Annotated in this window: 52 protein-coding genes (1 of these 52 only partly in view); 33 read left to right on the top strand and 19 right to left on the bottom strand. The window is 54.6% G+C overall.

The annotated features are described in order from the left end of the window. From HMPREF9081_RS01620 to HMPREF9081_RS01610, 3 genes are all read left to right on the top strand, one after another. On the top strand, positions 1-689 hold the 3' end of the coding sequence (locus HMPREF9081_RS01620; RefSeq protein ID WP_006305168.1) for a DUF2828 family protein. 787 nt of this gene lie to the left of the window's left edge; only the last 689 of its 1,476 coding nucleotides appear in the window; the start codon falls outside the window, past its left edge; the stop codon is at positions 687-689. A 281-nt stretch (positions 690-970) separates the two neighbouring features. Continuing rightward, a complete protein-coding gene (locus HMPREF9081_RS01615; protein ID WP_040394225.1) occupies positions 971-1,258 on the top strand; it encodes an AbrB/MazE/SpoVT family DNA-binding domain-containing protein in 288 nt (95 codons plus the stop codon). After that, positions 1,221-1,640 (top strand): putative toxin-antitoxin system toxin component, PIN family, encoded by a 420-nt coding sequence (locus HMPREF9081_RS01610; protein WP_245529835.1) that lies wholly within the window; start codon positions 1,221-1,223, stop codon positions 1,638-1,640. Before HMPREF9081_RS01615 ends, HMPREF9081_RS01610 begins: the two co-directional genes overlap by 38 nt. A gap of 18 nt (positions 1,641-1,658) precedes the next feature. On the opposite strand, the gene HMPREF9081_RS01605 is transcribed toward HMPREF9081_RS01610, so the two are convergent. Then, complete coding sequence (locus tag HMPREF9081_RS01605) at positions 1,659-2,144, bottom strand: methylated-DNA--[protein]-cysteine S-methyltransferase (RefSeq protein ID WP_006305165.1); 486 nt, start codon at positions 2,142-2,144, stop codon at positions 1,659-1,661. A gap of 150 nt (positions 2,145-2,294) precedes the next feature. Between HMPREF9081_RS01605 and HMPREF9081_RS01600 the strand changes: the two genes are divergently transcribed. The 14 genes from HMPREF9081_RS01600 to HMPREF9081_RS01540 all read left to right on the top strand — a co-directional run bounded on the left by HMPREF9081_RS01600 (position 2,295) and on the right by HMPREF9081_RS01540 (position 16,894). Then, complete coding sequence (locus tag HMPREF9081_RS01600; protein ID WP_006305163.1) at positions 2,295-2,963, top strand: vWA domain-containing protein; 669 nt, start codon at positions 2,295-2,297, stop codon at positions 2,961-2,963. Positions 2,964-3,107: 144 nt separating this feature from the next. Continuing rightward, positions 3,108-3,845 (top strand): hypothetical protein, encoded by a 738-nt coding sequence (locus HMPREF9081_RS01595; protein WP_006305162.1) that lies wholly within the window; start codon positions 3,108-3,110, stop codon positions 3,843-3,845. 144 nt (positions 3,846-3,989) lie between these two features. Next, entirely contained in the window at positions 3,990-4,811 is an 822-nt protein-coding gene (locus tag HMPREF9081_RS01590) for a hypothetical protein (RefSeq protein WP_006305161.1), read from the top strand. Between the two features lie 167 nt (positions 4,812-4,978). Next, entirely contained in the window at positions 4,979-5,593 is a 615-nt protein-coding gene (locus HMPREF9081_RS01585; protein WP_040394224.1) for a hypothetical protein, read from the top strand. A 64-nt stretch (positions 5,594-5,657) separates the two neighbouring features. After that, positions 5,658-7,445 (top strand): GTPase, encoded by a 1,788-nt coding sequence (locus tag HMPREF9081_RS01580; RefSeq protein ID WP_167535608.1) that lies wholly within the window; start codon positions 5,658-5,660, stop codon positions 7,443-7,445. Between the two features lie 66 nt (positions 7,446-7,511). Next, positions 7,512-9,185, top strand: coding sequence for a LeoA/HP0731 family dynamin-like GTPase (locus HMPREF9081_RS01575; protein ID WP_006305158.1), 1,674 nt, complete (start codon positions 7,512-7,514; stop codon positions 9,183-9,185). A gap of 152 nt (positions 9,186-9,337) precedes the next feature. Continuing rightward, a complete protein-coding gene (locus HMPREF9081_RS01570) occupies positions 9,338-9,571 on the top strand; it encodes a hypothetical protein (protein ID WP_006305157.1) in 234 nt (77 codons plus the stop codon). Positions 9,572-9,575: 4 nt separating this feature from the next. Beyond that, a complete protein-coding gene (locus HMPREF9081_RS13750; RefSeq protein ID WP_006305156.1) occupies positions 9,576-9,725 on the top strand; it encodes a hypothetical protein in 150 nt (49 codons plus the stop codon). Positions 9,726-9,737: 12 nt separating this feature from the next. After that, the gene (locus HMPREF9081_RS01565) at positions 9,738-10,955 is read left to right on the top strand and encodes an RtcB family protein (protein WP_006305155.1); all 1,218 of its coding nucleotides are present in this window, start codon (positions 9,738-9,740) and stop codon (positions 10,953-10,955) included. Between the two features lie 6 nt (positions 10,956-10,961). Then, entirely contained in the window at positions 10,962-11,861 is a 900-nt protein-coding gene (locus tag HMPREF9081_RS01560; protein ID WP_006305154.1) for an ADP-ribosylglycohydrolase family protein, read from the top strand. Between the two features lie 49 nt (positions 11,862-11,910). Further along, positions 11,911-14,043: a GTPase gene (locus tag HMPREF9081_RS01555; protein WP_006305153.1), complete on the top strand. Its 2,133-nt coding sequence runs from the start codon at positions 11,911-11,913 to the stop codon at positions 14,041-14,043. A 14-nt stretch (positions 14,044-14,057) separates the two neighbouring features. After that, positions 14,058-15,782 carry a GTPase domain-containing protein gene (locus HMPREF9081_RS01550; RefSeq protein ID WP_040394221.1) on the top strand — a complete coding sequence of 575 codons (1,725 nt, stop codon included), beginning with the start codon at positions 14,058-14,060 and terminating at the stop codon, positions 15,780-15,782. A 273-nt stretch (positions 15,783-16,055) separates the two neighbouring features. Further along, positions 16,056-16,262 (top strand): esterase, encoded by a 207-nt coding sequence (locus HMPREF9081_RS01545; protein WP_245529833.1) that lies wholly within the window; start codon positions 16,056-16,058, stop codon positions 16,260-16,262. A gap of 143 nt (positions 16,263-16,405) precedes the next feature. Next, the gene (locus HMPREF9081_RS01540; RefSeq protein ID WP_154647270.1) at positions 16,406-16,894 is read left to right on the top strand and encodes a hypothetical protein; all 489 of its coding nucleotides are present in this window, start codon (positions 16,406-16,408) and stop codon (positions 16,892-16,894) included. A 567-nt stretch (positions 16,895-17,461) separates the two neighbouring features. On the opposite strand, the gene HMPREF9081_RS01535 is transcribed toward HMPREF9081_RS01540, so the two are convergent. From HMPREF9081_RS01535 to HMPREF9081_RS01505, 7 genes are all read right to left on the bottom strand, one after another. Continuing rightward, complete coding sequence (locus HMPREF9081_RS01535; RefSeq protein ID WP_040394217.1) at positions 17,462-18,034, bottom strand: hypothetical protein; 573 nt, start codon at positions 18,032-18,034, stop codon at positions 17,462-17,464. Positions 18,035-18,158: 124 nt separating this feature from the next. After that, a complete protein-coding gene (locus HMPREF9081_RS01530; RefSeq protein WP_006305148.1) occupies positions 18,159-18,992 on the bottom strand; it encodes a TPM domain-containing protein in 834 nt (277 codons plus the stop codon). Between the two features lie 12 nt (positions 18,993-19,004). After that, the gene (locus HMPREF9081_RS01525; RefSeq protein ID WP_006305147.1) at positions 19,005-20,123 is read right to left on the bottom strand and encodes a TFIIB-type zinc ribbon-containing protein; all 1,119 of its coding nucleotides are present in this window, start codon (positions 20,121-20,123) and stop codon (positions 19,005-19,007) included. A gap of 29 nt (positions 20,124-20,152) precedes the next feature. After that, positions 20,153-21,562, bottom strand: a complete 1,410-nt coding sequence (locus tag HMPREF9081_RS01520; RefSeq protein ID WP_040394215.1) for an SPFH domain-containing protein — start codon at positions 21,560-21,562, stop codon at positions 20,153-20,155. 172 nt (positions 21,563-21,734) lie between these two features. After that, positions 21,735-22,355, bottom strand: a complete 621-nt coding sequence (locus HMPREF9081_RS01515; RefSeq protein WP_006305145.1) for a response regulator transcription factor — start codon at positions 22,353-22,355, stop codon at positions 21,735-21,737. Continuing rightward, complete coding sequence (locus tag HMPREF9081_RS01510; protein WP_006305144.1) at positions 22,352-23,740, bottom strand: sensor histidine kinase; 1,389 nt, start codon at positions 23,738-23,740, stop codon at positions 22,352-22,354. The genes HMPREF9081_RS01515 and HMPREF9081_RS01510 overlap by 4 nt, the downstream gene beginning before the upstream one ends. Beyond that, entirely contained in the window at positions 23,728-26,160 is a 2,433-nt protein-coding gene (locus tag HMPREF9081_RS01505) for a type 2 periplasmic-binding domain-containing protein (protein WP_006305143.1), read from the bottom strand. Before HMPREF9081_RS01505 ends, HMPREF9081_RS01510 begins: the two co-directional genes overlap by 13 nt. Positions 26,161-26,577: 417 nt before the next feature. Between HMPREF9081_RS01505 and HMPREF9081_RS01500 the strand changes: the two genes are divergently transcribed. Together HMPREF9081_RS01500 and HMPREF9081_RS14005 are read left to right on the top strand one after the other, a co-directional pair. Further along, positions 26,578-27,531, top strand: coding sequence for a hypothetical protein (locus tag HMPREF9081_RS01500; protein WP_006305142.1), 954 nt, complete (start codon positions 26,578-26,580; stop codon positions 27,529-27,531). Positions 27,532-27,535: 4 nt separating this feature from the next. Beyond that, on the top strand, positions 27,536-27,757 hold the full coding sequence (locus HMPREF9081_RS14005; protein ID WP_006305141.1) for a hypothetical protein: 222 nt from the start codon (positions 27,536-27,538) through the stop codon (positions 27,755-27,757). Between the two features lie 112 nt (positions 27,758-27,869). On the opposite strand, the gene HMPREF9081_RS01490 is transcribed toward HMPREF9081_RS14005, so the two are convergent. Then, positions 27,870-28,727: an RsiV family protein gene (locus HMPREF9081_RS01490; protein WP_006305139.1), complete on the bottom strand. Its 858-nt coding sequence runs from the start codon at positions 28,725-28,727 to the stop codon at positions 27,870-27,872. 216 nt (positions 28,728-28,943) lie between these two features. On the opposite strand from HMPREF9081_RS01490, the gene HMPREF9081_RS01485 reads away from it, so the two are divergent. Beyond that, positions 28,944-29,309, top strand: coding sequence for a hypothetical protein (locus HMPREF9081_RS01485; protein WP_006305137.1), 366 nt, complete (start codon positions 28,944-28,946; stop codon positions 29,307-29,309). Between the two features lie 107 nt (positions 29,310-29,416). Here the strand turns inward: HMPREF9081_RS01485 and HMPREF9081_RS01480 are convergent, their stop codons facing one another. Further along, a complete protein-coding gene (locus HMPREF9081_RS01480) occupies positions 29,417-29,962 on the bottom strand; it encodes a hypothetical protein (protein WP_006305136.1) in 546 nt (181 codons plus the stop codon). 56 nt (positions 29,963-30,018) lie between these two features. Next, a complete protein-coding gene (locus HMPREF9081_RS14275) occupies positions 30,019-30,132 on the bottom strand; it encodes a secretion protein HlyD (RefSeq protein WP_245529910.1) in 114 nt (37 codons plus the stop codon). 451 nt (positions 30,133-30,583) lie between these two features. Here HMPREF9081_RS14275 and HMPREF9081_RS01475 point away from each other — a divergent pair, with 451 nt between their 5' ends. Together HMPREF9081_RS01475 and HMPREF9081_RS01470 are read left to right on the top strand one after the other, a co-directional pair. Beyond that, positions 30,584-31,336 (top strand): hypothetical protein, encoded by a 753-nt coding sequence (locus tag HMPREF9081_RS01475; RefSeq protein ID WP_006305135.1) that lies wholly within the window; start codon positions 30,584-30,586, stop codon positions 31,334-31,336. 40 nt (positions 31,337-31,376) lie between these two features. Further along, positions 31,377-32,912, top strand: a complete 1,536-nt coding sequence (locus HMPREF9081_RS01470; RefSeq protein WP_040394212.1) for an ABC transporter substrate-binding protein — start codon at positions 31,377-31,379, stop codon at positions 32,910-32,912. Positions 32,913-33,028: 116 nt separating this feature from the next. Here HMPREF9081_RS01470 and HMPREF9081_RS01465 read toward each other — a convergent pair whose 3' ends face one another. After that, on the bottom strand, positions 33,029-34,372 hold the full coding sequence (locus tag HMPREF9081_RS01465) for a hypothetical protein (RefSeq protein WP_006305133.1): 1,344 nt from the start codon (positions 34,370-34,372) through the stop codon (positions 33,029-33,031). Between the two features lie 132 nt (positions 34,373-34,504). Here HMPREF9081_RS01465 and HMPREF9081_RS01460 point away from each other — a divergent pair, with 132 nt between their 5' ends. From HMPREF9081_RS01460 to HMPREF9081_RS01430, 8 genes are all read left to right on the top strand, one after another. Continuing rightward, positions 34,505-35,038, top strand: coding sequence for an O-acetyl-ADP-ribose deacetylase (locus HMPREF9081_RS01460; RefSeq protein WP_245529831.1), 534 nt, complete (start codon positions 34,505-34,507; stop codon positions 35,036-35,038). A 35-nt stretch (positions 35,039-35,073) separates the two neighbouring features. Further along, positions 35,074-35,244 carry a restriction endonuclease subunit S gene (locus HMPREF9081_RS12920; protein WP_280956280.1) on the top strand — a complete coding sequence of 57 codons (171 nt, stop codon included), beginning with the start codon at positions 35,074-35,076 and terminating at the stop codon, positions 35,242-35,244. Between the two features lie 210 nt (positions 35,245-35,454). Beyond that, positions 35,455-36,906: an ATP-binding protein gene (locus HMPREF9081_RS01455; protein WP_040395354.1), complete on the top strand. Its 1,452-nt coding sequence runs from the start codon at positions 35,455-35,457 to the stop codon at positions 36,904-36,906. Positions 36,907-37,098: 192 nt separating this feature from the next. Then, entirely contained in the window at positions 37,099-40,155 is a 3,057-nt protein-coding gene (locus HMPREF9081_RS01450) for a type I restriction endonuclease subunit R (RefSeq protein WP_006305110.1), read from the top strand. 17 nt (positions 40,156-40,172) lie between these two features. Beyond that, entirely contained in the window at positions 40,173-43,181 is a 3,009-nt protein-coding gene (locus tag HMPREF9081_RS01445; RefSeq protein WP_006305109.1) for an SIR2 family protein, read from the top strand. A gap of 456 nt (positions 43,182-43,637) precedes the next feature. Continuing rightward, entirely contained in the window at positions 43,638-45,542 is a 1,905-nt protein-coding gene (locus HMPREF9081_RS01440) for a hypothetical protein (protein ID WP_006305108.1), read from the top strand. Next, positions 45,526-46,404 (top strand): hypothetical protein, encoded by an 879-nt coding sequence (locus HMPREF9081_RS01435; protein WP_006305107.1) that lies wholly within the window; start codon positions 45,526-45,528, stop codon positions 46,402-46,404. The genes HMPREF9081_RS01440 and HMPREF9081_RS01435 overlap by 17 nt, the downstream gene beginning before the upstream one ends. After that, positions 46,401-47,150: a DUF6339 family protein gene (locus tag HMPREF9081_RS01430; protein WP_006305106.1), complete on the top strand. Its 750-nt coding sequence runs from the start codon at positions 46,401-46,403 to the stop codon at positions 47,148-47,150. The genes HMPREF9081_RS01435 and HMPREF9081_RS01430 overlap by 4 nt, the downstream gene beginning before the upstream one ends. A gap of 38 nt (positions 47,151-47,188) precedes the next feature. Here HMPREF9081_RS01430 and HMPREF9081_RS01425 read toward each other — a convergent pair whose 3' ends face one another. Beyond that, entirely contained in the window at positions 47,189-48,802 is a 1,614-nt protein-coding gene (locus tag HMPREF9081_RS01425; RefSeq protein ID WP_006305105.1) for a DNA cytosine methyltransferase, read from the bottom strand. 201 nt (positions 48,803-49,003) lie between these two features. Beyond that, positions 49,004-50,329, bottom strand: a complete 1,326-nt coding sequence (locus tag HMPREF9081_RS01420; RefSeq protein WP_050794992.1) for an IS4 family transposase — start codon at positions 50,327-50,329, stop codon at positions 49,004-49,006. Between the two features lie 194 nt (positions 50,330-50,523). Here HMPREF9081_RS01420 and HMPREF9081_RS01415 point away from each other — a divergent pair, with 194 nt between their 5' ends. Beyond that, the gene (locus HMPREF9081_RS01415) at positions 50,524-50,757 is read left to right on the top strand and encodes an SAM-dependent methyltransferase (RefSeq protein WP_006305102.1); all 234 of its coding nucleotides are present in this window, start codon (positions 50,524-50,526) and stop codon (positions 50,755-50,757) included. Positions 50,758-50,901: 144 nt separating this feature from the next. Here HMPREF9081_RS01415 and HMPREF9081_RS01410 read toward each other — a convergent pair whose 3' ends face one another. After that, on the bottom strand, positions 50,902-51,789 hold the full coding sequence (locus tag HMPREF9081_RS01410) for a fructose bisphosphate aldolase (RefSeq protein WP_006305100.1): 888 nt from the start codon (positions 51,787-51,789) through the stop codon (positions 50,902-50,904). Between the two features lie 197 nt (positions 51,790-51,986). Here HMPREF9081_RS01410 and HMPREF9081_RS01405 point away from each other — a divergent pair, with 197 nt between their 5' ends. Both HMPREF9081_RS01405 and HMPREF9081_RS01400 read left to right on the top strand, forming a co-directional pair. Next, complete coding sequence (locus tag HMPREF9081_RS01405; RefSeq protein ID WP_040394209.1) at positions 51,987-52,796, top strand: DUF6630 family protein; 810 nt, start codon at positions 51,987-51,989, stop codon at positions 52,794-52,796. 134 nt (positions 52,797-52,930) lie between these two features. Next, positions 52,931-54,196, top strand: a complete 1,266-nt coding sequence (locus tag HMPREF9081_RS01400) for a sensor domain-containing diguanylate cyclase (protein WP_245529907.1) — start codon at positions 52,931-52,933, stop codon at positions 54,194-54,196. Positions 54,197-54,296: 100 nt separating this feature from the next. Here the strand turns inward: HMPREF9081_RS01400 and HMPREF9081_RS01395 are convergent, their stop codons facing one another. The 4 genes from HMPREF9081_RS01395 to HMPREF9081_RS01380 are packed head-to-tail and all read right to left on the bottom strand — an operon-like array spanning position 54,297 to position 57,570. Next, positions 54,297-55,169, bottom strand: coding sequence for a hypothetical protein (locus HMPREF9081_RS01395; protein WP_006305097.1), 873 nt, complete (start codon positions 55,167-55,169; stop codon positions 54,297-54,299). 24 nt (positions 55,170-55,193) lie between these two features. Further along, positions 55,194-56,066: a hypothetical protein gene (locus HMPREF9081_RS01390; protein WP_006305096.1), complete on the bottom strand. Its 873-nt coding sequence runs from the start codon at positions 56,064-56,066 to the stop codon at positions 55,194-55,196. Positions 56,067-56,091: 25 nt separating this feature from the next. After that, positions 56,092-56,964, bottom strand: coding sequence for a hypothetical protein (locus tag HMPREF9081_RS01385; protein ID WP_006305095.1), 873 nt, complete (start codon positions 56,962-56,964; stop codon positions 56,092-56,094). Between the two features lie 36 nt (positions 56,965-57,000). Further along, entirely contained in the window at positions 57,001-57,570 is a 570-nt protein-coding gene (locus HMPREF9081_RS01380; protein ID WP_006305094.1) for a LemA family protein, read from the bottom strand. Between the last annotated feature and the right edge of the window lie 101 nt (positions 57,571-57,671).

Here is a 57,671-nt window from a genome sequence, read left to right as displayed (position 1 = left end):
GGGGAGGAGGGTCTGCGCCAAGTCCCGAGGAAGCGCATGCGCTTGATGTCACATGGCGTGCGCTGCCCGACTATACGCATGGAGAGAACGCACTGGTTGTGCTCGACGGCTCCGGCTCGATGTACTGGGGCGGGAACCCACTGCCGAGCAGTGTCGCGCTCTCGCTTGCCATCTACTTCGCCGAGCGCAATACGGGCGCGTTTCATGGGCACTTTATCACATTTTCCCAGAACCCGCGGCTTGTCGAGATCGCGGGTACGGCGATCGTGGCGAAAACCCTCTATTGCAGGACGTTCAATGAGGTGGCGAACACGAACCTCGAAGCCGTGTTCCGCCTCCTCCTGCGCGCAGCGGTGAAGAACCGTGTGCCGCAGGAGGAACTGCCATCCGTGCTCTACATCATCACGGATATGGAGTTCGATGCCTGTACCGTGGACGCGGACGTGACGAATTTCGAGCGGGCCAAGGAACTGTTCGCGGAGGCGGGCTATGCGCTGCCGCGCATCGTCTTCTGGAACGTACAGAGCCGCCGCTGCCAGCAGCCCATCACGATGAACGAGCAGGGCGTCATGCTCGTCTCCGGCTGCAGCCCGAGCATCTTTTCCATGGTCGTCGACGGGCGCATTACCCCGTACGAGTATATGGAGCAGGTGCTCCGCAGCGAACGGTATGCGGCGATTGAGGTGTAGGCGCAAACAAAAACGCAGCTCCGCGTGGGGCTGCGTTTTCTTGTGTGGGGGAGAATTTTTGTGGTATAATATAGAAAGGAAAGCACTGATCCATTCAGCTGCGCCTCTTAGTATATCTTTTTTTGTCTGATTTTTGTCGGCAAATCTTCCACATAGCCTTTGCTATGCGTCTGGTTTGCCTTCTCCCGCGGACAAAAATCTATGCCAATCGGATGGACTTCGTTATTATCAGCAATTTCCAAGAAATTCCTACTTTTCCTACGTCGAAGGTGGTGCCCGTAATGGCGACAGTAGTTATGTCCGACACATTTATTGACAACGCAATGGTTACGGCAAAGGGGCAGATCACGATTCCCAAAGATGTGCGCAGTGTTCTTGGTGTTGAGCACGGCAGTCGTGTGACCTTTGTGGTAGAGCAGGGATCCGTCCGGCTTGTGAATGCTGCTGCCTATGCAATGCAGAGGCTGAAGCGTGAGATGGCGGGCGAGGGGGCAGAGCTCTCAGAGGATGATGTGATGGCTTTGGTAAAACGTGAGCGCAACGGAAGTGATTATGCGTGTTCTGATTGATACGAACATCTTGATCTCCGCAATCCTTACAAACGGGACGCCATTTCAAGCTTATATGAAGGCGATTACGCACCCCAACACTGCGATCATCTGCAGACAGAATGTGAATGAATTACGACGCATTTTTGCGCGGAAATTCCCTCGAAAGACGGAGGCTATGGAGCAATTTTTGCTGCTGGCCTTACAGTCGGTAGAGCTTGTTGCTGTTCCAGAGCAACCCGTTCCAGCAGAAAAGAAGATTCGTGATGCGGCAGATCGTCCGATTCTCAGAGCGGCGCTTGCGGCAAACGCAGATATCCTGTTGACTGGGGACAAGGACTTCTTGGAGGCTGGACTCGTGAAACCGAGAATTTTGTCAGCCATGGAGTTTTTACAGCGATAAGGAACACTCAGTTGGAGATCAGATGATCCCCTCAAGCTCGAGCAAATACTCCTTTTTGTCCAGTCCGCCCGCATATCCAGTGAGGCTGCCGTTTGCGCCGATGACGCGGTGGCAGGGGATGAGGATGGAGATCGGGTTGCGCCCGACCGCGCCGCCGACCGCCTGCGCCGACATGCGCCGTCCAGTGTCTTTTTCGAGTTGTTTTGCAATCGCTCCGTATGTTGTCGTTTCTCCGAATGGGATCGCTCGCAGGATTGCCCATACCGACATCTGAAACGACGTGCCCGTGGGATTGAGCGTGGGCATAAAGTCCGGCTCTTTGCCGGCGAAATACAGATCAAGCCATTTTACGACCTCTCCGAATACGGGGAGGTCTTTTTTGTGCGCCGCATCGCATGGCGGACAGCCTGTTTCCCCATCGAAGTACAGCCCCGTGAGGGCTATGCCGTCACTCGCGAGCGTGATGCCGCCGAGCGGCGATGTGTAGTGTGCTGTGTAGATCATTGGAATCCCTCCTGCTGTTGTTTGAATATCTATTATAGAAGAAAAGTGTCTTTTTTCAAAATGTCGCCTGTCATGCGACCACCCGTCCTCGTTTCCCTGCTATACTCGACACCATAGAAGAGGTCACACAGTATAGAGGAGGAGATCATCATGGCAGAGGCAAAGACAAACGGACAGACGGAACTCGTATTCATCTTGGATCGGAGCGGGTCGATGTCGGGGCTGGAGTCGGACACGATCGGCGGGTTCAACGGCATGATCGCACAGCACAAAGGGGATGGGGGAGATGTACTCGTCTCGACGGTGCTCTTTGACCACGAGGACGAGGTCATCCATGACCGCGTGCGGATCGCAGAGGTACCAACACTCACGGACAAGGAGTACTACACGCGCGGCTCGACGGCTCTGCTCGATGCGATGGGCGGCGCGATCCACCACATCAGAAACGTGCACAAGTATGCGCGTCCCGAAGATCGCCCCGCGCGCACGATGTTCATCATCACCACCGACGGCATGGAGAACGCAAGCATGCGCTACACGGCGGATCAGGTGCGCGCGATGGTGAAGAAACAGGAAAAGGAGGCGGGCTGGGAGTTCGTCTTCCTCGGCGCGAACATCGACGCCGTACAGGTCGCGGGCGGACTTGGCATCCGTGCCGAGAATGCTGTCGAGTTCGCCTGTGACGCGGCGGGCGTGCGCGAGAACTTCGCGTCGCTTTCGCGCATGACGTGTGCATTCGCACATACGGGCATCATCGGAGCGGGCTGGAAGACGAAGATCGGTGAACACCTTGCAAAGCATAAGAGCGGGCGCAGCTGAACGGTGAGCGTGAAGCCCAAAGATGGCAGGGCGAATTTATGAGCGAGTGCATAAATGTCGCCTGCCATGCGACCATGCGCAGCCGTCCTTCTGCTATACTCGCATCCATAGAAAAGGTCAACCGATATAGAGGAGGAGCATATCATGGCAGAGGCAAAGACAAACGGACAGACAGAGCTGATATTCCTCATGGACGTCAGCGAGCCCATGGCGGACTTTGCGTCCGATATCATCGCCGGGTTCAACGGCATGATTGCACGGCTCAGAGAGGAAGAGACGGATATCCTTGTCACTACCTGGCAGTTCGCTGATTTTTGCTTGTACGTTGATGAACGTGTGCCGATCACCGCGGACTCCGTACGCATGGAACAGGACTTCTTTGAGCGCCTCCGTATCATGCGGGAGCAGGTTGCACGCCAAGCTGCTCCCGCGCCCATCACACTAGAGGACGGCAAGCCCGGTAGAAGGGTGCTGATCAATGCGATAGGCGGTGTTGTCTGCCGCGCTAGGTACGTATACAAGCATTACCCCGAGAACCCCGCGCGTACGATGTTCGTCATCATCACGGGCGGAACGGATAACGCGAGCCTGTACTACTGGACGCCTGACCGGCTGCGGGATCTGGTAGAGCGGCAGGAAAAGGAGGCGGGCTGGACGTTTATCCTCCTCGGTGCGAACATCGATGCAGCGCAGGTCGCAAGAGACCTCGGCCTCCCTGCCGAGAACGCCGCCCAGTTCGCCTGTGACGCGGTGGGCGTGCGCGAGAACTTCGCATCGCTTTCGCGCATGACGTGTGCATTCGCACATACGGGCATCGTCGGAGCGGGCTGGAAGACGAAGATCGGCGAACACCTTGCAAAGACGCAGAGCGGGCGCAGCTGAGCGGAGAACGTGAAGCCCAAAGATGGCAGGGCGAATTTATCAGCGAGTGCATAAATGTCGCCTGCCATGCGACCATGCGCCGCCGTCCTTCTGCTATACTCGCATCCATAGAAAAGGTCAACTGATATAGAGGAGGAGCATATCATGGCAGAAGCAAAGACAAACGGACAGACGGACACACGGAGAGGGTATTTCGACGTGGACGGCAGCGGAGCGATGACGGAGCTGATCTTCCTGTTGGAGCTGAGCGGGCCGATGGCGGATCTTGAGTCCGATCTGATCGACGGATTCAACGATATGATCGCGCGGCTCAGGGAGGAGCGGACGGATCTCCTTGTTTGGCTCTGGAAAGAGATCGCCGGTTGCATTGACCATAAAGAGATCACCCATTGCATCGACCATAATACCCGCGTGCCGATCACCGAGGATGCTGCGCTCATCGAACAGGGCTGCTTTACGCGTCTCCTTACCCTTGCGGAACAGTATAGGCATGAACATCCCGAAGATTTCGTAGAGCAGGACAGCGAGCGCGGCAGCGGGGGACTGTTCGATTCCATCGGTGCCTCCATCCACATGGCTCAGCTCGTGCACCGGGAGGATCGCCCCGAAGAGCGTCCCGTGCGTACGATGTTCATCATCATCACGGACAACACGGAGATCGAGCGCGCGAACCAGTACTACTGGACACCTGACAGGGTGCGGGAGTTGGTACAGCAGCAGGAAAAGGAGGCGGGCTGGGAATTCGTTTTCCTCGGTACGAACATCGACGCGAAGCAGGTCGCAGGAGACGTCGGCATCCCCGCCGAGAACACCGCCGCGTTCGCCTGTGATGCGGCGGGCGTGCGCGAGAACTTCGCATCGCTCGGGGCGATGATCTTGGAGTTTTCCGCGACAGGTGTTGCTCTGCCGACATGGTCGCGGAAGATCAGCGAGCATCTTACAAAGACGCAGAGCGGGCGCAGCTAAGTGAAATAGAAGCCTGCCCCGCATGCGGGGAAGGACTGTTATACGAAGACAGCAATTTTCGTATAACAGTCCTTGCTCTTTTTCCATAACAAATGAAAACAAATCCCTTGCGTGGACAATTCGGGTATGTTAAAATTTTATGAAAAGAAACTGAGAGGGGAATGTCCATGTTACCGCCGCATCAAACTCCATCCGCCGACCTCCTTGAACGGATTCGCCGTTATATTGCCGCGCATTTGCAGGGTTCCTCCGACATCATCGAGGAAGCAAAGCGTAAGCTGCCGCATCCCGTACCGCGTCCCTTCGAGGACGAGCGCGAGCGGTACGGCGTGCGGGGCGGCCTTCCAAAGGGGCGGGAGATACGCGGCGCAGGAGTGGCAGGTGTCATACTCAATGTGGGGGACCGCCTTGACACGATCCTTTCCCGCCTCAAAAGCAAACTCGACAAGACGGAAGAAACCTTCTCCGAGCGCCTCCTGCGCCTCATCGACGAGAGCGGCATGACCGATGTCGAGGCGTACAAGCGCGCGAGGATTGACCGCAAACTTTTCTCCAAGATTCGCACCGACAAGAACTATCATCCGAAAATCCGCGTCGTCTACGCATTCATCTTTGTCCTGCATCTGAACCTCGACGACGCGCGTGATCTCCTCGCGAGCGCGGGCTACAGCATCTCGCCTGCGCACGAATACGACCTCGCCATGCAGTACTGCATCGAGGAGGGCTTCGACATCGACACCGTGAACGAGATCCTGTATGCGCTCGGGATGGATGTGCTGTGATGAAAGGTTGGCATGAATGATGGAAAAAACGCGTGAAACCATCGTAGACACGTATCGTCTAATTTTGGACAAACTGATGTCTGCCTCCATCGAGGTGGATCGTGCTACTGATCCCGGTATGGGCATTGTAGAGAAGCGGGACATTCGCACGCAGATCATGCGGATGCAGGCGGACTTTCGTGCTGCAGAATATGCTGTTCCCAATGCAGATGAATGGAATGTCTGCCGTGTTGTATTCTTCGGTGAGACAAATGCGGGGAAGTCGACGCTGATTGAGGCCTTGCGCCTATACTATGCCGCGCGTAGACAGACGGCGTGGGGAACATGGGGGGCGACCATCGGGGATGGGAACACAGATTTTACGAAGCAGGCCGCACATTACGACGTGCGCGTCGACTCCTGCACACTGCGGCTGACCGATCTTCCCGGGATCGAGGGGGTGCTTGAGGGGAAGTCGCCGGACTTTTCAAAGGCCATCAAGGACGAACTGTCCAAGGCAAATGTTGTTCTCTACATCGTGGGAAACGAGAAGAAACCCGAGCGTGAGACGCTGAAGAAACTGAAAAGCTATCTCCGACAGGATGCGCGGGTCTATGCGGTCTGCAACGTGCACTGCAAGGGGAAGAAAAACCGCGACCCTGCGCTTGATGGGCTGTATACAGATGACCTCATGAAGAAGATGGAGGCTGTTCGGCGCGAGGCGGCGGTGCAAGCTGCGGAGGAACTCAGGGCGGTGCTGGGCGAGAACTATCAGGGCGGCTATGCGATGAATGCCCACCTTGCTTTTGCAGGGGTGGCGTATGATGAAACCAGCGGAAAAACTCTGATCGCCCCCCATCTGGATGCTCTGATTCAGGATCAGGAAATTTATGCGCGTGAATTTTCCGCCTCCTACGAGTCGATGCGTGTCTCCAGTCGTCTGGATATGATCGTCGAACTCTTGCAGGAGTGGGCGAGAGATTTCCCAACGGCGTGCTACGAACAGCAGCGGCGAAAACTCAGCAGACTGATCGGAGAGCTTACCGCGCGAGATGAGGAGACGGTGGGAGCACTTGCTGTGCTCTCGGATCTTCAAGCGCAGATGGAGCGTGAGTACCGTGTTTTTGAGAGTGCGCGTGCTGAAGCGTGCAGTGCACAGCAGATATTTGCATGGACGATTGTGGAGATTCCGAAGAAGATCGCTTCGAAATATCGCTCGAAATATCAGGACGTGATGTACAAAGCGATCGAACAGGAGTGGGACGGCAGCATCAGCGAGAAATACGTCAAGCAGTTCATGAAAGACAACGAGAAGGGGATGCAGAAGTTCATCGCAGAGGAAGTGCAAAAGAAGATAGATAATGCACGTTTTGTTCTACAGGAAAAATATGAACGGCTGAACGAGAAAATCCAACATGTGGGGCAGATGGGATTCGGAAGTGCCACGGGAATGGCGTTTTCGGGGAGTGGGTTCCAATACAAGGGCACCGATCTAAAGGAGAATCTGTGGAACGGAGTGGATCTTGGCCTGAACGCTCTTGCCCTCGGGGGGGCGTTGGCGGCTCTGTTTTCGACAGGCGTTGCTGCTGTGATTACGCTTCCTGTAATCATTGGCTTTGCGGCAGTGAAACACATTAAGGGAAAGGAAGAACGCATCGCCAAGGCAAAGGCTGCGGCGAAGGATCTCTTTGCCCAGCAGGAAGATAGGCTTACTGCTAAACTCATCGAGAAGCTGAACGAGCTCGATCTTGTGGGGCAGGTGCGCACCAAGACGTATGACAAGTTCTCCCAGATGGTGGATCAGCACGCGAGAGCCACGCAGGAGATCGGTGTCGTGGTCAAGGATCTGCGGCATTTCTTTGGTGTGAAATAGAATTCGTGGTCAAGGAGCGGATGCCGCTCCTTCATATACTGTGGATGCAGACAGGAGGATATTCTCATGCAAAACATGACGGCAAAATCCCGCTACGAGGCGGTTAAGGAGCGGCTCAAGAAACTTTCTGCGTTGGGGGTGGACTGTCAGGAGGATTGTGAAAAGCTCGACAAGAAGCTGGCGGAGCTTCCGAAAGAAAAGCTCTCCATCGCCCTCGTCGGTGCATTCTCGGACGGCAAGACGAGCGTTATCGCGGGTCTTGCGGGTGATACACTCGACGGAATGGAGATCGCCATGGATGAGGCGACGGCCGGCATCCACATCTACGAGCCGGATGAAGCAAAGATGCCATGTCGCATGGTGGACACGCCGGGGCTCTTTGGGACGAAAGAGATGGCGGTCTCAGGAAAGTTGCAGCATTTCGATGCCATCACGCGCCGCTATTTCGACGAAGCTCCCGTGCTGCTCTATGTTGTCGAGAGCAAGAATCCCATCAAGGACAGCCACAAGGAGCTTTTGCGCCATGTTATGCGTGATCTCGGCAAGTCTGACCGCATGATCTTCGTCGTCAACCGAATGGATGATGTCGCGGACGTGACCGATGATGAAGCCTATGCGAAACAGGCGGAGATCAAGAAGAGTGCGGTGCGTACGAAGCTGGAGGAACTCGTCGGGCTGACGATGGAAGAATCACGGAATGCCCGCATCGTCTGCATTGCTGCTGACCCCGAGCGGAGGGGGATGGCGTTCTGGAAGGAGCACATGGACGCATATATGCAACGCTCGCATATGGGGGAACTCAAAGCGGCAATCGACGAGCTCCTTGCGGGACACACAGAAGTGGGGCTGCTCGATGATGCTTCGCGCGAGACCGCGTGTGTCCTTCTGCGGGAGAACATCGCGGCGGTCGGTGAAATCGTCGAGAACTATGAAACAACGATTCTTCCTGCGCTGTACGAGACAAATACGCAGCAGAAGAAAGAGGTCACACGTACAAAGGAGCATCTTGAACGGGAGCGCAATGCCTGTTACGAGGATTTGGACGATTATCGCAATAAACTGGTCGGAGAGATCCACGGACTGACACTCGACAATGCAGAGGCGTTTATTAAAATGCAGATCGGACAGATCGGTGAGGAGTATGGACATGAGTTCGAGCATCAGCTGCAGAAAATCATGGAACGCCATTTTTCCCTGATGCGGAGCGAAACGGAGTTCCTGAGCAGCTCCCTTGAAAAGTTGACTCGTACACAGGAGAATCTTTTTGCGGACGGACTCAAAAAAGGGGTCAAGGGACTCAAGCATATGCCTAAGGGCGTGATGGTTGAAGGTGCGCGAAAGGGGATCTTCATCGGGCGAGACCTGCTCGGCAAGATTGGCATCGTCATCAAGTTCAAACCGTGGCAGGTGGTGAAGATAGCGCGGTTTGCGCCTATTGCGAACGGGATTTTAACGGTTGTGATGATGGTTTATGATCTCTGCTCTATCCAAGAGAGGAATGCGCGGCTGGCGAAACTCAAAGAGGATCTTCACAACGCTGTGGAAGATGCGATCAAGGATACGCGAGACAGCATCGGAGGAGAGGCGTTCTACAAAAACTACGCACCGCATATTCCAGAACTTGAGCAGGCGATTGAAGATGGTCGCACCAAGATCGAGGAACTGGAACAACATACGCAAGCACTTGCGATGTGGCAGAAGGATGCGGAAAACCTGCTGAAAAAGATGCAGACGGCATAAGCAGGAGGAAATATTCGGGCATGGGCGCAATTCGTCCATGTCTTTTGCTATCATCGAGATAAATCATGAAATGTCGCCTGTGCGGCGACCTATGGAGGCGGAGGTTCTGCTAAGATAGGGACATCAAGAAGAGAGTACAGGAGGCGAGGATAATGAGCGTGTTGAAGAATTTGCAGAACGTATTTCGTGCGGTGCGTCCGCCGTGTGCGCGCTGTCCCTATCGGCTCGGGCTGGTGAAATTCGTGCAGAGCCCGTGCCCTGCGTGCAGGATGGATGGCTATCGCATGTATGATGTACTGACGCGCGATCGGCTCGCATTCCCCGGCATCTGGCGCGGCGGGCTGTTTCGCGACGGGGCGGACGATGGGAAGATTTTCCGCAGGTAGGTGAATGATGGAAACAATCAAGGGCGTTGTGAAGCTCGTTGGCGAATGCGTCACTGTACTGGTACTGCTGGTCGCATACGCCATCGTAAAAGTACTGTATTGGGGCGTCATGGGCATCAAATTTCTTATCGCGCTCGTGATTTCTTTGAACTAGGGGGGAGCATGAATGACAATGGATCGCATGGAGATACGCGGACGTTGCGGCGTCGCGATTGCATACGCAAAGGTGATCGAGGACGAGGCGGTCGAGCAGATCCGCCGCATGTGCGACTATGAGTTCACGGAGGGCGCGAGCATCCGCATCATGCCCGACGTACACTGGGGCAAGGGTTGCACCATCGGCACAACGATGACCGTCCGGGACAAGGTGGTTCCGAACCTCGTCGGTGTGGACATCGGCTGCGGCATGTATACGGTTGACCTTGGCAAGGAGGAGATCGACCTCGCGCGCTTCGATGAGGCGGCGCACTACGTCCCCTCGGGACGAAACCTCTGGGACGGGCGGCAGGAGAAGTTCGACCTCCTCGGTCTGTGCTGCTATCGCGCCCTCAAGGACACAAAGCGCATCGCACGCAGCCTCGGCACGCTCGGCGGTGGCAATCACTTCATCGAGATCGACCGCAGCGCGGACGGCACGAACTACCTCGTCATCCACACGGGCAGCCGCAACCTCGGCAAGCAGGTCGCCGAATACTATCAGAATATCGCCATCGATCTCTCGCACGGCAAGGACGAACTGTTCCGTGCGCGTGACGAGCTCATCCGCAGGTATAAGGCGGAGGGACGGCGCGGCGAGCTGCAGGAGGCGCTCAAGGATCTGAATCGCGCGTTTCAGGCAAAGGCGGCGGAAATTCCCGCCGACCTCGCGTTCCTTTTTGGCAGCTACCTTGAGGACTACCTGCACGACATCGAGATCTGTCAGGACTTCGCGCGGCGGAATCGCGAAGTCCTTGCGCGCGTTCTCTTGGAGCGCACGGGGCTTGTGGCGGGCGAGGCGTTCCACACCATACACAACTACATTGACACCGAGGAGCGCATTCTCCGCAAGGGAGCAATCGCAGCGCACAAGGGTGAGCGCGTCCTCATCCCAATCAACATGCGCGACGGCAGCATTCTCGCCGTCGGGCGCGGCGAGCCGGACTGGAACTACTCCGCACCGCACGGCGCGGGACGCCTCATGTCGCGTACGGCGGCAAAGGAAAACCTCTCCATGGACGAGTTCCGCGAAACAATGGTAGATGTCTATACAACGGCGGTCAATGAGAACACACTTGACGAGGCACCGATGGCGTACAAGTCGCTCGCGGACATCATTGACGTGATCGAGGACAGCGTGGACGTGATCGAGGTGCTGAAGCCGATCTATAATTTCAAGGCGGGGTGAACGCTCGTGTACGGCGCAATTTTGGGGGACATCATCGGCTCGCCCTACGAGTTCGACCGTGGGGAAAAGACGAAAGAGTTCGAGCTTTTCCCCGCACACACACGCTTCACAGACGATACCGTCATGACCATCGCCGTCGCCGAGGCTCTGATGGCGTCGGGGCAGACACCGAATGAGGCAACAGTGAAAGCCGATGTGGTGCACTTCATGCAGCACTGGGGACGCTGTTATCCGCGCGTCGGCTATGGCGGATTGTTCCGCAAATGGCTCGTGACGGATGATCCGCAGCCCTACGGCAGCTTTGGCAACGGTGCGGCGATGCGCGTCTCCTCCGTCGGGTGGCTCTATTCGAGCTTTTCGCTCACGCAGAAGGTCGCACGCTGGACGGCGGAGGTTACGCACAATCATCCCGAGGGCATCAAGGGCGCGGAGGCAGTCGCGAGTGCCATCTATCTTGCACGCGGGGGGAGCAGCAAAGCCGTCATTCGGCAATACATCTCAGGGCAGTACGGCTATGATTTTTCGCGCTCGCTCAAGGCGATCCGCCCGCACTATCGCATGGACGCCACCTGTCAGGGCAGCGTCCCCGAGGCGATTACCGCCTTTTTCGAGAGCACGAGCATGGTTGATGCCATCCGGGGCGCCGTCTCCCTCGGTGGCGACACCGACACCACTGCCTGCATTGCGGGCAGCATCGCTGAGGCATTCTACGGCTGTCCCGATGATCTGCATGAGGAGTGCGTGAAGCGGATTCCTGCGGATATGCGCGAAGTCCTGTTTGCATTCGATATGATGCGGGAGGAACGCAGGGGCGGAGAACTTTGCTGGCGTGAGGAACGTCCGTTGAACAGCTTCTATAGTGTGATACGAAGGAATTCGGTTCATAGCAGGAAAAAGAAGAAATGATGCAGAATTAGTGATATATTTGGAAAGAAATGTTAAGGGGCGGAATCATATGATAGAGCAAAATTCCCGTCGAACAGAAAATGATTTGACAGCTGTATTAGATGCTTGCGCGATATCTGCGCGTCGTGGCTATGACATTGCCATAGATGGGACGGAGGCACTCAAGAAAAGCATCCATCACATGAGTGAGCAGTTAAGTAATCAGATTCGTACTCTCAAAAGAAGTAAGTTCAATGACCCGAAAATGATGAATGATTTGATTGCGCAACTATCATCGATTCAATCGGATTTTGGTGCTGTTCCGATGAAGGTGGCTGAGGAGGTCGGCGGTCTGGTCAAGGATACGTTCGCCATTACTCTTTTCGGCAGAACGATGGCGGGCAAATCCACATTGATGGAGATTCTTATCCGTGGGAATGGCGCGTCCATCGGTCTCGGTGGGCAGCGCACAACACGCGATGTTCGCACCTATCGGTATAAGAATTTGCAAATCACCGACGTGCCGGGGATTGCTGCGTTCGAGGGGGCGGAGGATGAGCGCGTTGCCTACGAAGCGGCAAAGAAGGGTGACCTCATCCTGTTCCTCATTACGAATGATGCCCCGCAGGCGAAAGAGGCGGAATGCCTTGACCATATCCTCCGACTCGGGAAACCCGTGATCTGCCTCATCAATGTAAATGTGGCCTTGCGTTCGCCGAATGATTTGAATAAGGGCTTGTTTCGGCGTGATATGACCAAGAAATTCGCGCCGAAACGACTGCGCGACTTACAGGAGCAATTCGTTGCGTTTGGACGGCAATACGGAAGTGATTGGAGTGGTATACCGTTCATTCCTGTGCATTTGAAGGCAGCGTTTTTGTCTCAACAGGACGCTTTTCAGGAAGTCAGGGATGAAGTCTATGAGCTTTCACGCTTTCCTTTGGTCGAGGAGTATATCATCCGCGAGGTATGCGCGCGTGGGAGTTTTTATAAGTTCAAGACCTTTCTCGATGCCGTAGCCGTCCCAGCCTTGACAATGGTGGAGCGTTTGTTTCGGTATAGTGTCCAGAATCTAAAACAGCAGGAACTACTCGGTGAGAAACGGGCAAATCTGGCTTCTTGGATTTCCTCGTTCGAGGCGGACGGAGAGAAGAGGATCGAGACATTCCTTACGAATCTGCGGAGTTCTCTGAAACGAAGTGTTGCCGAATTTGCCGAGGAACATTATGATGATCAAAGAGCAGGCGACGCTTGGGCAGCAATGCTCAAAAAGCGCAATATTAGCGGCAAGGCAGAGGAGCTAATCAATCAGTTAGGGCACGAGTATGAGGCAGAACTCCGTGAAATCAGCCGTGCAATCTGTGCCGAGATGCGTTTTTCTGAGCAATCGTTCACCAACCATAGCATCAATATGGAGTCTATTATTGATGCGAAGCGGATGTGGAACTGGTTTGCCGCTGTGGGAAATGGCGGTCTTGTTATCGGTGCATTAGCAAACTGGTGGAATCCTGGAGGATGGGTTCTTTTTGGAATTGCGGCTGCTAGCACTCTGATATCGTTTCTCTTTACTGATCGGGAGAAAAAGGTACGAGATGCCCGCCGCAAACTGGAGAAGAAACTGACGGAGCATATCGAAGAGATCATCAAACAGCTGCGCAAAGACATGAACAGCTGTCTGCAAAAAAATCTCATCAAGGAATATGTATTGCCGATGCAGAGAGTCGTATATAAAATCGAAAGTTCCGTTTCCAAACTGTCCGAGGCTCAACGAAATACGGCACGCATGTTAAATGACAAGCTGCGGAAAATCAATACAGAGTTGTTAAAAGCAGCATTTGACCATATTGGACGGGACGGGATGATGCGGCATATCGGCAAGGTGGCGCGTATTCCCGGCGATACTGTGATGATGGACTGTACGCAAGGCGGCGTTTTACCGCATAGCGCGCAGGACGAACTGGCGGCACTGCTCAGAGAGCAGGTTCTCTGTATTGAGGGCTGTGATGATGTATACGATGTGCTGCGGGAGGCGATTTGGAGTCCCGATATTCCTCCGAAGGAAATTTGGGAGAGTCGCATTGTCACCTCGGTTGGGCACGCTCCGTGTTGCGTGAGTATTCCTCAACTGGATGTCAGTGATGCCGCTCTGCGCAGCCGTATTCGGCTGGCGCAGCAGCTCACAGAGATGGTCGTTATGAACTGATGGAGGGGACAGAGATGCAGGAAATGAATGTAGCGCTTGGACAATGGGCTGGGCGGAGCAATGAGCTGCTTCAACGCGTGCGCGATGAATTCAAAGCAATTGACTATCGTGATTCTGCTCTGCCGCAGAGTATTTTTGCGGCGGACAAGCCCCTCAGCATCGTATTTGCGGGGCAGTACAGCGCGGGCAAGTCTACCATTCTCAAGGCGCTCACGGGCGTTGAGAATATTGCCGTCGGTGAGGGGATCACGACGCAGGTGGCACATACCTATGACTGGAACGGAATACAGGTGATTGATACGCCGGGGATTCATACGACACTGCGCCCCGATCATGATGAAATCTCGTATCAGGCAATGACATCGGCGGATATGCTTGTCTATGTTGTCACAAAGGAACTGTTCGATGACTTCATCGGGCAGAACTTCCGCAAGCTGCTCATTGATGCGGACAAGGCGGGCGAAATGATATTGGTCGTGAATAAGATGGCAGATGTCGGGAATACGCCGGAGCACCGCAGAATCAAAGAACAGGATTTAGAAAAGGTGACCCATCCGTATACGCCCAAGGATCTGCACGTCGTGTTCATCGATGCCGAGTCGTATGTGGACAGCCGTGACGAGACGGATGAGGAAATTGTGGCGGAGTTGGTTGAGCGGAGCAATTACGAAGAGTTTGTTTCTGTGCTGAACGACTTTATCCGCGAAAAGGAAATGCCATCGCGGATGACCACGGCACTCTACGAGATGGATGCGTGCATCCGTGATGCGATGAAGGAATATCAGCCATCCGTCGGAGACAACGATGTGGATGCCGTGGAGGAGCATCTGCGCCAAGAGCGTCATATTGTGCAGGCGAACCAGTGGCGGCTTGAGACGGCGGTTAAAGCGGCAATCGAAGATGCTGTTGCCGAGATTCATGACGTAGGGCGGGAGATTGCCAATGCGATCTATGACTATGACAGCGAAGATGCTGCGAACACGGCTCTTGAGGCTGCATATAACAAGGTTGAGCGCATTTCAGATGATTGCGTCAACCGTATTGAAAAGGAGATCGAGAAAGTCTCGCGCAGCGGCGGGGAGAAGCTCGATGCGTTCTATGGATCGGCATTTTCAAAGGACCTCGAATTCCGTTTGAACCCAAAGAACGGTGCAGAGAATCCTCTCGTCGAGAAAATCCTAAAGGGAGATTTTCTGGAGAAGGCAGGAAAAAATGTTGCAGACTATGCGCTGGCGAACCCCGGGGCAAACGGGTTGAGGCAGTTTGCGGGCGGGAATGCGCATGCGCTGGTAAAGGATATCGGACACTTCTTCGGGCATAATTTCAAGCCGTGGGAAGCGGTCAAATTTGCAAAGGGAATCAACGTCGCAGGGAAGGCGCTCGGTGTGTTTGGGGTTATCCTGTCCGTTGGGATGCAGGTCAAGGCGGACCGGGATGCGGAGCAGCTCGCACAGGATATGAGACAGGGACGGGAGTCCGTGCGCGGTGGATTCAGCCAAGCGGCGCAGAGCGTTTCGCGGCACTTCAGAAAGGCTCTTGCGAACTTGTTGGAGGAGAATTATATTGTGCCGATTCACCAGATAGATGTTAGGCTCGCTGAGATTGAAAAAATGCGTGCCGGGCGCTCGGCGACCTACGATCGACTCACAAATCTTCAGCAGGAGTGTCAAAATCTTATTTCAGACATTCACAGAGACGCAATGAGATACACTGAGATGAGAAAAGATGATGACAGATAACATGTGTATCTAAGGACTGAGGCGATGCAGATTTATGTGGATGCGGATGCGTCGGCGGTTCGAGGAGGGGTTCGAGGATCTGGTGATCTTCGCGCTGGAACAAGAAGGATAGGATTTTGACGGAAGTTGTGCAATAAGGAAGCGATACGTTCAACACTACCATCTTAGCGCATCTTTTTACCCGCATTTCGGCGGAAAAATCTGCACCAATCTGAGCGTCTATTTTATCAGTGAGTGATTCCTTTACTTGTTTGATGGAATGGAGTGATGGTGATGCCCTTCGTGGTTGTTTTTGTTCTTCCTTCGCTTTTTTGCTTGCTCGGCGAAGTTTATAAATCGTTTGGCTTCCTCGGGGTGTTGATATCCCTTGCGACGATTGTCCTTCTCCTTTGGATCATTGCCTTTCTGGAGATGAAGAGCGATGAGGCGGCGGAGCAATATAAGAAAAAATGTGAAATGAGGAACCAGCGTGGAACTTGACTACAAAGATAACAAGGGCTTTCGTCTGCTGCAGCTGTACGAGTGCCCGGGTCGGGGTGAGGTCGTCCGCAACCATCTTGACGCATCGAGGAGAAGCAGAGATTGAGGCGAACCTCCGGCAGAGGCATGTCGAAATCGACAACATGATTGCCGACAAAGAATTTGAGCGCAATCAAAAAGCGGTAGAAGCAATCAAGCAATATCAGGAGGATTTGAGCAAAGCAGCAGAGAAAATGTTCGAATGTATTGGATCGATGAATATTGAGTTGCGCATGCGGGCACACCGTATGTGTATGGAAATGGTAAATGAATATATTGCCATTCAAAATCGGGCGATGAATCAAATGTTTTCGAGAGTGAAACAAATTCAGGAGATTTTTCCGGAGGAGTGTTCGGAGCGTACCATGATGATAGAGGATGTGAGAGAGCAAGAACGTATGATTCAGACACGGGCGGGCGAGTTGATTCAAATCGTACAAAAAGATTTGGATCAGTTGGGGCAGAGCCTTGAAAAGATTAAAGAGCAAGCAACCTCCATGGTTGAAAAACATCTGTCGCCCCTGCGTGCGCGGGAATTATCGGGGGCTCTGCAATCTCCGAATGCGTACGAGATGAAACGTTTGCCTGAGTAATAGGTGCTTGAAATATTCTCTTTGCAATGCTATAATCAAGACACAAAGATATGAGGATGGTCGATCACCACCCGAGCACCAACAAAACGCCCTGCGGCTTTAGGCACCGCAGGGCGTTCGTGCGCTTTCGCAGCTTAGGCTTGCTGACAGGCGCAGAGATGGTTAGCTGTCGCGACGGCACAGCCGGTCATAGACGTATGCCGCCAATAGACTGGCGGCAAAGCCTACTCCGAAAGATACGAGAATGTCAACCAACCGAGTCACCTCCCTCCACCTATCGCGAGGGAAGCACTGATAAATTCAGCACCGCCATCTTGACGTATCTTTTTTGCCCGCACTTCGTCGGCAAATCCTCCACATAGCTTTGGCTATGCGTCCGGTTTGCCTCCTTGTTCGGACGAAAAAATCTACGCCAATCTGACGGACTTCATTTTATCAGCGATTCCCTAGATTTTGAGGTGCGACAGCAAAAACAGTATAGCATAGAAATTACGTAGGAGAAAGCGTGTTTGTATCACATGAAAAAACCACCCAAAATACGGGTGGTTTTTTCGTGTGCGCAAATACTCAGATTTCAGTGCGGAACTTGATCGCTTGGATGATGCCCGCATCGTCGATGTCGAAGGTGAGCGTGGCGGCTTTGTCATCAAACGCGTATGTGCAGGCGGTCGTGCCGTCCTCGTTTGTCTCGGAGAAGGAGGGTTCGCCGTACATCTCCTCGATGTCCTCGTAGCTCTTTCCGACACAGAGTCCGCTGAGGGTGCGGACGCTCTTCCCCATGATATCGTAGCTCGTTATGGTGAGGTTGCCCGCATCGCGCGTATCCTTCGCACCTGTCACGGCGCGGAAAATGAAGTGTTCGGCGTAGTTGAAGTCGAAGGTGATGAAGCGCATGCCGTCGCCCGAGAAGTCTTTCTTCTGATAGTCGTCCGCAAGCCCTGCGCGGACGATAGCCCTGCGGGCATCAGCGAGTGTGGCTTTGCGCGGTTCCAGTTGGTTCTGCCCGCCCGTAGCCGTATCATCCAGAACAAGTGTCGCCTCCCAATAGGTCATGCCGTGGGCAGATGCTGTCGCCGCACCGAGGAGGATGCCTGCGGCAAACAGGGCGGTGCAGAGAAGGCTGAGGAATCGTGTTTTCATGATAATCGCTCCTTTGTGATTGTTTTCATAGACGCTCAAGGCGTCCCTTGCCATTATGTCAGCCGTATCGCTACGAGCGCCCCTTCCACCGCTAGCGGTCATCGCTCCGCTGCGATAGGGTAGGCTAGAACTTTCCTCCTCCGCCGCCGTGGCTGCTGTCGCTGCTGGAGGTGCTGACGTTGGAGCCGGAGGAGGAAGAGGAGGAGGACTTCTCCTTGGTCTTGCGCGTGACGGTGGTGTAGAGGAAGTTGTCCTCGTCCTGCGTGAGTTGGAAGCTGTCGTGGTTCAGGTAGGCATCCGCCTCCGCCGCAAAGGTGACGTTGCTCTCGTACTCGTACAGCATATAGTAGATGGTGCCGCCGAGGATGAGCGCACAGGCGAGCGCGATGCCGAATGCCATGAGGTTAAAGGCGTTCGCGGGATCGTACGGTTTGCCTTCCTTCTCGTAGTAGGTCAGCATCTCGTCCGTGGTCTTTGCAAATGCGGTGAACGCGGCGGCGTACTTGTTCTCCTTGAGATCGGGCAGGAATTCGCCCGCAAGGTAGTCGATGCCCTTGCCGTCGGTGATGCGCGCACGCATCTTGTTGTCGGCGGAGATGTACCAGTCCCGCTCCTTCATCGAGAGGAGGAGGACGATGGTGCCGTTCTCGGCAGTCGCAATCTGGTCCACGACGTTGTTTGCGACCTTGTCGAGTGCCTGTTCGTTCGTCCCCTTCAGTGTGCCGATCAGGATGCGTACCCTGTGTGTTTCTTCGATCGCGGTGAGCCTTGCGTTCAGTGCAGTCTCCTCGCTGTCTGTCAGGATGTCCGCCTCGTCGATGATGCACTCTGCCTCAATCCCGTTCTGTGCCTTTGGCTGCTGTGTCTGCCGCGGCATGGCGAGAGCGATGGACGTGATGCAGAGGAGAAGGAGGAGGGCGAGGAGGGCGCTGAGGCTCTTTTTCGTTTTTGTAAGCATCGCTGCGCCTCCTTAATCCGACAGAACGAACTTCGCGAGGAAGTAGAAGATGGGGATGCTCACGATGGCGGGGATGACGGAGTAGAGCAGCACCTTCGCACGGTCGATGGGGACGGAGCCGACGACCTTGCCGGTCTGCCCATTCATCATAAAGGTGTAGGGCTTGTTCTGGTACTTCGTCGTGAGAATCCAGACGGGTGCCATGGCGTAGCTGACGGTGCCGTCCTCCTTGATAACGCTCGCCTCGCCGTCGAGGGAGCAACGGTCGTAGCCCTTGACTGTGCTCTCGAGGACGCCGACGGCGCTCTCGCGCACGCGCTTGTCGGCGCGTGGGACGCTCGTCTCGGCATCCACGTCGTATTTGTCCGCGATGTGCCCCGTGAAGTAGGCGGCGGAGAAGGGGACGAGTGCACTGTAGTCGAACGGCTCGATGCTTTCCATATATTTATCATCCATGCGCTTGCTGCCGTCGACGGGAATGCGTTCAAATGTCATGGAGCCGCTGCGCTCGCAGCTGTAGTGACTGGTCTCGGTGATGATCTCGTTCGAGGTCTCGCGCACGCTGTCGTTCTCCGTGCGGAATGTTGCGCTCGCGCGCACCTTCGAGTCGAACAGCCAGAAGGGGACGTACATGGACTGGATTTCCTTGATGCGGTTCTCAGAGGTGAATGCGCTCGGGAGGATGTATTTGCGCAGCCCCGCGCCGTAGAACTCCTTGAGTGCGGCGATGGCATCCTGCTTCGTCTTTTGGAAGGGGATGACGAAGTCGGGGCGCAGCATGCCGCCGAACTGGCTGGGGATCATGTTTGGGCTGCCGCAGTAGGCGCATTCGGTCGCCATGGTGTTGCCGTCGGAGACGAGTTCTGCGCCGCAGGAGGAGCAGGTCTGGATCTTCATCGTCTCGGCCTCGGCGGTGTCCCACTCACCGCCCGCTGCCTCGGTTCTCCACTTCGACTCTTCTGCTGCGGCGGCGAGTGCCGCCTTTTCCTGCTCTTTTTGAAAGAGATTTTCGACGGTTGCGATGTCAAGCTCGGTGTTGCAATACTCGCAGGTTACGTGGTCGTGCCCCGGCAGAAAGGAGAGGGGCGCACCGCAGTTGGGGCATTTGTAGCTGACGCTTGTATCTGCCATATCAGTCACCTCTCTTCTAACACGAAGGCTTACTGCTTATCGTTCTCGTCGAAGACATCGCCGCACTGCGGGCAGAACTTTGGTGGGTGGGCGGGATCGTCGGGTTTCCAGCCGCACTTGTCGCACACATAGAGTGGTGCGCCCGCCGGTTTCGGTTTGCCGCAGTTCGCGCAGAACCGCCCCGCGTTCGTCGCGCCGCACGAGCACGACCATCCCTCGGCGGACGGCTGCGGTTTCCCACACTCGGCACAGAATTTGCCGGTATTGCCCGTGTGTCCGCAGGGGCAGTTCCAACTGGCGGCGGGGGCGGGCTTTTGCTTGCCGCAGCCAGAGCAGAATTTCCCCGTGTTGCCCGTCTGTCCACAGCTGCACGTCCATCCTGCCGCTGCGGGCGCTGCCTGCGGCGGTGCAAGCGGGTTGCCCTGCGGAGCGGCTCCGCCCTGCGGACCAAACGCGCCCATCGCGCCCATGCCGGCATTTCCTGCCATGCCCATGCCCATGAAGCCGAACGCGCCGCCCATGCCCGCCTCGTTGCCGGCGGCGGTGCGCATGGCGTCCGCCGTGGCACCCGCGAGACGACCGGCACGCAGGTTCGGATCGCTCATGATTGCGCTGTCTTGGATCTCCTTGATGCGCTTCTCATCCTCTTCGTTCGCCTTGACGCTCGACACGCCGAAGGATACAATCTCGATGCCGCGCCGTTTGCCCCACTCCTCGGAGAGCTCCTCGGAGAGTTCGTTCCTGATGTCCTTCGTGTAGTTGATGAGCTGGGTGTAGCGGATGCCCTTTGCAGCGATTCGCCCGAACGCGGGCTGCAATGCGGTGAGGAGTTCGCTCTTGAGCTGCGAGTCGATTTCGCTGCGCTCGTAAACGCCCTCGATGTTGCCGCAGACGTTCGTGTAGAAGAGAATCGGGTTCGTGATGCGGTAGCTGTACTCACCAAAGCAGCGAATGTTGACGTTCAGCATATATTGACCGATCATGGTCTCAAACTGGATGGACTGCGCCGTCCCGTATTTGTTGCCCATGATTTCCTTCGTGTTGAAATAGTAGACGCGCTGATCCTTCGGCGCGTCGCCGCCGTATGTGAAACGTTTGCCGATGTTCTTGAGGACAGCCACGAGATCATTTGCGAGGTCACCGCCGAAGACGGTCGGCTCGGTGGAACTGTCGTAGGTGAACACACCGGGCTCGGCACAGATCTCGACAACCTTGCCCTGCTCGACGATGATCATGCACTGTCCGTCGTTGACGGCAATGCCGGAGCCGCTGCTGATGATGTTGTCCGTCGCGCTCGTGTTGGAGCTGCGCCTACCGACACGCTTCTGCCCCTTCGCAACAAGGGTGTCCTTATCGAGACTGTCGCAGTAGAAATATTCTTTCCACTGGTCGGCGAGTACTCCGCTGACGGAGCCGACTGCTGCTTGGATAAGCCCCATGGTATTTCCTCCTTTGCATAATAAACGCAAGCGTTTTGAAAGTTCTTCTATATTGTAACACATCACGAGAAAAAACATACTGTCATAAATGACAGGTTTTGTAAAAAATTTTTGAAAAAATTGGAATATGAGATATAAAAAGATGGGGCGTTCGTGCAACAGCCCCATCCTTTTATACCGTACCGCCCGTATAGCCGCGCTCGGTCGCCTCGACGGCGAGCCCGACGATGGTCTTGTAGCCCGTCTTGGAGAGGATGTTGCCGATGTGGAAGTGGACGGTGCGCTTCGTGATCCCGAGCTCGTCCGCGATCTCCTCGTATGTCTTGTCGTGACAGATGTGCTGCAGGATGGCGAACTCGCGCTTCGTCAGCGGGATGTTCGTGCCGCCGAAGGTGTACGTGCCGTGCAGGTCCGGGAAGATTTTTTTGCCGCGCATGGTCGCGCGGATGCAGGAGACAAACGCCTCGCCCGAGGATTCCTTGTAGATGAAGCTGTCTGCGCCCGCCTTCTTCGCCCACCCGAGGAAGGCAACCTCCTGCATGCCCGTCATGAGGACGACGCGCAGGTCAGGGAAACGCGCCTTGAGACGCTCGCAGATCTGAATGCCGCTCGTGCGTCCCTCCATGCAGATGTCCATGAGCACGAGGTCGGGGGCAAGGCGGCAGCACGCCTCCTCCGCGAGCTCCGAGAGGGTGCAGGTACCAATGATCTCGATGTCCTTGAGCGGGGCGAAGATCTGCACGAGTCCCTCGAGCAGGATCTTTTGATCGTCCACGAGAAGAAGTTTAATCATCCTTGTTTCTCCCCTATCTGTGCGTCCAGTTCAAAATGCGGTGAAGGTGTGATGAGCAGACGCCCACCGAGGTCGTTCACGCGGCGGATCATGCCGGTGAGCCCCCCGCCGGGGCGCAGTGTTCGGCAGCCGATGCCGTTGTCGCGGATGCGCAGGTGGCGCTCGGTGAGCGTGATGTGGATCTCGTTTGCGCGCCCGTGACAGACGGCGTTGCTCAGTGCCTCGCGGATGATGGCGGCAAATGCGTGTGCACGGCGCAGATTGCGCGGCAGATCACCCGTGCGGACGAGACGGATGCCGAGGCGCGTGTAGGTATCTGTCATATCGGCGAGAAGGGTGGCAGGGTGCGGCTCCTGTGTGAGCGGCACCGCATCGAGGAGGCTGTCGATCCGTACGATTGTGTCGAGTGCATCCTTTGGTGCGGGACTCGCGAGCAGCTGCTGGAGCATGCTGATGCGCTGACCGAGCACATCGTGGACACGCGAGGTGATCTCCTGCAGGGCGCGGTGCCGCTCGGTCTCCTCGAGGCGCGTCAACAGTTCCTTTTGTTCGCTCACCGTGGTGCTGAGGGCTGCGTTTTTCGCCTCGAGTTCCTGCGTGACGGCGTCCAGCTCCGTAACGCAGGAGGCGGTGAGCTGCCAGCCGTCGAGCCCTTCATGCAGATGCACGCGCTGCACGAGCCATGCGTCCCCCGCCGTAAAGCGAAAGAGCATGGCATCCGTGCGCGGCAGCTTCTCTGCAACCGAGGGCCTGTCAAACGCCATAAGCTCCTGCCAGAACACCTCGGCGTTCCGATACTGACGTCCGAAGAGACGCTCCATGAAATGCAGCATCGCGATGTTGACGAGGACGGCGCTGTGGTCGGTGCGGGCAAAGAGCAGCCCGTCGGGCAGGAGATCGAGTCCCGCGCGGATGGAGGCAACGGTCACTTCGTATGCGCGCCGTGCCTGTACGTGCCGGATGAGGAGCATCATACGTCCCGCGAGCAGTGCAAGGACGAGGAGCGCGGAGATGGGCAGAAAGCGATCAAAGAGCGGAAGGGAAAAGGCTCCCGCCGCAGCAAGCAGCCCTCCGCGCGTGGGATTTCGCCGCATGGAGAAGAGTCCCGCACAGATGGCGGCGAGTCCCGCTATGCAGCGTTCCTGTTCCAGCCAGTCGTACGGCGGCAGCCCCATCAGGAAGAGGTTCCATCCGCCGCCGAGGAGCAGGGTGAGGCAGAGGGTGACGGCAAGCGCCGAGAGCTCCGGCAGACTGCGGCGGATGCGATGACGGTCGAGGCGGACGGCACTCCAAAAGAGTGCGGCTGTCTCGGCGACAAGGACGAGACATGCAATGAGGACGAGGATGAGAATCGCCTCATAGGTGTACGATGTCAGTCGTTCCACGTCGGTGCCTCCTCTGTCTGCACACCTGCAGGTGTCTGCGTTCCGCCGCTCTGTTCCCGTTCCTTCCCGCGTGCGGGGTGTACCGTCAGGGAGAGCGCGTAGCCGCGATCACTGAGTGTGACCGATACGCTATGCTGCTCCTCCCAGTGTAGCGCCCACGGCGCAATCCAGTCCGCAGCTTCCAGCAGGAAGGTGACACTGTCATCGACAAAGCGGCAGAATACGTCCTCTGTCCCCACGCGGGCGGCATGTGCAAGGAACTCGGTGAAGAAGTCAAAGAGAGCGAGCGCCGTCCCCGTGTAAAGGAGCTGCGGGAGGCTCCACTCTACGCCGACGCGCAGCCCGAGTGGGCGCAGATAGGCACAGATCTCCGAGATCGCCATCGAGAGCTCGTCTGTGCGAATGTGATCGTCCTCCTGTCCCTTGAGGAAGAGTACGCAGCGCTTCTTGAGATAGGAGGAGAGGAGATTCAGCCGACGGATGATGCGGGTGACGTCCGCCTCGTCCTCCGCTGCCATCAGCTGTTCACGATAACCGCGCAGGAGCGGGCGCTTCGCCGCAAGGATCGCCTCAAGCTCCTCGGAGAGATGCCGCTTGAGTGTGAGGTGGAGCAGCTGCTTGCGGATGGAGTGCTCCGCACGCAGGAGATCGCGGGAGCGGCTCAGGGCTTCGCGTGTGAGTGCAAGCTGCCGCTGCCGCTCGTGCAGGAGAGAGAGATCCTCCTGCCAGAGGAGCGCACCGCCGTCCAGTTCCATGCGGGATTTGCGGATGTCGCGTTCCGCTGCGCGCGGCACAGCGGCAGAGGCAAAGACCGTTCGTCCCGCCGCATCCGTGAGCTGCATCGCGAGACGCGCATGGGTGAAGAACGCCTGATGAAGGAGGTTCGACGGCATGAGCCCCGTACGCAGGCACAGCTCGATGAGGAGCAGGAAAAAGAGTGCCGTCATGACGGTAAGCTCCGGCCATTGTACCCACGCTACATATTGATAGGCGATGGAGTACACAATAAAGAGAATGAAGAGCACGAAGGGCAGTACCATCGCAGGGCGCAGCACCTGCTGGAGCTTTGCCTTTTCGAGAAGGAGGAGGAGCGCCGCGAGGATTTCGATGAACCAGAGCGTCCAGTAGGCATAGGCGCCCCATGCCAGATGATCCGACCACTCCTGCAGTTCGATGTCCCACGTGAAGTAGAAAAAGTGATGATGCAGATCGTTGCAGAGGATGAGCACAGCGAGGAAGAGGTTGACGCCGAGGATCGCCTTCAGCCACGGCGGCATTGCGCGGTCGAGTACATCCTCGTCCGACGCCCATGCGATCCACAGGAGTGCAACCGAAAGTCCGCCGCGGAACACGTAGTAGAGATACCAGAGCATGTGCTCCAGTGCATCGGCATGTACGGGCGTGAGTATCTTTGCCGCGCGGTCCAGCTCCCAGAGGACGAGCATGGCGATGAGGAGCAGGACGGCGCGCCGCGTGCCGTAGTGCAGCACGCGATGATGAATCGAGGCGCCCCAGAAGACCGTCACGATGAGGGCGCAGATGAGGATGACAAAACGTTTGTACGGCTCTGTCGGCGCAAGGAAGGGGCGTTCCTGAATCTCCGCATGGTAGCGTGCATTCGTTGCACGGAGGCTGTACAGGAAATCGGGCGGCAGTGCACGGGCAGGTACAGCACCGGCGGAGACGGGCGGATAGCCCGCTGCCGACAGACTCTCGGGCAGGGTATCGGAGAACGTGATGGGCGTTCGTGAGAGCAGCCCCTTTGTAAACGAGAGCGTCCCATCGGCAGGCTCGATAATCCGCAGGCGTGCGCCGCGCCGAATGAGGCGATCTGCCTCGTGGGCAAAGAGCACGTAGACATCGCGCATGTCTCTGTCGGCAAAGACGCCGCGCAGCCCCCGATGTACGGGATAAAAACGGAGCCGTTTCTTGTCCTTCATCCGCGCGAGTCGGGCGAATGAAGTCTCTGTGTCGGGCCCCATCCGCTGCGCGAGCGTCAGGAAAAAGATCTCGCGCTCGGGTGAGTTGTCGGGCAGGACGATGGTGACGCCCTCCCTGAGATCTGTCCAGCCCCGCACAGATACGGGCGCATCCTCATGCATGGCAAGCACGATTGTTGCCGTGAAATGCGGGTACCAGTAAAGCTCCTCCGACGTTCCGTGACGGTAGTGATCCGCCTCAAAATCGTAGACCTCGATCGCGTCCACACGACGATCCTGAAACAGTTCGAGCCGGTTGCGTGTATATCCTCGCGCCTCTGTCGGCTCCGCGCACGCATTGCGCAGAATGTTCACATATGCCGTGCCATAGTTGCGGTCATAGGCAATTGTGAGTGCCGATGTAGAGGCGGGGATGAGGAGAACGCAGAGGAGTGCGATCAGTCCACAGGCGAGGAACCGTGCCCTATGCAACCGCTTCATCGCCACCCCTCCCAATATACATATTTGAATTTGTATTATTTCGATGGAAATGTAAGAGATTCCTTGAGAAAAAAGTCCTAGCTACAGAAGTTCTAGAAGAGTTTAAATAAATTTTTTCCTATCGGATTGGTATCTTTTATGATAAAATAAAATCAGTTTGATTCATGTGTGAATGATCTGTGAAGATGTGGATCGGATGGGAGGATTTTTGTGCGACGAATCGATCGACTCGTACCCATTATGCTGCTCTGTGCACCACTTTCCTGTGCTGCGGCAGAGACGGCTCCTGCCGGCGAGGAAAAGCTTGCCGTGCAGGGATAGACGGCGGACGCAGCCGCATCTGCTCCTGCCGCTGCCGCAAAGACGCCGCGCATCGAATTCTGGGGCGACTACCGCTGGCTCTACGGCAAGGCGCGTATGGAACTGCCGTCCGTGGGGAAGAAGCAGGATGTGTACCTCTCCACGCGCCGCTTCCGCATTGCTCCGACCATTCATCTCGGGGAAGGGTGGAGCGTCAGCGGCATGCTCGAGGATATGCGCTATGACAAGGACACGATCGCGGGCGCACATCGGAATGACCATCACCTCTACCTCTCGCGCCTCTACGTTGAGCACGAGAACGCACATGGGGTGCGCATTCGCGCGGGCAGATTCATCTTTACGCCGATCGAGGGCAATGTCTTTGACAAGCGCGTCGAGGGCGTGCGCTGGCGTCACGGTGACAAGAGTGTCGGCATGACCTCGATCTTCTACGGGCGCACCGTCGGACCGACGGGCAGCAAGCGGCGGCGCGGCGTCATCCTCGGCTATGAGCGGAACTGGACGAAGTGGATGGGCGGCGCGTTCTACTACGACCTCATGACGGAAGCGCCTGCCGTCACGATGGCGGAGCCGCGGAGAAATCCGCTCGCCCTACATAACGGCATCGACCGTCAGCGCGTTCTCGAACTCTTTGCGGGCTATCGCTTTGATCGTCACCGCAGCCTCGAACTCGAATATCTGCACGGTCGTGCACACACCGATCTCGACCGCTATGCGGACGTGGGGCGCGGATGTGTGGCGACGCTGCGCCTGCGCCCCTCGCCCGATGTGGAGCGAGCGGGCGACTACGGCGCGTGGATCGCGTACTATCATCAGCCGCGTGCGACCTACCTCCATCACACGATGGACGGCGATCCGCATTTCTTCGGACGTGCGGGCTTTCGCGGCTGGGGCGCGCGTGCCGACATCGTGCTTACACGCGGACTCGTGCTCGCCGTCGAGGGATACGACCTGCGCCCCGCCCGCTCCGGCGCGCCGCTCTTTATGGGGCGCACGTATGACGGCGCACGGCAGAAGGTACTCGGGATGAGTTTGACGGCGTACTTTTGAAAAATTGTTTACGCTGTACTGGAAAATTGATATAGAGGCGACACGTCCGCTGCATCATGCCGATCTCAGTGAGGCAGAACTCGAACGCGAACTGGAAAAAGGGCTGGAAGATCTTGCGGCGGGCAGAGTCCGTCCGGCGGAGGAAGTTTTTGCGGCAATGCGGGAAGCTGAGATATCCCGTATCCCAAGCCTCCCCTGCCAAGGCGGGGGAGGTGGCACGCGTTAGCGTGACGGTGGGGGCGCTTTGAGCGATGGATGACACCTTTCATCGCGTGAACATAAAGAACAGGTCTGTAAAGCAATATTTGCTTCGCAGACCTGTTTTGCTGTTTTTTGATTTACTCCATCGGATACGCCGCCGTAAAGAGGCGCGGTGCATCCTGCCGCGCAATCGTGAGGGTGAATGCACCCGCTGCGTAGGAGGCGAGCACGGAGTCCGGGTAGTAGATCACGAGACTCCCGTCCGCTGCCATGTACCAGCAGAACGACGAAAGCCCCTTCTCTGCCGGATGCTGCATGAGAAGCACCTCCATGACACCGTGCGGGAAATCCCGCTCCACTGCCGCGGGATACTGCGTCTGGAATGCCGCTTCGAGTGCGGCGATCAGGAGCGTTCGGTTTGTGACGACCTCATCGAGCGCGATTTGCCGCCCCGTTTTCCGATCAAAGGTATACGCATTGACATGGGGGATGGAATGCGCGCCGCCCGCATACGACGACCCCTCCATAAAGAACGAGATGAGTTGCTCATCGACCCGTCCCCACCGCGAAATCGGTGTGATGTCGCTGTAATAGAAGGGGAGCTCGTACCCGTCCCTGCGCGCTTCCTCGCTGTAGGTGCGGATCGGGCTGTGCCATGCGTCCATGCTCCGCTCCACAGACCACTCGCTCAATGCCTTTGCCAGCGGCGATGTGTCGTCATTCGCGAGCTGAAGCTCGGGATAGACGGCATGGTAAGCCTTGACCTCGTTCGTGTCGTAGACCGTCAGGATATGATCCATGACCGTGAGCCACGGGACGGGGGACTCCACGGAGCGCTCCCAGTCCCGCGCCTCCCTGTCCTGCACCCCCTCCAGGGACTGCGGCGGCTGTGTGTACTGCTCCGCACGATCCCCCGGTATGCCTTCTGCCGCCGAGAGAGGAGCACAGAGGAGAAGAGCGGGGAGGAGGATGGATAGAAATGATTTGATGTTCATAGGACATTACCTCCGTTCAGATTACATTTATCTTAGCATAGAAAAAGCTCCTTGTGACCTGTCACAAATGACAGGTTTTTGAAAATTTTTTTGCAAAACCTGTCATTTACTACAGTACGCTTTCATATCGTTTTGTTTTATAATAAGAAAAGTGAACTGCGCAGGTTCATTTGTTTCAAGCAACCCGTTGTCGATCTGTAAAGGAGATGATGTACAATGAAACGGGCAGCAAAGGTGATGGCGCTGGTTTTCACACTGATGCTGGCGATGTCCTCCATGACGTTTGCCATGTGGAGCGGCACAATCAGTCAGAGTGACTTCCAAAACCATGTGAAGTCGGGCAAGTTCGCGATCTTCATTAAGGAGGGCAGCACGATCAAGATGTTCGAGCCGAGCTCGCCGTCGTCGGCGGTCAGCGAGTTCCGCAGCGCACTGCCGAGCGGCAGGCACGATGTCTATACGGGCAACATCGCCGTGCGGGACTACCTCGAGGAGTATGGGTACTACGATAACTACTACAGCGGTGTGGATATCGGTGGTGGCGCGCGTGCCCATCGCTTTACTGCGTGGGAGAAGATGTGAGCGGAGTACTGAAAGCGCTATGAACTCCTGCTAGGCACACAAAAATGGCTGCTGTGCGAAGGGAAATCCTTCATCACAGCAGCCGTTTTCTTATGCCGTTGGGTGGATTACTTCTCGTGCAGCCAGATGGAGCGGATGCCGGGGCTGTGCTCGGCGCAGATGTAGAACGCGAGCTGTGCCGTTTCCCCGTCGTAGAAGTAGCCGCAGACGGGCGGGGCGTTGTTGCTGCACTTCGGCTTTGGCAGATAGCCGTATGCCGCCTCGAGATCCTCTCGCGTGCTGTCAAGATGGATGCCGCGCGGCGTCTCGAGGCTCCGCGACTCATCGGACGGCTCCGCGTTGTACTCGTTTACATCGTTCACGCCAAGATGCACGCTGATGACGTGCCAGCCCATGTCCGAGCTGCGGTACGTCACGCTGAGCGACGCACCGTAGTCAATGACGTGTATGCCGACATCCTCGCCGTTCCACACGTCCACGCCGTCCGCGACGCGATTGCCTTTGCCGTAGAGCGCCTCGACCGCGGCACGCGTATCGCCGATGCGGATGCTGCCGAGCGCCATATCCTCATCCGTGATTTCCGCCGCGCAGAGGGCGGCGGGGAGAAGGATGAGTGCGAGGATGGCGGCGCAGAGCAATGATTTGATCTTCATGGAAGACACTCCTTTCGCTCCTACAGATCCATACGACAGAACTTCATCTTTTTCATTTAAGGAAGCACTGATAAATTCAGCACCGCCATCTTAGCACATCTTTTTTGTCCGCTTTTCGTTAGCAAATCCTCCACATAGCTTTGGCTATGCGTCCGGTTTGCTGCCTCAATCGGACGAAAAAATCTGCGCCAATCTGACGGACTTCATTTTATCAGCGATTCCTTAGAAATCCTCCTTTGTGCAGATGGAAAAATGCGAGAATTCGATTGATTCTATCTTAGCATAAAAAAGATTGTTTGTGACCTGTCATAAATGACAGGTTTTCGGAAAAATTGAAATCTTTTTGTTTGATCTGTCCTATATAACAGTATGCTTTCCTCTGCCTTTCGGTTATAATAAAGGGAGCACGGATGAAATAAGGGAACCACTGATAAATTCAGTACCATCATCTTAGCGCATCTTTTTTGCCCGCTTTTCGTCGGCAAATCCTCCACATAGCTTTGGCTATGCGTCCGGTTTGCCTCCTCAATCGGACGAAAAAATCTACGCCAATCTGACGGACTTCATTTTATCAGTGGTTCCTTAGTCTACGAAAGATCTTGCAAAAACAGGAGGTGTAGGATGAAACAATTGTTTTTGCTTGCCCTATGCGCACTTATCCTGCTTGTGGGGCAGGGCACAGGGGCGGCACAGGATGGTGGGATGTCCGACGTGCCGCAGCTTGAGCGGTTCGCGGGGACGTGGTATGACGCGGACGGCAGGGAGGTTGTGACGATTGGGGACGGCAGGATCAACGGATGTCCTGTCATCGAGGCCAGTTCCTTCGTGGGCAGCGCGGCATGCGGTGCCGGTGCCTTTCGGATCATGGAGGCGGCGGGACCGCGCAGCATACAGATCGGATGGACGAACTTTGGGGACGATCAGTATTTCATCACGGTTGACGGCGGCGAGGGACTTCTGCGCGGGACGCCGACCTACTACGAGACGGTCGGCGGCGTTGCGCCCGGCATGCGCATGCGCGATGTGACGCAGCGTTTTGGCACGGAGGTCAAGCTGACGACGGAGGCGCCCCTCACAGCAGGAGGGCGCACCTACTCCTACGGCTCCTATTACCCCGCGCAGAAGGTTCTGGTTTGCGCGCAGTCCGGCATGGTGACAACCATCGCCCTCCTGCCGGGCAGCCCGCTGCATTTTGACCGTTCGGGGCTTACCATGGACAGTTCCCTTGAGGAATTCGCCCGTGCCTACGGTCTGAGGCGTACGCCGCAGGAGCAGACAGAGCGCTCCGTCGCACCCGCATACATCGGGCATGGGCAGACCCTCCATTTTGGCAAAAACCGCAGCTTTGTCACGCTCACGCTTTACGATACGTGACAAAAATCATCGGTAGAATTTCGATCAGAGGATGATGTGGATGAAGAAGTCACTGCTGTGCATCATGGCTGTATTTCTTGTGCTCATTTCCGGCTGCGGGGAGAAGCGGACTGCGGAGGTGACCGGCTCGCAGATGGTCTGCGGCTCGCACGACTATGAATGGATCAACCCGCTGCGCGACGCGTATGGAGAGATCGACCCGCTGCTCTTTGACGGACTCATGCGTCGCGACGGTACGGGGGCGACGGTTCCTGCGCTCGCGGAGTCGTGGGCGTATGATGCGGCGACGCACACCTATACCTTTCATCTCCGTGCGGGTGTGACGTGGCACGATGGGGAACCCCTTTGTCCGGACGATGTGAAGTTCACCATCGAGGCGATTCTCGATCCGAAAAATAGATCCCTGCAGCGCCCGTATTTCGAGGATGTGCGCGAGATCACTGCGGTGGATGAGCGAACCGTGCGCATCCGTCTTGCCGCGCATAACGAGGCGTTCCTCGACTATATGACGCAGCCCATTCTGCCGGCGCACCTCTTGGCGGGCAAGGATCTCACGAAAACGGGATTCTTTCGCCATCCGATCGGGACGGGACCGTACCGAATCGAGAGTTGGGAGGCGGGCAAGAAAATTGTCCTCGTGCGGAATGAGCACTACTATCGCGGTGCGCCAAAGATCGAGCGCGTCATCTTTCGTGTGACGGCGAATGACGACGACGAGGCGGCAGGACTCGCGGACGGGGAGATCGACATGGCGCGCCTCACTCCGAAAAATGCCGATGCCTTTGCCGGAAAGAGCGGCTTTCGCTACTATGACATGAAGACGACGGACTACCGTGCCATCCTGTATAACTTCAAACATCCCTACTGGCAGCGGAACCGTGACCTCATTCCTGCGATCTCCTGTGCCGTCGACCGAGAGGCGATTGTCCGCGATGTCCTGTTCGGACAGGGAATTCCGGCGTACGGCCCCTTGCAGAGGAATCGTTACAACAACCCGAACATCGAGCACTATGACTACAACCCGGCGAAGGCACGGGCGCTGCTTGAGGCAGCGGGCTGCACGATGGGGGCGCACGGGTACTACGAGCGCGGCGGAGAGGAAGTCGGATTCGTCCTGTCCGTGCAAAATGACCGATTCGGACGGTTTGAAATCGTGACGGCAGTAGCAGAGCAGCTGAATGCGGTCGGCATTCACTGCACCGTTGAGCAGCCGGCGCAGGTGGACTGGGATGGGCAGATGGCGTATCTCATCGGCTGGGGCAGCCCACTCGACGCAGATGCACACACATACAAGGTGTTCGGAACGAAGCAGGTCGTCAACGAGGGACACTATGCGAACCCGCGCGTGGACGCCTATCTCACGGCGGCGCGGCAGACGAGCGATCCCGCCGAGCGCATGCGCCTGTACGGACTCTTTCAGGAGGAACTGGCAAAGGATCCGCCGTATACCTTCCTCTGCTACGTTGATTCCATCTATGTGACAAATACGCGCATTCACGGCATCACCGAGGATATGCTGCTCGGACATCGCGGCAGCGGGATCTTCTGGAACGTCAACGAGTGGACGGTGGACTAGGGACTGGTCGATCGCGTTTGAGCACCGGGATGACAGCGGGCGTAACGATACCTCTGACATAATGACAAGGGCGTTGTACGAAGTTTTTAGCTTCGTGCAACGCCCCTTCTTATGTATCAGGAACCGAATCCGAACAGTCCGCGCAGCCTTTGTCCGAATGACTTTTCCACCGCCGCATCGAGCGGAATGGTACGGTGCAGGAACGGCGAGCCGACGCGTTTGACCGCAACGGGAGGCGTGCGCACCGTGTGCTCGTTCGACATCGCCCTTGGATGGGACGGCGCGCGCACGACGTAGCGCTCCTCCCTGTCATACTGATAGAAGAATGCGGCGGACTTGCCCGTTTGTCCATTCACCGCGATGCGCACCTGCCGTGTCTTTTCGCCGTCCTCTGCGCGCCGATCCAGATAGTAGACGGGCAGGAGGAAAGTCGCGCTCTTGTGCTTGCGAAAATCCCGTCCCCAGCGCATGATCTCCGCCTTCGTCAGTGCGAAGCTGTCCTTCAGATCGGTGACAAGCCGCTCCGCGAGCAGGTTGTCGATCACATCTGCGCGTGAGGCGTTGTTTGCCGCCGCCGCAACGCGGAAGATCCCCTCGGCGAAGGCGGGATCGAACGGTGTCACCGCGCCGAAATCCCACGGGTCGAGCCGATCGAGCAGGTGGATGTCATAGAGCGTCGTGTCGGGACACGCCCAGTTTACAATCTCCTCGTACGCCTCGAAATCGCCGCGATTGCTGTGAACGGACATCTTGACACTGAGGTCGGCGAGCGAGAACGGGATGTAGACCGCCGTCATCTCGGTGCGGATGCGCCGCTCGATGTCCTGTCCCACGAACTCCTGCGGGAATTTTTGTGAGAGAATCCGCGCGGCGTTCTGCGCCTGCGTCATCGTCACGGCGAACGGAATCGCCTTCCCGGGCACATTCTCCGCGCCGACGCCCATGATGAACGCGCGCCGATACGCGCCGGGACGGACGAGCTCCTCGTCCTCGAACGTGTTGTTGCAGTAGCCGCACGTGAAGAAATGCTGCGTCGACTCTCCCGTGAACTCTCCGCCGCAGAAGGGACAGACGAACGTGAGCTGACAGACGCCCGCAAACGCCTCCACCGTCGTATCGTCCCAGAGCGCGAGCTTGCCCGCGACGCTCTTTTGGCGGTATTTTTGACTGAGAACCCGCTCGTTGTGCGGGTCGACACCCGTCATCACCTCGACGTGCCCCAGCTTCATCGCGCCGTCTATGACCTGCACCGGTTTGTGACGGAATGTGATCGGCGACGCCCAAAAGACCTGTTCGTTCGTCCACGGAACCGACGTGCCGCAGAACGCACAGACATATGCCGCCGCCTTCGGATCCGAGTACATCGCTCCGCCGCAGCTGCGGCACTGGATCGCGCGAACCTCCTCCGGCATGAGGATCACCTGCCTTTCGATGATAGGAACTGGACGTGTTTCCTCCATTCTATCATGAAAGGAATTATTTGTGACCTGTCATAGATAACAGCTTTTTAGAAAAATTTTTGAAAAATATGCGAGATCCTTGTGTTATACTTTTTATATTGAAAAAATACGAGTATTTTGAGAGGAATGATGATGTTGGAGACAAATGCATCGAAGAATGAGATTGTCTATTTTGTGGGTGATATTACGACGCTCGCCGTAGATGTCATCGTAAATGCGGCGAATCGGAGCCTCCTCGGCGGCGGTGGCGTTGACGGGGCGATTCATCGGGCGGCGGGCAGGGAGCTCCTCGCGGAGTGCCGTACGCTTGGCGGCTGCGCAACGGGCGCGGCAAAGATCACGAAGGGATATCGTCTGCCCGCGCGTTATGTGATTCATACGGTCGGACCCGTCTACAGCGGCAGCGCATCCGATGCGGAGCTCTTGCGTTCCTGCTATCGGAGCTCCCTTGAACTCGCACGGGCACGCGGGCTGCATACCATCGCGTTCCCTGCCATCTCGACCGGTGTCTACGGCTACCCGAAGGAGGCGGCGGCAGAGATCGCCCTCATGACGATTCGGGAGTGGTTTGACGCGCATCCGGATGCGGGCATGCGCGTGACCATCGTGAGCTTCAGCGCGCAGGATGATGCGATCTATCAGAACCTACAGAGGGCGCTCCGGTAAAAATGTGCAGGGCGAAATGATATTGTCAAGAACATATTGCAGTACCAACAATCGAAGCCCAAAAACGCATTGCTGATATCCTCGACCGTTTCGATGCGCTCACGAGTGACCTCACGCAGGGGCTTCCCGCCGAGATCGTCGCACGCAAGAAGCAGTATGAATACTATCGCGACAAACTCCTTACGTTTCGACGGAAGGGGGCATGACCTCTTTTGTAACTTGTGAAGTTCAAAGATGGTTTTGCAAGGTTCATGCAGAAAAACAGCGCCGTATATTTTTACCTGTTCTCCAAAGGCTTGGTATTACTGGATATTTGCGAGTGGTAAGCCGTTGAAAGGCTTATTCAAGAACTTGTAAGGTTACACTTTATTACAGAATGGAGGTCTGTTATGCCTGTAAGCTCTGCGATCAATCGGATGCTGACATTGGACTATATTCTGCATGAGAAGGAGAATAAATATTTTGATTGTAAATCGGCGCAGATTAAGCCATCCGATCTTGCACCACTCATTTCTGCCTTTGCAAATGCAGACGGCGGAACGATCGTGATTGGTGTCAGTAATACGACACGCACACTGGAGGGCGTCAATTTTGTCGGGCAGGATAGAATCAATGACTTTATCAGTGCCCCCAAGGATTTCTGCCGTCCTATGCCGCGCTATCAAAAAGAGTTTCTCGATGTTGTGAATGTAAATGGAGCAGCAGATCGCCTTCTTCTGCTTCACATCCAAGAGAGTACAGGGCAGATTGTTCGCAATATACAGGAGCGGGTATGGCTCAGGATTGCCGACCGAACGAAGGAACTGCATGGTGATGACCTCAAAAATCTGGAGTATGCAAAAAGCACGCGCTCGTTTGAGGATGAGCCGAATTGGGATGCCCGCATTGAGGATTTGGATGCCGGACTTTTGGATCAGTATAAAGCCGTCATTGGCGCGGCAGAGCAGTCATCTTTGCAGGTTCTGCGGGCGCGTGGATTTGTTAAACGTGCTCAGGAAAAAGAGTATTTGTCGAATGCGGCGGTACTTCTTTTCGCAAAGAATATTGCACAGTTCTATCCGAACTGTCGTGTTCGTTTTCTGCGCTATGACGGGACGTATGCAGGTGTTGGGACAAAGATCAACATTACGCGTGATAAAAGCATTGAGCTTCCTTTGCTGCGTATTATTGAAGAGACAAAGAGTTTTATTGCAACCCAGCTTCGTGAGTTTATGATGTTTGATGTGTCCAGCGGCAAGTTTCAAAGTGTTCCGGAGTACCCCGAATTTGCATGGCTGGAAGGAATTGTGAATGCAGTTACACATCGGGAATATGCAATGAGCGGCAGTTTCATTAAGGTTACGATGTATGATGATCGATTGGAGATTGAGAGTCCCGGCAGATTGCCCAATATTGTTACGATCGAGAACATCAAGGAGACACGCTACTCCCGTAATCCGCGTATCTCTCGTGTGTTGACTGAGTTTGGATGGGTGAGGGAACTCAATGAAGGAGTCAATCGAATCTATCAAGAGATGGCCGACTTTTTTCTCGATGAGCCTGTCTATACGGAGTCGAAGGAGAATGTTCGCCTGGTTCTCACAAATAATATCTTGATGCGGCAACGGCGGCAGGAGCTGCACACCATCGATCATGTTGGAGCACCTGCATGGGACGGATTGGATCATATACAACAGCAATTACTCACCTATATTATCAATCATGGCCCCGCAAGGCGTTCGGAGCTTTCTGCATATACGAAACGTTCATCAGGTACGATTCTGAAAAGACTCAACACCCTGATCGATATGGAGTTGGTGAAAGCAAATGGAGGGAAATATGATCCCAATCGTACCTATGAGGCAATTCTTCCGAAAGGTAATTTGTAAGGTAAAATGAAAAATGTGAGGTAAAAAGTCCATTTTGTAAGGTTTGATGGAAAAACGCTGTTTTAGACGCAGATCGAACAGCTGCCAATGCTTGTAAATACTGGTTTTTTCAGTGATTTTTGTGATTGTAAGGTTCGCGGGCGGTTTTGTAAGGTTCGCCTATCTACCACATAGCAAGAAACGAGGGGCATCATGTACTATAATCTCATCGCGTCGGCGGAGGAGAGTACGGTACTCGCACAGTATGTGCGGGAGGAGCGTGCACCGTACGGGTCGTACCAGTCGGAGGCATCACTGGAGCGGGCGCTCATCCGTCTGCTGGAGGAGGAGGGCTATGCATATCTCCCTATTCACGATGAGGCGGAGCTGATCGCAAATCTCCGCACGCAGCTCTCGGTACTGAACGACTATGCGTTCACGGATGCGGAGTGGGAACGATTTTTCAAGACCTCAATCGCACCCGCGAGTGACGGGATTACGGCGAAGACGCGTCGCATCCAGACGGACTATATCCAGAATCTGCGGCGTGATGATGGTACGACGAAGAACATACGTCTGATTGACAAGGAGAACATCCATAACAACCGACTGCAGGTGATCAATCAGTATGCGGTGGAGGGTGGTGCGGACGCGGGGGAGCATGCGGCGGCACATACGAACCGCTATGACGTGACGATTCTCGTGAACGGGCTGCCGCTCGTGTATCTGGAGCTGAAGCGGCGCGGTGTGGAGATCCGTCAGGCGTTCAACCAGATTCGCCGCTATCAGCGGGACAGCTTCTGGGCGGGCGCAGGGCTGTACGAGTACGTCCAGATTTTTGTGATCTCGAATGGGACGAATACGAAGTACTATTCCAATACGACGCGTGCGAGCCATATTCGCGAGATGGATGCGGCGGGGCGCAAGGCAAGCAAAAAGACGAGCAACAGTTTTGAGTTCACGTCCTACTGGGCGGATGCGGGCAATCGGCTGATTACCGACCTCATGGACTTTGGGCGGACGTTTCTCGCGCGGCATACACTGCTTGCGCTCCTCACGCGGTACTGCGTTTTCACGACGGAAGAAGTGCTCATGCTCATGCGCCCGTATCAGATTGCGGCGACGGAGCGGATTCTCAGCCGCATCAAGATTTCGTCCAATTACAAGACGTGGGGGCGCATCGAGGGCGGCGGCTACATCTGGCATACGACGGGCTCGGGCAAGACGCTGACCTCGTTCAAGACGGCGCAGCTCGCCTCTGCAATGCCGGAGATTGACAAGGTGCTGTTCGTGGTCGACCGCAAGGATCTCGACTACCAGACGATGAAGGAATATGACCGCTTCGAGAAGGGGGCGGCGAACGGGAACACTTCGACGGCGGTGCTTGCGCGGCAGCTTGCGGACGATGGAGCGCGCATTGTGGTGACGACGATACAGAAGCTGTCGAATTTTATCCGTCAGAACAGGACGCACCCGATCTATGGCAAGCATGTTGTGTTGATTTTCGATGAGTGCCACCGCTCGCAGTTCGGTGAGATGCACACGGCAATCACAAAGGCGTTCAAGAAGTATCACGTCTTCGGCTTCACGGGGACACCGATTTTTGCACCGAATGCGGCAGGGGCGGGCAAGCCGTCTGCACGGACAACGCCGCAGCTGTTCGGGGACAAGCTGCACACCTATACGATTGTGAATGCGATCAATGACGGCAATGTGCTCCCGTTCCGTATTGACTATATCAATACGATGAAAAGCAAAGATGATGTCGATGATAAAGAGGTGCGCGCGATTGATCGGGAAAAGGCACTCGCCGCACCCGAGCGCATTCGTGCGGTGACGAAATACATTCTCGCGCATTTCGACCAGAAGACGATGCGGAGTAAGGCATACTCGCTCAAGGGGCAGCGTGTGCTTGGCTTCAACTCCATGTTTGCCGTCGCGTCGATTCCTGTCTGCATGGCGTACTACGAGGAGTTTCGCCGTCAGCTGAGAGAGGCGGGGCGGAGTCTCACGATTGCGACCATCTTCAGCTATGCGGCGAACGAGGACGATCCCGAGGATGCGCTGCCCGATGAGGACTTCGATACGGCGGGGCTTGACCGCACGAGCCGCGACTTTCTTGATGATGCGATTGCGGACTACAACGCGCAGTTTCACACGAATTTCTCGACGGACGGCGATTCGTTCCAGAACTACTATAAGGATCTCTCGCAGCGGATGAAGAAGCGTGAGATCGATCTCCTTATCGTGGTGAATATGTTCCTCACGGGCTTTGATGCGACGACACTGAATACGCTCTGGGTGGACAAGAATCTGAAATACCACGGGCTGATTCAGGCATTTTCGCGCACGAATCGGATTCTGAATTCAGTCAAGACGTTTGGCAACATTGTCGCATTCCGCAATCTGGCAAAGGCGACGGATGATGCGATCTCGCTCTTTGGCGATGAAAATGCCGAGAGTGTCGTGCTCCTGCGCGGCTTCCGCGACTACTATGATGGGTATGACGATGAAAAGGGGCAGCATCACAAGGGTTATGCGGAGTTGATCGCGGAGCTGCGTGCGAAATTCACGGTCGGAGAGCAGGTCTTAGGCGAGGTGGCGCAGAAGGACTTTGTGCGGATCTTCGGCAGCATCCTGCGTCTGCGGAACATCCTCACGGCGTTTGACGATTTCGCGGAGGACGATCCTCTGTTGCCGCCCCGTGATCTGCAGGACTACCAGAGTGCCTACCTCGATATACACCATATATTGACGGGGCAGGGGAATGCGGAGAAGGAGAATATCAACGACGATGTCGTGTTCGAGCTGGAACTCATCCGGCAGGTGGACGTGAGCATCGACTACATCCTCATGCTCGTGGAGAAGTATCATGCTGCGAACGGCGCGGACAAGAGCATCATCGGCGTGATCGACCGTGCCGTTGGGTCGAGCCCGGAACTCCGCAGCAAGAAGGAGCTGATCGACGGATTCATTGCGACCGTCAATACGGATACGCGGGTGATGGAGGACTGGCGCAGATACGTCACGGAGAAGAAGGAAAAGGCACTTGCCTCCATAGTCGCGGAGGAGAATCTGAAACCCGACGAGACAGAGCAATTTGTCGCGAGCACATTCCGCGACGGCCGTCTCAAGACCACCGGCACTGCTATCGACGCGATCCTCCCGCCCGTGCGTCGCTTCGGCGGCGGGCGTGCCGCGAAGAAGCGCAGCGTCATTGAGAAGCTGAAGGACTTCTTTGAGAAATTTATGGGGCTTGTGGGGGAATAGGTCAGAGGAGGCACAGCATGTCTACTAATCGATATACAGAGAATTTATACGGGGAAGAACGTCATCTGATCCAGCAGGCGGAACGTGAAAAGCGACTGGTGTTTTTTGTTGGAGCCGGTGTATCGATTCCTTCCGGTATGCCATCATGGGCAACGGCGATAAAACAGATAAAAAAAAGAATGAAGGGAATCCTGCAGGACGATGCGCTGAAGATTTCGCAATACTATTATGTTCAACACGGAAAACGCGATTATACCCGTTTGATGTGGGCTGTTTTCAAATACCAGAAAACCTTGCCCACGAATCATATACATCGTGAACTTTTTAAGTTTCAAGTAAAAACGATTGTTACAACGAATTACGATCATTTATTGGAAGAGGCTGCAAAAGAAAACTATCGTGTGTTTGATGTGATCGGTCAGGATTCTGATCTTGCTTATGGCTTCGCAGAAAACAAGATTATAAAAATGCATGGTGACTTTGAACATGATAATTTTGTTCTCAAGGAAGACGATTACTTACACTATGAACGGAATTTTCGGTTGCTGACGGCATATATCAAGGCTCTTATCGCTGAAAATACGATGATATTCATTGGCTATTCCTTTAACGATCCGGACTTGAAACAGATCTTTTCGTGGGTCAAAGATGTTCTGGGACGTGATATGCCGCGTTCCTATATGATTGTGACGAAGACAGCGTATTCCGAGGCGGAAGCGAATTACTTTAAGAACTTTGGAATCACTGTGCTATATGCTAAAATGATGTGTGAAGCCCCTGAACATGAAGAGCAGTTGGTTCAAATGCTCCAATTTCTGCGTGAAAAAGAGGAGCAGACAATGGCAGAGAAAATATATGATACCTTAAAACCATTGCAGGATCTGAATTATGTTCATGGAAGATACATAGGACAACCATTTTTGGCAACTGGCATCTGTTTGGATAACAATCGACTTGTTGTAATCGAAAATATCGGATTTAGAATATTAAACTGGCTTTCTGCTTTTGGAGGGAATGTTGAAATTCCTTATGAGGAAGATGTGTCAGATGAGGACAAAGAATACTATAGGGAAATCTACGGAATCCTTGCAAAAAGTAGTGTCTATTGGCATGTGCGTGACGAAAAAAGGAAAATTATAACAGTTACCCCTCGTATGGGCAAAAACACAAATATGGATAAAATACTCTCTGCAATCGTGGAATATGATATACTTGAACTGAAAAAAATGAGACAACGAAATGACTCCATGTTAGCCGCAAATCCTGTGCTATATGTAGAGCAGGCAGGGCTTTCCTACTATTTGGGAGAATATGTGGAAGCGTACCGATATTTACAGAAGGGCACGAATATTTTCTATCAACAGAGGAAGTATGTCTGGTATTTTATTAGTCTGTTGAATCGAAAATATTTAGCAAGGATAATAGCTCGAAAATCATTTTCACAGTATTCGGAAAAGGAACAGAATGAGATCTGGCAGGATGCAGATGCGATAGATTTAGATAAAATATTTTACTCCCTACCGGATATCGGAAATGAGGACAATACATTCCTTCGAGAGCTGTATACATTTCAGGTGTTTTACTCATCACTTCTTCCTGTGCAGAAAAAAGCAGAGGAGGCACTGAAAGAATCACGAACATCGTATTCCCTCTTTGCAAAAATACCTGCGATTACGGAGCTGCGTCAATATGTTATTGAGAACTGGAATTATCTGGTTCAGAACTTTATTCTTCTGGATCAGTATATAGAATTTTCCTCCGGAATCCGGCAATATGTGTCCAGTCTGTTGACGGCAATGACAGCCCCGCAAATAGTGGGCAGAGAAGAGTCGTCCTTCGTTGATGCCGTCGGAAATATCCAGCCAGAGGAGCTGGATGCAATGGATATCTACTTCATATTGCGATATCTACCCTTGGAAGATATGAAGTTTATTTTCTCGCAGAGCGAGGAGGATGTTCAGATCAGCATTAGCGATGATGGCGTTAACAGGTTAAGTCATATTCTGTCGAACTTACCTGATATAGATGTAGTTGAACGAAATGAACTCTTTGAAAAAATCCTGTGCCTTTCCTGTCATAGTGCACGGCTTCCGGCATTGCTACTGACAGTGCTTCAGGCGCTGGTAAATCATGTCGGAAATATCGCACATCGCCAGGTGCGGATGGCGATAACAGATTTCTTCGCAAGTGCATTGCAATGTGAGGATCTGGTGGACGATGAGAATAACGCGGAACAGTTGCTTCATGAATTTATAGAACAACTTTTGTGTGTCATCGCCGAGAAAAATATCGCTATAGATGAAATAGAGTGTTTGCTCGAACGGGCGTTGTATTTGCAAAAAAAGCTAAATAATGTCGGAGCGTTCAAGAGCGGATATGTATCTGATCTAATGGCACAGGAGGATCTTGATGTCTTGCGCATCCTGTATCCGTACGTGGATGATGATACGAAAACGAGTATTTCCGCTTTGGCGCAGCGGGAAGAGTGGGATTTCACGATGTTGCCTGATCGACCGACAATGAATGCCAGAGACTTGGACTTAAGTGATCTGACGGCGTCGGAGAGGCTTGCAGACATTTACAGGCGGGATCGGTTGGGGCTGTTTTGCAGGCTGTTAAGTGCGAAAATCTTGCAGCCAAACAAAGAGGTGGAGGAACAACTCCTTGCAGTTCTGCCAAAGGTGCGGGATGATCGGGAAGACACTTCTCCGAGTTCTTATGACTATATTTTTAGTTGTATTACGAATGCATATCTCGCGGATGCTTTTATCGAAAAAGAACGAATACGTGAGTGTATCAGAAAAACCAATATTGCTGAACTTATTTGGGTCGTTGATTGGGAACGCTATGACTATAGCCATTTTCAATGTGAATGGCTTGCATATTGTTCAGAGAAGCTGTTGCAGACGATGGGAGGGAATGAAAAAGTGAGAGGGTGGATTCAAAAAGCCGTACAGGAACAATATCTGAATGGGAAAATAAAGAAAAATATTCTCAAGATATATTTCAATTACTTCGTGGGCTGATAGGGAATACTTCCGTTGCAGTTTTATGCTGTGCCCATTTGATCCAACGATCCAACTCTTCCTTTGCCGCATCTGTGCCTGGCGCCATGCAGTACGGCGCACTTCATCCAGTGCTTAGGTGCAGGACAGGGAAAGTCAACTGGCAAGCTCTTCGAATTCCTTTGTGAAGCGGGAGTCGTGTCGCGTCCATGGGACAGAAGCTGTGATAACGCCATGCTCAGGACTACGACACACAACATATCTGTTATGATATAAGGAAGCGCTGATAAATTCAACATGATCATCTTGGCGCATCTTTTTTGCTCGCACTTTGCCCTCGATTCTCCACAGAGTGTCGCTCTGTGTCCGGCTTGCCTCCTTGTTCGGACGAAAAATCTACGCCAATCGGACGGACTTCATTTTATCAGCGATTCCTATAATAAAGCTACACAAAAGTGAAAGAAGGTGCAGGACAACATGGAACAGCAACGCAGATGGAATTTTCCGTCCAACAATTTTGGGCAGATTTTTGGGATTGCGGATTCCGGCGTGGAGACGTTCAAGGGAACGCCGATCAAGTCACTTGCACGCGAGATCTGTCAGAACTCTCTGGATGCCAATGATCAGAGCGGACAGGCGACGAAGATTGAGTTTAGGTCGTTTCAGATTGCACCATCGAATATTCCTGATTTCGCGGGGCTTATAGATGCACTGAAGCGTTCGCAGGAATTTTGGGCTGCCCAGAAAACGGACAAGGCGAAGGTCTTTTTCGAGACAGCGCTGTCTGCCACACAGCAGGCGGAAATCACCTGCCTACGCATCAGTGACTACAATACGACGGGGCTAACGGGGGTACAGGAAGAGTATAACTCGGCGTGGTGCAATCTCACCAAGGCGACCGGTGCATCGGACAAGAGCGGTAGCAATGGAGGCTCGTTTGGTATAGGGAAATATGCCCCCTTTGCTTGTTCTTTGTTTCGGACGGTGTTCTACAGCACTTCGAATATGGAAGGGGCGTCTGCCTGTCAGGGGATTTCGCGCCTTACGTCGTTCAAGGGCAAAAACGGTGAGATCACGCAGGGAATCGGGTTCTATGGCGGAGAGAAGAATTCTCCCCTGTATGAGCAGATTTCGTTGGACATGCAGCATCAACGTGATGCAGAACAACATGGGACGGATCTCTTCGTTATCGGTTTTCGGGGAGGCGAACATTGGCGGGAGCAGATGGTCGCCTCTGTTTTGGATGGATTTTTATACGCCGTTTATAATGGGACACTGGTCGTGGATGTGGACGGCACTGTCATTCAGAAAGAAAGTCTCCCCGCGTTGATTGAGTCCTATAAGCCCTATTTTCAGGAGCATGCAGATGAGTATTATCAGGCATTGGTGGACAATACGGTGGCGTGTACCTTTGAAAAGGAGTTTTCGGAGGATCCCGAAACCCGTGGCAGGGTTGTGCTTCGCCTAATGATTCTGCCGGGCTTTCATCGGCGTGTTGCGATGGTGCGGCAGACGGGTATGAAGATCAAGGACAAGGGACATATCAATGGGATCATCCCGTTTGCGGGGGTACTCTATATCGAGGGGGATGCGCTTAATTCGTATCTGAGGGCGCTTGAAAACCCGCAACATCTCGAGTGGGAGGTGGAACGTGCGGAGAACCGAAGTAAGGCAAAGAATTTGCTCGCACAGTTTACGCGCTTTATTCGGGACGGACTTGATCAGATGCGGAATGATAACAGCGAGGAGGCGTTGGATCCGCCGGTTGGCGAATATCTGTCTGCCAAACAGGAGGAGCCACCTGCGCATGAGGAGCGTGCAGAGCGGCTGTCGGATACGATTCAGGATGTTAAGATCCGCGTGACCGAAACCAAGCCGCCGTCTGCCGATGCGCAGAGCACTCAGGAGGAGAGTACGCAGGAAAACGATGACGCCGGAGACATCGAAGTTGTCGACCGCCCCGGTGAAGGTGGGCGCGGGGGAGAGCATCCCGGTCAAGGCGGAGGGGATGGAGGCGGGCATCGTCCCGGCGACGGGGGCGGCGATATCCCGATCGAGCACAGAAAGTCCCTGTCAACGATTCCAGCGAGCCGCGTACGAAATATGGAGCGTGACCGATCTAAGGGATTGTACCGTATCATCTTCACACCGCGTGTTTCTGCAAATAACGGTGTTCTTGAGCTGTTCATGTCGGCAGAGTCACAAACGTATGATGCCAAGATACTGTCAGCGGTCTGTGCGTCGCAGCCAGATCTTGTTATCGTGGGCAATAAGATCCGCAATATCGCCTTTACCGCAGAGCAGGCGCTACAGATTGACGTCCAACTCGACTATCACGACTACTGTCCGATGGAGGTGCGAGCATATGGAAATAAAATATAAGCTCTATCCCTATCCTGTTCTTTCCACCTATTCCGATGACTACAAGACTGGTGAGTTCAGCGCACTGATTGAGCCACGCAAGGAAGGATATGATCTGAAGGTCGATTTCACCGCGACGCTCACCAACGAAGCACTCAGGGCGTTGATCCGCTCGGAGCAGGCGAAGTATGTCTATCATATGGAATGCGCACAGACGGGCTTTCGGAAGGTCTTTCAAACAGGAAAGTCGATTGCCTCCGATTTCCTGCCGGACAAGCAGCTCAGCGGCAAGCTCCAAATCTGTCCGTTTGTTGTTGCGGTTAAGGATATCCGTAGGTATTCCAGTAGCGATTTTCATGAGGACTATCACGGTGTTTCCTTTGATATCGAGGCTGGTTGCGTCCTGGCAACGGGGCAAATGGCGACGATTTATGTCGCAAAAGACAGGGACGAGCTGGAACAGGTGCCGTCCATTTTCAGCATTATGCGCAATCCAGATGAGTCATGCAGACATATGGTTGTGGATTATTCCGGCAGGAAGATTCTGATCAAGCTCCCGCTTGAGGATTATTACAGCTATAAACAGTTAAGCAAGATGCCGCAACTTGAGACGCTACTCAATGCGCTGACGATTGTGCCGGTGCTTGCCCACGTTCTGTCTGAGCTTAAACGAATACCTCCGCTGGAACGCGAGGAGAATGACGAGAACTTATGGTATCGTATTCTATCCAAAACGTTGGCAGATAAGTTCGACTGTGAAATTGCCTCGGAGGAATTTGAGGAGTGCGATACGCTCGTACTGGCACAAAAACTCATCAATGATCCCGCTTCGGGGGCGTTTCGGCTGCTCGTCAGTGGGCTCTTCGGAGGAGATGACGAATGAAGCTGCAATTCGTGAGCTATGACAACATCAACATCATCAAGAGCAATCTCCCCGTTTGGGCGGAGCGGTTTCGGGCGGATTCGTCCGATTGGCTGGTAGCGGAGCTTGAGCAGCCTCTTTTTGTCGATAGCCGGTTCAAGGAGGTGCCAGACTTCTCTCTCGTCATGTCCGCAGAAAAGCCCTTTCAGACGGATGCAGAAAATGCAAAGCACGTCTATGAGCAGCTGAGCTTCCTGTCGGATGCGCTTGCGTCGGATGAGCGGCTGTGGGCGGGACTCTGTCTCGGACCCTTTTGGAGCTATGTCAAATATCGCTGGGATATCGACGCAAAATGTACGGAGCGTCAGATCGTGCAGCATTTTTTCTTCGGCTTTGGCACACGGCGATCCCTTACACGCAATGCCCTCTCACGTCTTTGGTGGATCGGGCGGCTGACCTATGATAAAACAAGAAGCGATCCGTGGGAGATGACGAAATTTGTGTGTGAGAATGCGGACTACATCATGCACATATTGGAGCGTAACACCTCGAACAATCCGTCAATCATACGTGGCTTCTTGTCCGCCGTTATGGATGCTCGAAAAAATGGGATGCAGATGGATACCAACATCGTTGGAGAACTCGCGAAATATCTCAACCTGTTGGGTGGGATCTACATTCTCGACTGTCTGCCCGAGGAACGGATCTATGAGAAAATATATGCCAAGGCGGAAGAAATAAGCGTGGTAGCGGAGTCTGTAGAATAAAGAAGCGAGGGATGCGCTCTCATGGAGGCGACCCTCGCTTATTCATTTGTGCCGGTATCCAAAATGCGGATCAGGCTCTTTGCGATCGCCTTTGCCAAAAAGGGGGGAACGGCATTTCCAACCTGTTGATATTGGGCATCCTTTGTCCCTTCGAATACAAAGGAATCAGGAAAGGTCTGCAGACGTGCCGCCTCGCGTATGGAGATGGCGCGATCCAGTACAGGATGGATCCACATGGACTTTCTCACATTGACCACCGTTCCGCATGGTTCGTCATAGCAGAGGCGCATATAGATCGTATTTTGCGTGCGCGCAGTATCTGTATAGGTGGTCTTGAGCGACGCATTGAGATCGTGGAAGTTCTGCCCCTCCCGCAACGCGTGGAATCGCGCCAACGCGATATCGCCTGTTGCCGGTGCCACATGATTGTAGAGTCTCGCTCCGCGCAGATTCTTTGCCAGTACGGAGCCCCCTTTTTGCGGCAGGAGTTTGACAGAATCCGCATGGACATCAATGGATGGTGCAATCTCCTGCAGATCACCGATGGCATCGCGTACCGTTCGATAGGTGCTCTCTCCAAAGTATGTCGTTGGTGGCGTATATCCCTCTTTACAGCCTTCTGATAGTCCGATGAGGATAAAGCGCTCTCTCTTTTGTGGTGCGCCATAGTGCAGGGCGTTTAGCGTGTGTTCATACAATGTATATTTATGCGGTGCGATGGACAGCATGGTTTTGATATAGTCGAGTACGGCATAGGATTTCACTGCGACGACAATCCCGCCTTTCTCTTCGCGATAGTCAAAGATGTGGATATTATTCTGTGCGAGTTCTCTTAACTTCAGGAATGACTGTTGCAACAGAACGGATATCTCCATATGCCGTATCATTGTGGAAAAATCGATTTGTTGCTCCATATATGCGAGCAATCCTTCTGCAAAGGCAGTATCTTTCGCCCGTAGGGGCACAGGGATTTCGCCCGTCGCCTCCATTTCTGTGAGGCGTTTTAGGTGCGGGAGAAGCGCCCTCCTGTGTTTTTGCAGAGAGGTATCAAATTTTTCCTGATTTTTTCGAAAACGGTAGAGCGTATAGATCGCCTTATAAAAGGGCTCCTCCCAAAAATAGGAATCGTTGCTGCCTCGAATAAGCGCAAGCACTCCGTCGAAAGAACCCTTTGCAGGGAGTATCTCAAGAGACTCATCTCTTAAATTCATCGCCATGATATATTCGTTGTGTAGATCCGTTTTGTCCACGAGGAAACGGTGAACTTTCGAGCGCAGTGCCGCAACATTCTCCATGACGAATGCGGTCGGCTGTAACGCATAGATCGCATGGACATATTCTTTTACGAGCCTGTTGTTCATATTGATCAAACTTGTGCGTTGACGGTTGGCATTGGAAAAGCCCTGACATGGGGGACCCCCGATCACAATATCGATTGGTCCGAGTTCGTCTTTCAATTCTGCGTAATCGATTTTGCAAACATCCTCATAGAGGCATGTCGATTTGAAATTCCTCTTGTATGTCTTGCGTGCATGTGGGTTGAGCTCTGCTGCTGCAACAATATTTATCCGATCGGTTTGCCGGAAGCCTAGACTCAGACCGCCAGCGCCGGCAAAGAGATCAATGATGTTATATGTCTTGATGAATATCACCTGATTTCTGCTTGTCAATATAGCAATATTAGACGATTTGTCGAAAATATGCAAGGAAAAGCACTTTTGCGATCTTTGATAAGAAGTAAGCAGCTATGAGATTGACGAAGCGTATTTTATGAGGTTTACTCAAACTTCGCACCTCAAAAACATACGTCAAGCCATGAAAACTATGACCCTATCGCTGGAAAAACATATCCCCTATACACATTTTCGCAGGTTTTGTGCCAACAGTATCGGCAGTTCCGCCAGAAAGCCTTGTAGCAGTTCTTGTATTTCTCCCTCATCCAGAAGCCTCCACTCTTGCAGTCGTGTGGCAAACAGCGCCATGAGAAGCCGTACTGCTTCTATGTAACAGACATCAGAAAGCTCGTCGATTGACAGATAGAACAGTTCTCCGATACTTCGGTCATCTTTGGATTCCCGTTGCTCCACCGCCAGAAACATGTACCGTGTAAACACGATGGAAACATGTGCAGTCATCGCATCGTATGAGAGTGCACGGCAATCCTTCTCTAAGCGCAAATAGCTCTTGCAGACCTTGAAAAACACCTCGATCCCCCAACGCTTCCCGTAGATGCGGATCACTTCCTCCTCCGTGAGGCTCATATCCGTCGTTACCAAGACCAGCCAGTCTTTGCGGTTGTTACGGTTGCGCACGAAAACGAGACGCACCGGTAAGGATTCGGCTCCCTTACGGACAGCGGCGTCGACCGACAAGAGATACTTCGAGCGACCACGCCGCTTTCGGTGTTTCCTGTAGATTGCCTTTACATCCTGCATCACACCTTCATGGAGATAGTGAATCTTCTCCGTTTTCTTTGCCATCGCGACGACCTCATAGCCAAGTTCATGGACAGACAAGAGCGAGGTCGGAGAGCAGAACCACGTGTCGAAGAGGACATGACGTGCAGGAATCGCTGCCTCCTTCGCTTCTTGCAGGAGACAGAGCATGACCTCGGTTGCCTTTCTCTGGGCAAGTTTTCTCCCCTTGCCGCCGTTCGTGCGAGCATCCACTTTCTCGGAGGAGGGATTCAGACGGTTCTTCCGGTTCTGTGTCGACAGGAGCGTATGGCTGATGGGCAGGAGTGTATTGCCGTCCGACCAGCAAAGCGTGAGCATACGGAAGCCATAGGAGAAATCCTTTTTGGCATGGTCGTAAAGACGTGCCAAAAGTTCAACCTTCTTGGAGCGGGCACGGTGGTAGATGGAGTCGTCGAGAATGAGGACGTTGACACGATCCGCGCTCGTCAAGGGTGCGATGGTGGATTGGATGATGGTTGCAGCGAGCAGTGTGGTGAACCTGCGCCAATGGATGCGACAGGAGTTCATGAAACGGTAGAAGGTATCCTTGGCAAAGGGGACAGCACCGCGTTGGAGGTGAATCTGCATGAAGAAAGAGCGATGCGTGAAGACCGTAGAGAAGGCGATGAGGAAGATGCTGAGGACCGGAAAGCCACCATGTTTGTAGGCATTCGCAGAGCGCAGAATACGGCTGACGTGGTAACGTCGGAGGAAATATTTTATTTACCCGAAAGCTAGATATTTCAAGGCTTACAGCACATTATTTATCTGCGAAGTTTGAGGTTATAAGAAACATATGGAAATGTGAAAATCTGTCAGTTATAACGGATAAGACTTCTTGCACGAAAAATTTCGGCTCTACTCCCGAAGTATCCGAACAGGAAGACCGCATTTGGGATGATCGCTATCGCTCTGCGATGGCAGACGATGGGCGCGTTCTCCGTCAGAGTATCTCTGACAATGTCATGCAGCTGCCAAGTCCGATTGCCTCGATGCTCGACATTGGCTGCGGGATGGGCGATATGGTCATGGCATGGGCAGATCGCGGCATGGCTGCGACGGGGCTTGACATCTCTGCAGAGGCAATCCGGCATGCGGAAGCGGCTGTACAAGCCGCACAGAGGAGGATGGCGGTCAGAGGGAACGCATGACCATTCAAACAGATGCTGTTTACCGTATGCTGACATGGGAGATATGAGCCGCCCCATAGAACAACAAATCCCCCGTCGCGCATTTGCGCGGCGGGGGATTGTTCGTGAGAATATAGGGGAAAGGACGGCACTGTCACGCGTGCATCAGGTGATGGATGCGCGGTAGATGCTGTCGATTGCCTTCTTGAGGACGGCGTTGAAGTCATGGTCACTCTGCGAGAAGCGCAGGTCCTGCGCGAGGGCACGGGAGAAGCTGGCGATGAGTCCGTGGTTGCGCGCGAGCTTTTCGTTCGCGTCATCCATGGTGTAGCCGCCGCTGAGGGCGACGACGCGGACGACGTGGCTGTCCTTCATGATCTCGGCGTAGAGATTGTCGACGGTCGGGATGGTGACCTTGAACATGATTTTGGCTCCCTCGTGGAGCTTCGCAAGATACTCCTGGATGACGCCGAGCATGATCTCCTCCGCCTTTGCCTTGTCGGGGCAGTGGATGTCAACCTCGGGTTCGAGGATGGGGACGAGTCCCTTGTGCGCGATCTGCATACCGACGACGAACTGTTGGTCGATGATGGCGCGAATGCCGTCCGGATTTGCCTGCTTGATGACGGAGCGCATCTTCGTGCCGAAGATGTGGCGCTCGTTCGCGCGGTCAAGCAGCGCGTCAAGCCCCGGGATGGGCTTCATCAGCTGAACGCCGTTTTTCTCGTCCGCGAGTCCCTTGTCCACCTTGAGGAAGGGGACAATGCCCTTCTGATTCCAGAGAAAATCTGCCGTGAAGAGGTTGTCGATCTTGCGATCCATGGTGTTCTCAAAGAGAATTGCCGCGAGGATCTCGTGCTTGTCGAACGAGGGGCTCTTGATGATGCGCGTGCGCATCTCGTGGACGCGCGTGAACATCTCCTCCTCGCCGTTATAGGCGCTCTCGTCGACGCCGTACGCCTTGAGCGCCTTGGGCGTGGACCCGCCGCTCTGGTCGAGTGCCGCGATAAAGCCCTTGTCATGCTCCATGCGCCTGAGTTGTTCCTGATTCATTGGGCATACCTCCTAGTGTGTGAACATATGAGAGAGGGGAAAACTCCCCTGTTGAATTCTGTCCTTATTATAACGCAGTTGAGAAGAGAAATCAATTATTATAAGAGGATTTATCAAAAATAAATGTATTTGTGCTTGACCCATCCGCTGAAATATCGTAAGGTAACGGCATCGTATCTATGGGGAGGATTCCGCTGATGCACTTATATCATTGGATTCAGGCGAAGGTGTTCAGTACCTATGAGGACTGGTGCCTGAAGTGCAGTTCGATGAACCGTCACGGCTTTCATATTGTGGGGATTGAGAACGAATTGAAGTCCATGCGGGACGGAACGAATATGTTTGTGGAGATCTGCCCGCCGCACGCGGTCGAGGGCTGCACGTCGATGAAGGCGTTCGGTGGGAAGGCTGCCGATCAGGTGGTGCTCACGCTGGAAATCGGCGGGAAGAAGCATCGCCGCACGGACCTTTCCTATGACGACGCGGCGCGGATCATGAAAGACTTCGTGCGAAAAGGAATGCTCCCCGATGTCGGGGCATATGAACCGACCGAGGACGATCCCAAAGCGATTGCAGACGCAGTCACTGCGCTTGCAAATATTCTGCGTGTGGATGCGGTAGATACGAAGCAGTTGCGAAAAAAGTTACAGGCGAAAGGTTCCACAGGCATCGACGCCGCATGGGCGGGGCTTTACAAAAAACTCGTGCGCAGCGGCAGGGCAGTGGAGCTCGACTGGAAGAGTGAGAAGGAAGATTTTGTTGCTGCCGTGCAGTCGCTGACAATAGATACGGGACTTGCTGTTGACGGAGATATGCTCGGTGAGGCGGACGGGATTTCTGTCTGGAGCAAGGCAGTGAATGCGATGTGGAAGGATCATGTTCTTGCCGCGATGGATATGAACAACGAGGACTATGTCTTGCTCGTTTTGACGCGGGCAGACTTTGCGCGCGCGTCAGAATATGCGCGCGTCCTCCTGCATAGAATTGCACGGGCGGAGGAGATGTAAGGCGATCTGGGTGGCGCGCAGCAAAGGTCGTGTAGAAAAAGTTACGAAACTACTTTTCTTTTTCTTATAAATACCTTATTATATAAAAGTGTTTTTTATCGGTCAGTGATAAAGGAGAGATAGCCTTGTATCATGTGCAGCTGAAGATTGCCTTTATCGGCATTGCCGAAGATAAGGTTGCGCTCTGGAAAGGGATTGCACCCAAGGAGCATTTCAGTCATAGCTTTTACACGATTTGCAAGGAAGAGGATCTGGTTCGGGAACTGGCGGATGAGGAGCAGCTGCTCGTTATCATGGATCGAGCAAGTTTCCTGTCGCCAAGCATGGTTCGTAAGGCAATGCCGGCGCGTGACAGTCTGCTGATTCTCTGCGCCGACGATCCGGATCAGCTGCAGACCGAGGACTATGAGGCAGTCGACGATATCTGGGTGAATGATGGACCGGCACTGGCGCGGTTTCACTTCGCCAATGTCCTGACGCGCATTTCCGAGCGTAAGCGCGCCTGGCTACAGGAAACATGGCTGCAGGCGACGATCAACACGCTCCCTGATATGGTCTGGTTCAAGGATCTGAAGGGCATTCACCTTGATGTCAATGACGCTTTTTGTACGGCGGTCGCGAAGGAAAAGGCGGATGTCAGAGGTCGGGATCATTACGATATCTGGGACATTCCGAAGGAAGTCTACGAGGCGAGCGACTATGTCTGCGTTGAGACCGAGGACGAAGTCCTCGCCGCTCGGACCACCTGCCTGTTTGATGAAGAGGTCATGAAGGCAGATGGCAATCTCAGCAAACTCAAGACATACAAAACGCCGATTTTCGACGGCGATACGATCATCGGCACGGTGGGCATTGCGCGTGATGTCACGAAGGAATACGAATATCAGCAGAATATCGTTTACATGGCGCTGCACGACCAGCTCACAGGGCTTGCAAACCGGCGTCAGCTAGATGAATTTTTGTCCAAGCTGGAGACGAATGAAATGGTTGTCGCTTACCTCGACTTAGACCATTTCAAGTCGGTGAACGATACATACGGTCACTTGGCGGGGGATGAGGCGCTCGTACGAACCTCCGATTTGATCAAAAAACATTTTCACGATACGCTGAATGTTCGTATCGGCGGCGATGAGTTTCTCATCATATTCACGGATGGCGTGGTAGGCGAGGATATCCCGGGGCGTATGCAGGGCTTCATTGATGATTTCTTTGAGTCGTTCAAAGCGGATAAACGGTTCGGCGTCCTGTCGGTCAGTGCGGGCATTGCCGAGGGGAAAGTCGGGCATGGCTCGTTTGACCTGCTGTTGCAGAAAGCGGACGAAGCACTCTATGAGGCGAAAGAGGCGGGGCGCGGTCGTTATGTGATCAGCCACCGCGACGAGCATGAAGTGATCCGGTAGGGAAAATAGGGGCGCTTGTAGCGATACCGCTGACATAATGACAAGGGCTGCCCTACGAAGTTTTCTAGCTTCGTAGGGCAGCTCCTTGTTTTTGTATTCCTTAAACCGCGTCCTCGTACGACCAGCCCGCCCATGAGGCGGCGAGGGCGGCACGTGCATCCGCATCGAGTGCCTGCCAGTCGACGAAGCTAACGCGGCGGCCGGCTCTATCGAGTTGTTCGCGCCGGAACTTCTCGGCTTCTTCGCCGTAGGGGTCGACGTCCTTGTTCAGATAGAGGAGTTTCATGGAGGTGTAGTGCGGCTCGACCTGCTCACCGTGGACACTTGCAGTCCCTTCCGCATGAACGCTCGTTCCAACGCCGAGGTCGACATCCGCCCAGATGATCTGGGCATCGCACACGATGCCGTAGTGATCCGTTGTGCTCGTCCGGCTTTCATCGCGCGGCATTCGCTGCGTATCGACTGTGTATAGATAGCGTCCATCTGACTTGCGTCCGTTGATGTGTAGGCGTGTGAGGTCGGGGAACTGCGTGTTCGCATTATTGATCGCGTACGGCTCGAGCGTTGTCCCATCCCTACTGATCTCATACGCCGCGCCGTAGACCTCACTCGGATAGTTCTCACAGAGATATTGGAGTCCCTTTTGCTGCTCCTCTGAGATGCTGTCCCCTGCATAGTAGAGCGGATCTTTGTTCAGGAAATGCCGACTGATGAGCAGTTCGAGCCGTCCGTTGCGGTCGAGGTCGGTGACGGCGGCGTAGAAGGTATAGTGACTGCGCTCCGCCATGCCGCTCTTTAGGATGCTGTCCCATGTGTGATACTGGTCGTTGATCTCCTGCTGTATCACACCCGATGCCGCCATGACATCGAGCTGCGCTTCCGTGTCAATCGCTGCGGGTGCGGCAGCGGCGGATGCCGTCAACGAGAGTGCGGCAAGTGCTGCGCCGAGCGATTTTTTGAGCGAGATTGTCATTGTGTGCCTCCTTTTAATGAATGGCTATCCCTTCCCGTCCATAGCGCCGTAGACAAAGCCTGCCCATGAGGCGGAAAGCGCCTCGTACGGGTCGCGGTTGAGTTCGTCGCCGCTCACCCAGCGGATGGAGCTTGGCGGCAGGAGTGCCTCGTCAAAGGTCTGATACAGATAGGTCTGCTGAAAATTCCGTCCACTCATATTCGTATGGGCGGGATCGCCGTCAAAGACACTGGTGGAGACGTGGATTTTCCTGCAGGTGGAGGGGCTGTCCACGTCCCGATAGCTGCCTTTTTCCACGGCGAGCAGCTGACAGCGCAGCGTTCCATGGTCGAGTGCGACGCGCTGATAGGACGCTGTATAGGAGTAAGAAGGGTCATTGCCCGTGAAGTAATCGCTCAGGGAGACGGTCACGGTGCGGACATGATGCCAGCGCGTGCCGTGCTCGTCAATCTCACTGAGGGGTTGGAGGTTCATCAGATCGGGCCAATCGTAGCCGTTCTCTGCGCGGAGGCGTTCGAGCCGTCCGTCCGCAGAGATCTCGTAGGCGGACAGGCTGATATCAATCGGGATATCCACAACACCCGCCGCATGGGGACCGGATATATCCATCAGTGTCATCGCATGGCGTACGAGCAGCTCAAGGCGACCGTTGGCATCGAGGTCGGTGACGGCGATGTGCGTCAGGCGGGGGTTGAAGCGTCTGAGATAGGGAAACGGTGCCTGTCCCTTATCCCAGCGCGCGACGAACTCATCCTTCCACAGCGGCTCTGCCTCCGCGATCATCTGCAGCTGTGCCTCGGGGCTCGGCGCGGCTGCGGCGGGAGTGGGGGCGGGCATGATGAGTGCGAGGGCGGCAAGTGCCGCGAGTATGGTCTTTCTGAGCGAGATATGTTTCATCGCGTACCTCCTTTTGTGCAATCGGTTATCCTTTTCCGTCCATAACGCCGTAGACAAAGCCTGCCCATGAGGCAGCAAGGGCTTCGCGCGGATTGCGGCTCAGCTCATCAGCGCCCATCCAGTATACGGCGCAGGACGGCGTATAGATGTGCGTAAAATACCGATAAAACGGGCTCTGTACGAAATCTTCATGACGCATCCCTAGATGGGCGGGGTCGCCGTCGTAAATATATGCGGAGGAGGGAACTGCCTCGACGCGGTCGATGTCATAGACGTTGTAATAGCCGTTTTCCTCCGCGCACAGCTCACAGCGCACCACACCGTTTGCAATGGCGAACCGCTGATAGGCGACGGTATAGCTGTAGTGATTGTGCTCGTCCCTCGTGATGGTGCTCGTGTTCATGTTGTACCAACGCGTATTGTCGCTGTCGATCACATTGAGCGCCAGCCCGGTCAGATCGGGTGCGCCGTAGCCGTTCTCCGTCTCGGGGAGGCGTGCGAGTCGGCCGTCCGTGCCGATCTCGTAGACCCCCATGGCGAACGCTGTGGGGATGGTGCGGAAGGGATAGGGGGTGATGCCCTCCTCCACGCTCGTCATGGCGGCATGACGGAAGAGCAGCTCCAGCCGACCGTTGCCGTCGAGATCGGTGACGGCGAAATACGTGCGAGTGGGGTCGAAGGAACGCAGATGCGGCTGCGGTGTATTGTCGTCATCCCCGCACATGATGAACTCGCTTCTCCAGAGCTTTTCCGCCTTGGCGATGGCGTTCAGCTGCTTCTTTGCTGCCGCAGGCGACGTGATGTGCTGTGTGGTGGAGGATGTGGCGGATGTGGATGCCGCCGTGAGCATGAGCGCGGCAAGTGCCGCAGCGATTGTTTTCTTGAGCGAAATCTTCATGGTGTGCCTCCTTTGTGTCCGTATGTGGAGTGCCTTTTAGAACTTCACCTCGGGCACGGCGTCCGCGCCCTCCTTTGCCTTGAACTGGGGCTTTTGCGTCATGCCCATGAAGCCTGCGAGGAACATACCTGGGAAGGTCGAGATGCGCACGTTGTACTCGCGCACCGATTCGTTGTAGTCGCGGCGTGCGACGGCGATGCGGTTCTCGGAGCCGGACAGCTCGCGCATGAGTTCAAGGTACTGCGTGTTCGCCTTGAGGTCGGGGTACGCCTCCGCGATGGCAAAGAGGCGGCCGAGTGCGCCCGTCAGTTCCGCGTTCGCTGCATCCATCTGCTCCACGCCCTGTGCGCCCGCGAGTTTCGCACGTGCGTTTACAACCTCCTCAATGATGGACTTTTCGTGTACGTCATAGCCCTTGACCGTGTTCACGAGATTCGGGATGAGGTCGCTGCGCCGTTGCATCTGGTTCTCGACCTGTCCGTAGGAGGCGTCGACGCGGATCTCTGCCTCCTTCAGCCCGTTATAGAGAGAGATGAAGCCGCCGAGGGTGATGAGGATGACGACGATGATGATGACCCCGACGGTCATAGAGCCCTTGTTGTTCATGGTGTAACTTCCTTTCGTATTTTGCCTCAATCGTTAGGCGCCCCTTCCACCGTGCTGACGCACGGTCCCCCTCCCCCGCTTTGGCGGGGGAGGCTTTGGGA

This window comes from Centipeda periodontii DSM 2778 (assembly GCF_000213975.1).
Taxonomy (GTDB): domain Bacteria; phylum Bacillota; class Negativicutes; order Selenomonadales; family Selenomonadaceae; genus Centipeda; species Centipeda periodontii.
Note: the sequence above shows the minus strand (reverse complement) of the source record. Positions and strands in the feature narration are given on the sequence as shown.

Excerpts from the sequence above, each read along its gene's own strand:
- HMPREF9081_RS01615 (WP_040394225.1), top strand. The coding sequence starts at position 971 with ATGGCGACAGTAGTTATGTCCGACACATTTATTGACAACGCAATGGTT.
- HMPREF9081_RS01605 (WP_006305165.1), bottom strand. The coding sequence starts at position 2,144 with ATGATCTACACAGCACACTACACATCGCCGCTCGGCGGCATCACGCTC.
- HMPREF9081_RS01600 (WP_006305163.1), top strand. The coding sequence starts at position 2,295 with ATGGCAGAGGCAAAGACAAACGGACAGACGGAACTCGTATTCATCTTG.
- HMPREF9081_RS01595 (WP_006305162.1), top strand. The coding sequence starts at position 3,108 with ATGGCAGAGGCAAAGACAAACGGACAGACAGAGCTGATATTCCTCATG.
- HMPREF9081_RS01590 (WP_006305161.1), top strand. The coding sequence starts at position 3,990 with ATGGCAGAAGCAAAGACAAACGGACAGACGGACACACGGAGAGGGTAT.
- HMPREF9081_RS01585 (WP_040394224.1), top strand. The coding sequence starts at position 4,979 with ATGTTACCGCCGCATCAAACTCCATCCGCCGACCTCCTTGAACGGATT.
- HMPREF9081_RS01575 (WP_006305158.1), top strand. The coding sequence starts at position 7,512 with ATGCAAAACATGACGGCAAAATCCCGCTACGAGGCGGTTAAGGAGCGG.
- HMPREF9081_RS01570 (WP_006305157.1), top strand. The coding sequence starts at position 9,338 with ATGAGCGTGTTGAAGAATTTGCAGAACGTATTTCGTGCGGTGCGTCCG.
- HMPREF9081_RS13750 (WP_006305156.1), top strand. The coding sequence starts at position 9,576 with ATGATGGAAACAATCAAGGGCGTTGTGAAGCTCGTTGGCGAATGCGTC.
- HMPREF9081_RS01565 (WP_006305155.1), top strand. The coding sequence starts at position 9,738 with ATGACAATGGATCGCATGGAGATACGCGGACGTTGCGGCGTCGCGATT.
- HMPREF9081_RS01555 (WP_006305153.1), top strand. The coding sequence starts at position 11,911 with ATGATAGAGCAAAATTCCCGTCGAACAGAAAATGATTTGACAGCTGTA.
- HMPREF9081_RS01550 (WP_040394221.1), top strand. The coding sequence starts at position 14,058 with ATGCAGGAAATGAATGTAGCGCTTGGACAATGGGCTGGGCGGAGCAAT.
- HMPREF9081_RS01545 (WP_245529833.1), top strand. The coding sequence starts at position 16,056 with ATGCCCTTCGTGGTTGTTTTTGTTCTTCCTTCGCTTTTTTGCTTGCTC.
- HMPREF9081_RS01540 (WP_154647270.1), top strand. The coding sequence starts at position 16,406 with ATGATTGCCGACAAAGAATTTGAGCGCAATCAAAAAGCGGTAGAAGCA.
- HMPREF9081_RS01535 (WP_040394217.1), bottom strand. The coding sequence starts at position 18,034 with ATGAAAACACGATTCCTCAGCCTTCTCTGCACCGCCCTGTTTGCCGCA.
- HMPREF9081_RS01530 (WP_006305148.1), bottom strand. The coding sequence starts at position 18,992 with ATGCTTACAAAAACGAAAAAGAGCCTCAGCGCCCTCCTCGCCCTCCTC.
- HMPREF9081_RS01525 (WP_006305147.1), bottom strand. The coding sequence starts at position 20,123 with ATGGCAGATACAAGCGTCAGCTACAAATGCCCCAACTGCGGTGCGCCC.
- HMPREF9081_RS01520 (WP_040394215.1), bottom strand. The coding sequence starts at position 21,562 with ATGGGGCTTATCCAAGCAGCAGTCGGCTCCGTCAGCGGAGTACTCGCC.
- HMPREF9081_RS01515 (WP_006305145.1), bottom strand. The coding sequence starts at position 22,355 with ATGATTAAACTTCTTCTCGTGGACGATCAAAAGATCCTGCTCGAGGGA.
- HMPREF9081_RS01505 (WP_006305143.1), bottom strand. The coding sequence starts at position 26,160 with ATGAAGCGGTTGCATAGGGCACGGTTCCTCGCCTGTGGACTGATCGCA.
- HMPREF9081_RS01500 (WP_006305142.1), top strand. The coding sequence starts at position 26,578 with ATGGAACTGCCGTCCGTGGGGAAGAAGCAGGATGTGTACCTCTCCACG.
- HMPREF9081_RS01490 (WP_006305139.1), bottom strand. The coding sequence starts at position 28,727 with ATGAACATCAAATCATTTCTATCCATCCTCCTCCCCGCTCTTCTCCTC.
- HMPREF9081_RS01485 (WP_006305137.1), top strand. The coding sequence starts at position 28,944 with ATGAAACGGGCAGCAAAGGTGATGGCGCTGGTTTTCACACTGATGCTG.
- HMPREF9081_RS01480 (WP_006305136.1), bottom strand. The coding sequence starts at position 29,962 with ATGAAGATCAAATCATTGCTCTGCGCCGCCATCCTCGCACTCATCCTT.
- HMPREF9081_RS01475 (WP_006305135.1), top strand. The coding sequence starts at position 30,584 with ATGAAACAATTGTTTTTGCTTGCCCTATGCGCACTTATCCTGCTTGTG.
- HMPREF9081_RS01470 (WP_040394212.1), top strand. The coding sequence starts at position 31,377 with ATGAAGAAGTCACTGCTGTGCATCATGGCTGTATTTCTTGTGCTCATT.
- HMPREF9081_RS01465 (WP_006305133.1), bottom strand. The coding sequence starts at position 34,372 with ATGGAGGAAACACGTCCAGTTCCTATCATCGAAAGGCAGGTGATCCTC.
- HMPREF9081_RS01460 (WP_245529831.1), top strand. The coding sequence starts at position 34,505 with ATGTTGGAGACAAATGCATCGAAGAATGAGATTGTCTATTTTGTGGGT.
- HMPREF9081_RS01455 (WP_040395354.1), top strand. The coding sequence starts at position 35,455 with ATGCTGACATTGGACTATATTCTGCATGAGAAGGAGAATAAATATTTT.
- HMPREF9081_RS01450 (WP_006305110.1), top strand. The coding sequence starts at position 37,099 with ATGTACTATAATCTCATCGCGTCGGCGGAGGAGAGTACGGTACTCGCA.
- HMPREF9081_RS01445 (WP_006305109.1), top strand. The coding sequence starts at position 40,173 with ATGTCTACTAATCGATATACAGAGAATTTATACGGGGAAGAACGTCAT.
- HMPREF9081_RS01440 (WP_006305108.1), top strand. The coding sequence starts at position 43,638 with ATGGAACAGCAACGCAGATGGAATTTTCCGTCCAACAATTTTGGGCAG.
- HMPREF9081_RS01435 (WP_006305107.1), top strand. The coding sequence starts at position 45,526 with ATGGAAATAAAATATAAGCTCTATCCCTATCCTGTTCTTTCCACCTAT.
- HMPREF9081_RS01430 (WP_006305106.1), top strand. The coding sequence starts at position 46,401 with ATGAAGCTGCAATTCGTGAGCTATGACAACATCAACATCATCAAGAGC.
- HMPREF9081_RS01415 (WP_006305102.1), top strand. The coding sequence starts at position 50,524 with ATGGCAGACGATGGGCGCGTTCTCCGTCAGAGTATCTCTGACAATGTC.
- HMPREF9081_RS01410 (WP_006305100.1), bottom strand. The coding sequence starts at position 51,789 with ATGAATCAGGAACAACTCAGGCGCATGGAGCATGACAAGGGCTTTATC.
- HMPREF9081_RS01405 (WP_040394209.1), top strand. The coding sequence starts at position 51,987 with ATGCACTTATATCATTGGATTCAGGCGAAGGTGTTCAGTACCTATGAG.
- HMPREF9081_RS01395 (WP_006305097.1), bottom strand. The coding sequence starts at position 55,169 with ATGACAATCTCGCTCAAAAAATCGCTCGGCGCAGCACTTGCCGCACTC.
- HMPREF9081_RS01390 (WP_006305096.1), bottom strand. The coding sequence starts at position 56,066 with ATGAAACATATCTCGCTCAGAAAGACCATACTCGCGGCACTTGCCGCC.
- HMPREF9081_RS01385 (WP_006305095.1), bottom strand. The coding sequence starts at position 56,964 with ATGAAGATTTCGCTCAAGAAAACAATCGCTGCGGCACTTGCCGCGCTC.
- HMPREF9081_RS01380 (WP_006305094.1), bottom strand. The coding sequence starts at position 57,570 with ATGAACAACAAGGGCTCTATGACCGTCGGGGTCATCATCATCGTCGTC.